The 57,120-nt window shown below is 47.9% G+C and carries 55 protein-coding genes, 3 pseudogenes and 1 other annotated feature (1 of these 59 cut by a window edge); of the genes and pseudogenes, 41 read left to right on the top strand and 17 right to left on the bottom strand.

The window, feature by feature from the left end; genetic code table 11:
- Together gltB and AC0VZ8_RS28190 are read left to right on the top strand one after the other, a co-directional pair.
- Positions 1-3,202, top strand: the 3' portion of a protein-coding gene (gene gltB / locus AC0VZ8_RS28195) for a glutamate synthase large subunit (RefSeq protein WP_475485145.1). It extends 1,394 nt beyond the left edge of the window; only the last 3,202 of its 4,596 coding nucleotides appear in the window; its start codon lies off the left edge, out of view; its stop codon occupies positions 3,200-3,202.
- A 320-nt stretch (positions 3,203-3,522) separates the two neighbouring features.
- Positions 3,523-3,669, top strand: a complete 147-nt coding sequence (locus tag AC0VZ8_RS28190; RefSeq protein ID WP_179090689.1) for a hypothetical protein — start codon at positions 3,523-3,525, stop codon at positions 3,667-3,669.
- Between the two features lie 90 nt (positions 3,670-3,759).
- Here the strand turns inward: AC0VZ8_RS28190 and AC0VZ8_RS28185 are convergent, their stop codons facing one another.
- Positions 3,760-4,128 carry a helix-turn-helix domain-containing protein gene (locus tag AC0VZ8_RS28185; protein ID WP_071222486.1) on the bottom strand — a complete coding sequence of 123 codons (369 nt, stop codon included), beginning with the start codon at positions 4,126-4,128 and terminating at the stop codon, positions 3,760-3,762.
- Positions 4,129-5,152: 1,024 nt separating this feature from the next.
- Here AC0VZ8_RS28185 and AC0VZ8_RS28180 point away from each other — a divergent pair.
- Positions 5,153-6,079, top strand: a complete 927-nt coding sequence (locus tag AC0VZ8_RS28180) for an LCP family glycopolymer transferase (protein ID WP_475485144.1) — start codon at positions 5,153-5,155, stop codon at positions 6,077-6,079.
- A gap of 111 nt (positions 6,080-6,190) precedes the next feature.
- Here the strand turns inward: AC0VZ8_RS28180 and AC0VZ8_RS28175 are convergent.
- A pseudogene (locus tag AC0VZ8_RS28175) lies at positions 6,191-6,382 on the bottom strand (helix-turn-helix domain-containing protein); the annotation flags it as partial.
- Positions 6,383-6,966: 584 nt separating this feature from the next.
- On the opposite strand from AC0VZ8_RS28175, the gene AC0VZ8_RS28170 reads away from it, so the two are divergent.
- Entirely contained in the window at positions 6,967-7,884 is a 918-nt protein-coding gene (locus AC0VZ8_RS28170; RefSeq protein WP_475485143.1) for an ABC transporter ATP-binding protein, read from the top strand.
- Positions 7,877-8,650, top strand: a complete 774-nt coding sequence (locus AC0VZ8_RS28165) for an ABC transporter permease (RefSeq protein ID WP_235613219.1) — start codon at positions 7,877-7,879, stop codon at positions 8,648-8,650. The genes AC0VZ8_RS28170 and AC0VZ8_RS28165 overlap by 8 nt, the downstream gene beginning before the upstream one ends.
- Before the next feature lie 134 nt (positions 8,651-8,784).
- On the opposite strand, the gene AC0VZ8_RS28160 is transcribed toward AC0VZ8_RS28165, so the two are convergent.
- A complete protein-coding gene (locus AC0VZ8_RS28160) occupies positions 8,785-9,204 on the bottom strand; it encodes a bactofilin family protein (RefSeq protein WP_071222492.1) in 420 nt (139 codons plus the stop codon).
- Positions 9,205-9,236: 32 nt separating this feature from the next.
- Entirely contained in the window at positions 9,237-10,208 is a 972-nt protein-coding gene (locus AC0VZ8_RS28155; protein ID WP_475485142.1) for a M23 family metallopeptidase, read from the bottom strand.
- A gap of 238 nt (positions 10,209-10,446) precedes the next feature.
- On the opposite strand from AC0VZ8_RS28155, the gene cls reads away from it, so the two are divergent.
- Together cls and AC0VZ8_RS28145 are read left to right on the top strand one after the other, a co-directional pair.
- Positions 10,447-11,877, top strand: a complete 1,431-nt coding sequence (cls, locus tag AC0VZ8_RS28150; protein ID WP_260067938.1) for a cardiolipin synthase — start codon at positions 10,447-10,449, stop codon at positions 11,875-11,877.
- Between the two features lie 156 nt (positions 11,878-12,033).
- Entirely contained in the window at positions 12,034-12,951 is a 918-nt protein-coding gene (locus AC0VZ8_RS28145; RefSeq protein ID WP_071222495.1) for a YitT family protein, read from the top strand.
- Between the two features lie 62 nt (positions 12,952-13,013).
- Here the strand turns inward: AC0VZ8_RS28145 and AC0VZ8_RS28140 are convergent, their stop codons facing one another.
- Together AC0VZ8_RS28140 and AC0VZ8_RS28135 are read right to left on the bottom strand one after the other, a co-directional pair.
- Positions 13,014-14,084, bottom strand: coding sequence for a serine hydrolase domain-containing protein (locus AC0VZ8_RS28140; protein ID WP_475485141.1), 1,071 nt, complete (start codon positions 14,082-14,084; stop codon positions 13,014-13,016).
- Positions 14,085-14,133: 49 nt separating this feature from the next.
- Positions 14,134-14,709: a TetR/AcrR family transcriptional regulator gene (locus AC0VZ8_RS28135; RefSeq protein ID WP_071222497.1), complete on the bottom strand. Its 576-nt coding sequence runs from the start codon at positions 14,707-14,709 to the stop codon at positions 14,134-14,136.
- 226 nt (positions 14,710-14,935) lie between these two features.
- On the opposite strand from AC0VZ8_RS28135, the gene AC0VZ8_RS28130 reads away from it, so the two are divergent.
- Positions 14,936-16,030: an SPL family radical SAM protein gene (locus AC0VZ8_RS28130; protein WP_260067936.1), complete on the top strand. Its 1,095-nt coding sequence runs from the start codon at positions 14,936-14,938 to the stop codon at positions 16,028-16,030.
- On the opposite strand, the gene ligD is transcribed toward AC0VZ8_RS28130, so the two are convergent.
- The 3 genes from ligD to ku are packed head-to-tail and all read right to left on the bottom strand — an operon-like array spanning position 16,013 to position 18,776.
- Positions 16,013-16,930: a non-homologous end-joining DNA ligase gene (gene ligD, locus AC0VZ8_RS28125; protein ID WP_260067935.1), complete on the bottom strand. Its 918-nt coding sequence runs from the start codon at positions 16,928-16,930 to the stop codon at positions 16,013-16,015. The two genes, AC0VZ8_RS28130 and ligD, sit on opposite strands and share 18 nt — an antisense overlap.
- Positions 16,931-16,935: 5 nt before the next feature.
- Entirely contained in the window at positions 16,936-17,832 is an 897-nt protein-coding gene (locus tag AC0VZ8_RS28120) for an ATP-dependent DNA ligase (RefSeq protein ID WP_475485140.1), read from the bottom strand.
- Positions 17,833-17,846: 14 nt separating this feature from the next.
- Complete coding sequence (ku, locus tag AC0VZ8_RS28115) at positions 17,847-18,776, bottom strand: non-homologous end joining protein Ku (RefSeq protein WP_071222501.1); 930 nt, start codon at positions 18,774-18,776, stop codon at positions 17,847-17,849.
- Positions 18,777-18,984: 208 nt separating this feature from the next.
- Here ku and AC0VZ8_RS28110 point away from each other — a divergent pair, with 208 nt between their 5' ends.
- The gene (locus tag AC0VZ8_RS28110) at positions 18,985-19,272 is read left to right on the top strand and encodes a hypothetical protein (RefSeq protein ID WP_162487646.1); all 288 of its coding nucleotides are present in this window, start codon (positions 18,985-18,987) and stop codon (positions 19,270-19,272) included.
- Positions 19,273-19,276: 4 nt separating this feature from the next.
- Positions 19,277-19,459, top strand: a complete 183-nt coding sequence (locus tag AC0VZ8_RS28105; protein WP_071222503.1) for an H-type small acid-soluble spore protein — start codon at positions 19,277-19,279, stop codon at positions 19,457-19,459.
- 117 nt (positions 19,460-19,576) lie between these two features.
- Here AC0VZ8_RS28105 and AC0VZ8_RS28100 read toward each other — a convergent pair whose 3' ends face one another.
- Positions 19,577-20,758 carry an epoxide hydrolase family protein gene (locus tag AC0VZ8_RS28100; protein ID WP_475485139.1) on the bottom strand — a complete coding sequence of 394 codons (1,182 nt, stop codon included), beginning with the start codon at positions 20,756-20,758 and terminating at the stop codon, positions 19,577-19,579.
- Between the two features lie 251 nt (positions 20,759-21,009).
- Between AC0VZ8_RS28100 and tsaE the strand changes: the two genes are divergently transcribed.
- The 5 genes from tsaE (at position 21,010) to AC0VZ8_RS28075 (ending at position 26,383) form a co-directional block, all read left to right on the top strand.
- Entirely contained in the window at positions 21,010-21,480 is a 471-nt protein-coding gene (tsaE, locus tag AC0VZ8_RS28095) for a tRNA (adenosine(37)-N6)-threonylcarbamoyltransferase complex ATPase subunit type 1 TsaE (RefSeq protein ID WP_475487779.1), read from the top strand.
- On the top strand, positions 21,467-22,258 hold the full coding sequence (gene tsaB, locus AC0VZ8_RS28090; protein ID WP_071222509.1) for a tRNA (adenosine(37)-N6)-threonylcarbamoyltransferase complex dimerization subunit type 1 TsaB: 792 nt from the start codon (positions 21,467-21,469) through the stop codon (positions 22,256-22,258). Before tsaE ends, tsaB begins: the two co-directional genes overlap by 14 nt.
- A 19-nt stretch (positions 22,259-22,277) precedes the next feature.
- Positions 22,278-22,802 carry a ribosomal protein S18-alanine N-acetyltransferase gene (gene rimI / locus AC0VZ8_RS28085; protein WP_071222510.1) on the top strand — a complete coding sequence of 175 codons (525 nt, stop codon included), beginning with the start codon at positions 22,278-22,280 and terminating at the stop codon, positions 22,800-22,802.
- On the top strand, positions 22,799-23,848 hold the full coding sequence (gene tsaD / locus AC0VZ8_RS28080; RefSeq protein ID WP_071222512.1) for a tRNA (adenosine(37)-N6)-threonylcarbamoyltransferase complex transferase subunit TsaD: 1,050 nt from the start codon (positions 22,799-22,801) through the stop codon (positions 23,846-23,848). Before rimI ends, tsaD begins: the two co-directional genes overlap by 4 nt.
- A 520-nt stretch (positions 23,849-24,368) precedes the next feature.
- Positions 24,369-24,706 (top strand) — a binding site (T-box leader).
- A 153-nt stretch (positions 24,707-24,859) separates the two neighbouring features.
- Complete coding sequence (locus AC0VZ8_RS28075; RefSeq protein WP_071222516.1) at positions 24,860-26,383, top strand: 2-isopropylmalate synthase; 1,524 nt, start codon at positions 24,860-24,862, stop codon at positions 26,381-26,383.
- A gap of 478 nt (positions 26,384-26,861) precedes the next feature.
- Here the strand turns inward: AC0VZ8_RS28075 and AC0VZ8_RS28070 are convergent, their stop codons facing one another.
- Positions 26,862-28,814, bottom strand: a complete 1,953-nt coding sequence (locus tag AC0VZ8_RS28070; protein WP_071222518.1) for an ABC-F family ATP-binding cassette domain-containing protein — start codon at positions 28,812-28,814, stop codon at positions 26,862-26,864.
- A gap of 901 nt (positions 28,815-29,715) precedes the next feature.
- On the opposite strand from AC0VZ8_RS28070, the gene AC0VZ8_RS28065 reads away from it, so the two are divergent.
- The 5 genes from AC0VZ8_RS28065 to tatC all read left to right on the top strand — a co-directional run bounded on the left by AC0VZ8_RS28065 (position 29,716) and on the right by tatC (position 32,697).
- Positions 29,716-30,363: a 5-formyltetrahydrofolate cyclo-ligase gene (locus tag AC0VZ8_RS28065; RefSeq protein ID WP_475485138.1), complete on the top strand. Its 648-nt coding sequence runs from the start codon at positions 29,716-29,718 to the stop codon at positions 30,361-30,363.
- A gap of 3 nt (positions 30,364-30,366) precedes the next feature.
- On the top strand, positions 30,367-30,843 hold the full coding sequence (gene moaC / locus AC0VZ8_RS28060; protein WP_071222520.1) for a cyclic pyranopterin monophosphate synthase MoaC: 477 nt from the start codon (positions 30,367-30,369) through the stop codon (positions 30,841-30,843).
- A gap of 49 nt (positions 30,844-30,892) precedes the next feature.
- Entirely contained in the window at positions 30,893-31,384 is a 492-nt protein-coding gene (locus tag AC0VZ8_RS28055; RefSeq protein WP_071222524.1) for a MogA/MoaB family molybdenum cofactor biosynthesis protein, read from the top strand.
- Between the two features lie 218 nt (positions 31,385-31,602).
- Positions 31,603-31,839 (top strand): twin-arginine translocase TatA/TatE family subunit, encoded by a 237-nt coding sequence (locus tag AC0VZ8_RS28050; protein WP_071222526.1) that lies wholly within the window; start codon positions 31,603-31,605, stop codon positions 31,837-31,839.
- Between the two features lie 78 nt (positions 31,840-31,917).
- On the top strand, positions 31,918-32,697 hold the full coding sequence (tatC, locus tag AC0VZ8_RS28045; protein WP_071222528.1) for a twin-arginine translocase subunit TatC: 780 nt from the start codon (positions 31,918-31,920) through the stop codon (positions 32,695-32,697).
- A gap of 165 nt (positions 32,698-32,862) precedes the next feature.
- On the opposite strand, the gene AC0VZ8_RS28040 is transcribed toward tatC, so the two are convergent.
- Both AC0VZ8_RS28040 and AC0VZ8_RS28035 read right to left on the bottom strand, forming a co-directional pair.
- Positions 32,863-33,678 carry a WYL domain-containing protein gene (locus AC0VZ8_RS28040; RefSeq protein ID WP_475485137.1) on the bottom strand — a complete coding sequence of 272 codons (816 nt, stop codon included), beginning with the start codon at positions 33,676-33,678 and terminating at the stop codon, positions 32,863-32,865.
- A complete protein-coding gene (locus tag AC0VZ8_RS28035) occupies positions 33,647-34,978 on the bottom strand; it encodes a helix-turn-helix transcriptional regulator (RefSeq protein WP_475485136.1) in 1,332 nt (443 codons plus the stop codon). Before AC0VZ8_RS28035 ends, AC0VZ8_RS28040 begins: the two co-directional genes overlap by 32 nt.
- 203 nt (positions 34,979-35,181) lie before the next feature.
- Between AC0VZ8_RS28035 and AC0VZ8_RS28030 the strand changes: the two genes are divergently transcribed.
- The 5 genes from AC0VZ8_RS28030 to groL all read left to right on the top strand — a co-directional run bounded on the left by AC0VZ8_RS28030 (position 35,182) and on the right by groL (position 42,246).
- A complete protein-coding gene (locus AC0VZ8_RS28030) occupies positions 35,182-36,000 on the top strand; it encodes a nucleotidyltransferase domain-containing protein (RefSeq protein WP_475485135.1) in 819 nt (272 codons plus the stop codon).
- Positions 36,001-36,018: 18 nt separating this feature from the next.
- The gene (locus tag AC0VZ8_RS28025; protein WP_475485134.1) at positions 36,019-37,284 is read left to right on the top strand and encodes a methyltransferase domain-containing protein; all 1,266 of its coding nucleotides are present in this window, start codon (positions 36,019-36,021) and stop codon (positions 37,282-37,284) included.
- A gap of 4 nt (positions 37,285-37,288) precedes the next feature.
- Positions 37,289-39,901, top strand: a complete 2,613-nt coding sequence (locus AC0VZ8_RS28020) for a metallophosphoesterase (protein ID WP_475485133.1) — start codon at positions 37,289-37,291, stop codon at positions 39,899-39,901.
- A gap of 372 nt (positions 39,902-40,273) precedes the next feature.
- A complete protein-coding gene (gene groES, locus AC0VZ8_RS28015) occupies positions 40,274-40,555 on the top strand; it encodes a co-chaperone GroES (RefSeq protein WP_006212454.1) in 282 nt (93 codons plus the stop codon).
- A 62-nt stretch (positions 40,556-40,617) separates the two neighbouring features.
- A complete protein-coding gene (gene groL, locus AC0VZ8_RS28010) occupies positions 40,618-42,246 on the top strand; it encodes a chaperonin GroEL (RefSeq protein WP_071222540.1) in 1,629 nt (542 codons plus the stop codon).
- Positions 42,247-42,495: 249 nt separating this feature from the next.
- On the opposite strand, the gene AC0VZ8_RS28005 is transcribed toward groL, so the two are convergent.
- A complete protein-coding gene (locus AC0VZ8_RS28005) occupies positions 42,496-42,678 on the bottom strand; it encodes a tyrosine-type recombinase/integrase (RefSeq protein ID WP_475487778.1) in 183 nt (60 codons plus the stop codon).
- A gap of 879 nt (positions 42,679-43,557) precedes the next feature.
- Positions 43,558-44,436, bottom strand: a complete 879-nt coding sequence (locus AC0VZ8_RS28000; protein ID WP_475485132.1) for an ImmA/IrrE family metallo-endopeptidase — start codon at positions 44,434-44,436, stop codon at positions 43,558-43,560.
- A gap of 245 nt (positions 44,437-44,681) precedes the next feature.
- Between AC0VZ8_RS28000 and dnaB the strand changes: the two are divergent.
- The 10 genes and pseudogenes from dnaB to AC0VZ8_RS27950 all read left to right on the top strand — a co-directional run.
- Positions 44,682-45,572, top strand: a pseudogene (gene dnaB / locus AC0VZ8_RS27995) (replicative DNA helicase); the annotation flags it as partial.
- 11 nt (positions 45,573-45,583) lie between these two features.
- Positions 45,584-45,775: a hypothetical protein gene (locus tag AC0VZ8_RS27990; RefSeq protein ID WP_475485131.1), complete on the top strand. Its 192-nt coding sequence runs from the start codon at positions 45,584-45,586 to the stop codon at positions 45,773-45,775.
- A 122-nt stretch (positions 45,776-45,897) separates the two neighbouring features.
- Positions 45,898-46,431: a crossover junction endodeoxyribonuclease RuvC gene (locus AC0VZ8_RS27985; RefSeq protein WP_475485130.1), complete on the top strand. Its 534-nt coding sequence runs from the start codon at positions 45,898-45,900 to the stop codon at positions 46,429-46,431.
- A 2-nt stretch (positions 46,432-46,433) separates the two neighbouring features.
- Positions 46,434-47,249: a hypothetical protein gene (locus AC0VZ8_RS27980; RefSeq protein ID WP_475485129.1), complete on the top strand. Its 816-nt coding sequence runs from the start codon at positions 46,434-46,436 to the stop codon at positions 47,247-47,249.
- Positions 47,250-47,515: 266 nt separating this feature from the next.
- Positions 47,516-48,352 (top strand): N-6 DNA methylase, encoded by an 837-nt coding sequence (locus AC0VZ8_RS27975; protein ID WP_475485128.1) that lies wholly within the window; start codon positions 47,516-47,518, stop codon positions 48,350-48,352.
- Between the two features lie 37 nt (positions 48,353-48,389).
- On the top strand, positions 48,390-48,626 hold the full coding sequence (locus AC0VZ8_RS27970; RefSeq protein WP_475485127.1) for a hypothetical protein: 237 nt from the start codon (positions 48,390-48,392) through the stop codon (positions 48,624-48,626).
- A 35-nt stretch (positions 48,627-48,661) separates the two neighbouring features.
- On the top strand, positions 48,662-49,306 hold the full coding sequence (locus tag AC0VZ8_RS27965; protein ID WP_475485126.1) for a hypothetical protein: 645 nt from the start codon (positions 48,662-48,664) through the stop codon (positions 49,304-49,306).
- 3 nt (positions 49,307-49,309) lie between these two features.
- The gene (locus tag AC0VZ8_RS27960; RefSeq protein WP_475485125.1) at positions 49,310-49,762 is read left to right on the top strand and encodes an ASCH domain-containing protein; all 453 of its coding nucleotides are present in this window, start codon (positions 49,310-49,312) and stop codon (positions 49,760-49,762) included.
- Positions 49,759-50,247, top strand: coding sequence for a LexA family protein (locus AC0VZ8_RS27955; protein WP_475485124.1), 489 nt, complete (start codon positions 49,759-49,761; stop codon positions 50,245-50,247). The genes AC0VZ8_RS27960 and AC0VZ8_RS27955 overlap by 4 nt, the downstream gene beginning before the upstream one ends.
- Positions 50,248-50,458: 211 nt before the next feature.
- Positions 50,459-50,950, top strand: a complete 492-nt coding sequence (locus tag AC0VZ8_RS27950; RefSeq protein ID WP_475485123.1) for a hypothetical protein — start codon at positions 50,459-50,461, stop codon at positions 50,948-50,950.
- A gap of 565 nt (positions 50,951-51,515) precedes the next feature.
- On the opposite strand, the gene AC0VZ8_RS27945 is transcribed toward AC0VZ8_RS27950, so the two are convergent.
- Positions 51,516-52,196 carry a hypothetical protein gene (locus tag AC0VZ8_RS27945; RefSeq protein ID WP_475485122.1) on the bottom strand — a complete coding sequence of 227 codons (681 nt, stop codon included), beginning with the start codon at positions 52,194-52,196 and terminating at the stop codon, positions 51,516-51,518.
- A 696-nt stretch (positions 52,197-52,892) separates the two neighbouring features.
- Here AC0VZ8_RS27945 and tnpA point away from each other — a divergent pair.
- The 6 genes from tnpA to AC0VZ8_RS27915 all read left to right on the top strand — a co-directional run bounded on the left by tnpA (position 52,893) and on the right by AC0VZ8_RS27915 (position 55,969).
- On the top strand, positions 52,893-53,366 hold the full coding sequence (gene tnpA / locus AC0VZ8_RS27940; protein ID WP_475485121.1) for an IS200/IS605 family transposase: 474 nt from the start codon (positions 52,893-52,895) through the stop codon (positions 53,364-53,366).
- 163 nt (positions 53,367-53,529) lie between these two features.
- The gene (locus AC0VZ8_RS27935; RefSeq protein WP_475485120.1) at positions 53,530-53,715 is read left to right on the top strand and encodes a hypothetical protein; all 186 of its coding nucleotides are present in this window, start codon (positions 53,530-53,532) and stop codon (positions 53,713-53,715) included.
- 25 nt (positions 53,716-53,740) lie between these two features.
- Entirely contained in the window at positions 53,741-53,989 is a 249-nt protein-coding gene (locus tag AC0VZ8_RS27930) for a hemolysin XhlA family protein (RefSeq protein ID WP_475485119.1), read from the top strand.
- Between the two features lie 20 nt (positions 53,990-54,009).
- The gene (locus AC0VZ8_RS27925; protein WP_475485118.1) at positions 54,010-54,276 is read left to right on the top strand and encodes a phage holin family protein; all 267 of its coding nucleotides are present in this window, start codon (positions 54,010-54,012) and stop codon (positions 54,274-54,276) included.
- On the top strand, positions 54,273-55,076 hold the full coding sequence (locus AC0VZ8_RS27920) for an N-acetylmuramoyl-L-alanine amidase family protein (protein WP_475485117.1): 804 nt from the start codon (positions 54,273-54,275) through the stop codon (positions 55,074-55,076). Before AC0VZ8_RS27925 ends, AC0VZ8_RS27920 begins: the two co-directional genes overlap by 4 nt.
- 242 nt (positions 55,077-55,318) lie before the next feature.
- Positions 55,319-55,969: a hypothetical protein gene (locus AC0VZ8_RS27915; protein WP_475485116.1), complete on the top strand. Its 651-nt coding sequence runs from the start codon at positions 55,319-55,321 to the stop codon at positions 55,967-55,969.
- A gap of 123 nt (positions 55,970-56,092) precedes the next feature.
- Here AC0VZ8_RS27915 and AC0VZ8_RS27910 read toward each other — a convergent pair.
- Positions 56,093-57,110 (bottom strand): annotated as a pseudogene (locus AC0VZ8_RS27910) (IS3 family transposase).
- Between the last annotated feature and the right edge of the window lie 10 nt (positions 57,111-57,120).

Here is a 57,120-nt window from a genome sequence, read left to right as displayed (position 1 = left end):
GCATGAAAATGTACGTCAGCTGCAGCAAGCCTTCGGTTATACGTATGAGGAGCTGCGCAAAGTCATCGAGCCGATGGCGATCACGGGTGCCGAAGCTGTCGCATCCATGGGATACGATGCACCGCTTGCAGTGTTATCCGACCGTCCGCAGCGGCTGTTCAACTACTTCAAGCAGATGTTCGCCCAGGTGACGAACCCGCCCATTGATGCGATTCGTGAAGAACTGGTCACTTCAACGGCAACAACGATCGGTCCGGAGCGCAATCTGCTGAAGCCCGAGCCCGAAAGCTGCCGTCACATCCGTCTGGATTCGCCGGTGCTATCGAATGAAGATTTTGCGAAGCTGCGCCACGTTCGCCGTCCCGGCTTCAAGTCCATGACCATTCCGATATTCTTCCCGGCAGCGGAAGGAGCAGAAGGGCTTCGTCAGGCGATCCATACCCTCTGCGAGGCAGCGGACCGGGTCATCGCCAAGGGCCATAATATCTTGATCTTGTCGGACCGCGGGGTGGATAAAGACAATGCGGCGATTCCATCGCTGCTTGCCGTATCATCACTCCACCATCATCTGATCCGTCAGGGAACCCGGACCAAGGTGGCGATCCTGCTTGAATCCGGTGAGCCTCGCGAAGTACATCATTACGCGCTGCTGCTCGGTTACGGCGTGAGCGCGGTCAACCCGTATCTGGCGTTCGAAACACTGGATGACATGATTGCGGAAGGCATGCTTCGCGGGATTTCGCATGAGAAAGCCGTGAAGAATTACATTAAAGCGGCAAGCAAGAGCGTCGTTAAAGTTTTATCGAAAATGGGGATCTCCACGATCCAATCTTATCGTGGAGCCCAAATCTTTGAGGCTGTCGGCCTCAAAGAAGATTTCGTAGAAAGCTATTTCACACGGACGCCGTCCCGTATCGGGGGGATCGGTCTGGAAGAAGTGGCCAAGGAAGCCTTGGCCCATCACGAGCGTGCCTTTACCGATAAGGACGGGAACGATAAAGCGCTGGATTCAGCCGGCGAATATCAATGGAGAGCTGACGGGGAAGAGCATTTGTTCAACCCGAGAACCATCCATTTGCTGCAGCAGGCGGTCCGCACCAATGACTATGCAACTTACAAGAAATACGCAGAGCTTGTGAAAGGTGAGAATGAGCAGCATCTTACGCTGCGCTCACTGCTCCAAATCAAGCCGGTCGGCGAGCCGGTACCACTGGATGAGGTTGAATCCGTAGAATCCATCATGCGCCGATTCAAAACGGGCGCGATGTCATTCGGCTCGATCAGCAAGGAAGCGCATGAAAGCCTTGCGATCGGGATGAACCGCATCGGAGGCAAGAGCAATACGGGTGAAGGCGGAGAGGATCCAGCCCGTTTCATCCCGGATGCTAACGGCGATTCCCGCCGCAGCGCCATCAAGCAGGTGGCTTCGGGACGTTTCGGCGTAACCTCCAACTACCTGGTGAACGCGGACGAAATCCAGATTAAGATGGCGCAGGGCGCGAAGCCGGGCGAAGGCGGACAGCTCCCGGGCCGTAAAGTGTATCCTTGGGTAGCCGAGGTTCGTGGTTCGACGCCGGGTGTTGGCCTGATCTCGCCGCCGCCGCATCATGATATCTACTCCATTGAGGATTTGGCAGAGCTTATTTACGACCTGAAGAACTCCAATCCGCGTGCGGATATCAACGTGAAGCTCGTATCCGAGGTGGGTGTGGGTACGATCGCTGCAGGTGTTGCGAAGGGCCGCGCGGATATCATTCTGGTCAGCGGTTACGATGGCGGTACGGGGGCTTCGCCGCAAGGCTCGATCCGTCATGCCGGTATGCCTTGGGAGCTTGGCCTTGCCGAAACCCATCAGACGCTCATCATGAACAATCTGCGTGACCGCGTCGTGCTCGAGACGGATGGCAAAATGCTGAACGGGCGCGACTTGGTGGTAGCGGCTCTGCTTGGAGCCGAAGAGTATGGGTTCTCTACGGCACCATTGGTTGCCATCGGATGTATCATGATGCGTGTCTGTCAAATGGACACCTGCCCGGTTGGCGTAGCCACTCAGAATCCGGAGCTGCGTAAGAACTTTACAGGAGATCCGGAGCATGTTGCCAACTTTATGCGCTTTGTCGCTCAAGACATGCGCGAGCTGATGGCAGAGCTGGGTTTCCGCACCATTAATGAGATGATTGGACGTACCGACTGCCTGGATGCCGTCAAAGCAGATCATCACTGGAAGAAGCAAGGCGTGGATATCTCCGCATTGCTGTATACGCCGGAGCTTCCGGAAGGCAGCACTCGCTATCGCAGTCAAAGACAGAATCATGGCCTGGAAGAAACGCTGGATATGCGTTCGCTGCTTGGCAGCGCTGCGCCTGCATTGGAATCGGGAGCGGCGGTGGAAGGCACCTTCCCGATCACAAACGTGGATCGTGCAGTGGGTACGATTCTAGGCAGTGAAGTCACGCGCAAATACGGCGCTGCCGGATTGCCGGAAGACACGATTCGTTTTAACTTCGTGGGGTCCGCAGGCCAGAGCTTTGGTGCCTTTGTGCCGAAAGGGATGACACTGACGGTTGAAGGAGATGCGAATGACTATATCGGTAAAGGCCTTTCCGGCGGCAAACTGATCGTGAAGCCTTCACCGAAAGCAACCTTCAAAGCCGAGGAGAATATCATTGCCGGTAATACTGCGTTTTATGGTGCTACAGGCGGCGAAGCCTATGTAAGAGGCATTGCCGGCGAGCGCTTTGCCGTTCGTAACTCGGGTGCGAGCATTGTGGTTGAAGGCGTCGGCGATCATGGCTGTGAATACATGACCGGCGGCCGGGTAGTTGTTCTCGGTGAAACCGGACGGAACTTCGCGGCTGGGATGTCCGGCGGCGTGGCCTACGTCTATGATCCTGAAGGAACTTTTGTGGATCGCTGCAATCTGGAGATGGTACTCCTTGAGCGCGTAGAGGAAACCGCAGAAGCGGAAGCACTCCATCATCTTATTCAGCAGCATGAGCAGTACACGGGCAGTGTGCCTGCACAGCAAATTCTAGGGGATTGGGATCAGGCGCTGAGCCGCTTTGTCCGTATCATTCCGAAGGATTACAAACGCATGCTGCTCCATATCGAGAAGGCTCAAGACCAAGGGCTGGCAGGTGAAGCTGCGCTTCTCGCCGCATTTGAGGCGAATATGAAAGAGTTGGCTCGTACAGGGAACTAATATCTGACGTTATATCAGCTGAAACCACATTGTGTTCTTTAATGAATGCAATGTGGTTTTTTTTCATATATAAGTAAGTTACGCTAGTATCATTGAGAAATTTGAATATTCAACAAAATATTCCAAAAGAAAATTCGACAAAATTAGAACCGGAAGCATAGGACAAAGGCTCCATAAGACGACAGCATCATGTGGATTCGTTCGTTATAATATTGGTAAGTAAGTTGTTTAATAGGTTGTTGCTGTATACATGGTAATTTCAACAAGCATTGGCAGCTGGGATGGAGAGGAAATTATAGATAAGCGAGGTAGTTGTGGAAATGAGTGTGGACAAGGAGAGAGGCTCCGGAAGCACCGAGCAGCGGCTTGACCAGCAGAAAACGAACATCGACATCAATAAGCTCATGACTCAATTGGGAATCCATCCTGATAAATGGCTGCAAATGGAGGAATTAAGAAAAGATTAGATATGATCTTATGAAGACAATAAAATCCCCGGCATGTAGCGATGAACGTATCCTACACGGCGGGGATTTTGTAGTTCTTGGGCATGAGCATTATTTCATGGCTCGTTCCATGCGAACAAATGCAATAAATCGCTTGGCTTCATCTTCGGTTAGCTTGCGACCGTCCACCGTAAGGTTAAAGCGTTCCAATAAATCCTCATCGGATAGTTCAAGTCCGTCCACAAACGATCGAACTTCCGTATCAAGCACCGTTTTTTCCTGTGTCGTTCTCCCGATCAGATAATCTATGGATACGTCAAACAGATCTGCCAGGCGGGTCAATGTTTCGAAATCGGGCTTGCGCCGATTTTTTTCATAATGGGATAGTGCAGCACGTGTAATACCGACAGAGGTAGCGAGCTCTTCCTGAGTCCACCCATGCTGTTCACGTAATTCAGATATTCGTTCTCCGTAGTTCACGCATTGATCCCCCTTTCGAATGGCTTGTATCTATAGAAGTTAATTGAATAGATCAATAAAGTTAAAACTGCCGATTTATTATATACATAAAAAGACTACTTTTTATTGACTAGATACAATGTGTATCGTATTATAAACATTAACGAGATACATATTGTATCTGCAATGTAAAGGTTTGGGTACAGTTAGTATCATTTTATCCAGTGCAGAAATGTCCCATACCAAAAAATTATAATAAGGAGCGGATGGGTTACCTCCAATGTTACGAGAACGCCAACACCAAATTACGGTAAGGATTAGAGTCATGCAGATCGGGCAATTAACCATTCATGGGAAAAGTCATTCCGTTACACCGCTAGAGCTGCTGCCCAGTGGTCTTGTATTCCTATGTCCTTGGGAAATACCGACTCATTCTAGTATTATATTGGGTTACGAAATTGATGATAATGTGGATCATATTCTGCTTTCGGGCCACATTGAATCAAGGGGGCTCTTTTATGGACGCCGATTGTATCATACTGAATTCCATACAGACGGCGATAAAAAGACCCGTATCGTGGGTATGTTGAACCGAATGATGTTCAGTCACAGCGAGTCGAATAAAATGAGTCTCTATAACTGAAACGTAATTCATGGATAGCCTGCAGCGAACAGGGAATCCCGATGCATCATTATCATGGTTTATTGCTATTCTACTATATTTACGTTGCTTGGTCATTAGTTCTTTTACCTTAAATCCGTATGCATGATGAGGGATAGGTTTAGAATATCATTGTTTTTCTCCTACTAATAATGAGACTTCATTATATAATTTCATATGTGGATTTTTATCTAATCTCGAATCGGAGTTGTATATTTAGTTCATTGTAATCATGAAACATCCTCGATACATATTTCTGCTGGTTTCCCTTCTCCTAATCTTTGTTCAAGATGATTTCACTGTATTTATTTATGCTTTAAGTCGTGATTCAGCATCGACCTTTAACGGGACAGTATAAGGTCAACGCAATGGAGGCATCACTGGATGAAAATGACAAGGAAATGGGTCCTGTGGCTGCTGGCTATTCTTATACTGCTGCCTTCAGCTTATCTTCTGTATACGTATCAATCCATTAAGTCGACAGCGGTTCGGATTTACGAAGAGCGGGAGCCTTCGCCTGTAGTTCCAACATTCGTACATGATCGGACGACTGTTCAGCTCGGAGAGAAAAACATGAAGGACGCTGATCCATTTACTGTTCTGGTTATGGGCGTAGACCAAAGGCCCTATGATCGTGGACGATCCGACGTCATGATATTAATGGCAGTAAACCCTGCAAAGGGGTCAGTACTTATTTTTAATATTCCACGTGATACCAGGACTGATATCGTAGGACATGGAACGGTGGATAAAATTAACCATGCCTATGCCTTTGGAGGCGTTGAGATGTCGATCAGCAGCGTGGAGAATTTTTTGCAATTCCCTATCGATTACTACATTAAAGTGGACATGGAGGGCTTCTCCAGCATTGTAGATTCATTGGGTGGAGTCACCGTGGATAACCATATGCGGTTCGAATATGCAGGCTATGACTTTGATCAAGGGAAGTTGAACTTAAACGGTGAGGAAGCATTGGCATTCTCGCGTATGCGGTTTGAAGATCCTAAGGGGGATTTAGGCAGGAATGCAAGGCAACGGGAGGTTCTGAAGGGGATCTTAAATAAGCTGATAAGGATTTCGACTGTTTTTAAACTGGAATCGCTTTTGGATAACGTTGGAAACAGCGTCAAAACGGATATTTCGTTTGAAGAGATGAAGATGTTTGTAACAGAGTACCGTCAAAAACTGAAAAAGGTTGAGCAGGTTGAAATCGCAGGCCATGGACAAAAAATGAATGGAATATGGTATTATATCGTCGGTGATCAAGAAAGAGAAAAGATAACGTCTACGTTACAAGCGTATATGGAATGATTCTCAACACAAAACCCCCTTTTTGAGTAAAGGGGGTTTTTGTGTGTGGAGTAGAATATCGAAGTTTTAGGTTATTTTGATTATTTTTTAGTGGGGGGATTGAACAGACTATCTTCCAATGATTTGATCAATCGTGGTTTGAAATACGTCCGCTAATCTTGTTAGCGTTTCCAAGTTTGGTTCTCTGCGATCTTTCTCATAATGTGATAAAGAAGCCCGACTGATACCAATACGTTCGGATAGCTCTTCCTGGGTCCAACCTTTTTGCTCCCGCAATTTTGCAATGCGAGATCCATATGACATTCACAATCACCTCTCTACAAGTTCCATTAATTTAGAGCAAACCTACATCATATAAAACATCTAATATGATACAAAATGTATCTTAAATTCCATCGATCGTCAATACATATTGTATCATTTATTAAAAATTTAGAAAAAAATGTATCTTTATCTTTCCGATAATCATGGCTATCCCAGGTCCTGTAGTCTTATCATAATTTGCTTGATTTAGGTTTGACAAAGAGTAACAATTTATATAGAATTTTTGTAGTGGATACATTTTGTATCATACTGTGCATAGATATAGATGCATCTATCCCGAAAGAGGAGATGACGGGATGAAAGAAGTGATGATGTATTGCGTCAGTTGCTGTCGGATGCTTCCTATTGCACAAAGCCACAGCTTGTATAAAACCGGATTCTATAAGCATAATGTTCCGGCGGGAGTCTGCAAGGCGTGTCAATCGGCTTTGTTGGTGCATCGCGAGTAGACGGCTCCAATAACAGCAAATATAGGGGTCATGCATTCAACAATTTTGTCCTTTGCTCTAGTATTGTATAATTGTGGAGATTGCATGATACAAGGGCAAAGGAGAATAGATTACATGAAGCAGGAACCGCTGGTAAGACTGCTCGGGGTTACGAAGAAAATCTCGTCCAAGATTTTGGTGGATAATGTGACTTTAGATATCCCATCTGGGCAAATCTTCGGGTTTCTTGGACCGAACGGGGCTGGCAAGACAACAACCATTCGCATGATGGTCGGGCTGATGTCCATCACTCAAGGGGATATTACCATCGGGGGTTACAGCATACAGAAGAATTATGAGCAGGCAGCCGCCCAGATTGGCGCGATTGTCGAGAACCCGGAGATGTATAAATTTTTGTCTGGTTATAACAACCTGAAGCATTTTGCGCGCATGATGCAGGGCATTACCAAGGAACGTATCGATGAGGTGGTGGAACTCGTAGGGCTCGGGAATCGGATTCATGAGAAAGTGCAGACCTATTCGCTGGGGATGCGCCAACGGCTCGGCGTGGCGCAGGCACTGCTGCACCGGCCGAAGCTTCTGATCCTGGACGAGCCTACGAATGGATTGGACCCGCAGGGCATTCGGGAGCTGCGAGATTATTTGCGCAGATTGACGCAGGAGGAAGGGACGACCGTATTCGTCTCCAGTCATTTGCTGTCCGAGATGGAGCTGATGTGTGATACCGTTGGCATTATACGCCACGGCAAGCTGATTGATATCCGGCAGCTGCGGACGGCTGAGGGAGAGCGTGTGTTTGAAGAGACGGCGTTTACCGTCAATGACGCGGAAGCAGCGGCGGCGCTGCTCCAAGAATTCCAAGCGTCAGCCCGCGATCACCGAATCATTGTCCGCGGTGACGAGAATATGATTGCGGATATCAACGCGACATTGGTCGGAGCCGGCATACGCGTCTATGCCATACAGCCGGTGACCCGGTCCCTTGAGGATCAATTCTTGGAAATGACGGGAGGGGGATTCGTTGTTGAATAACTTTACCCGTCTTGTAGCCAATGAGAATATGAAAATTTACTATCGCGTACGGACATGGGTCATGCTGGCGATTCTTCTCTTGTTTAATGTGGCTATGCCTACCATGCTGTACTTTACGAATGCGCCGATGGATGTCTGGACCGTATTCACATGGACGGAGAGTTTCACCATCTACCTGAGTACGATCTTCACGGTAATCATCGCGGCGGATATCGTGGCAGGGGAGTTTGCCGGAGGGACCATCAAATTGCTGCTGATTCGGCCATGGAGCCGAGGGAAGATTCTGTTGTCCAAATTCACCGCTCTGATTCTATTCGGTCTGCTCTGTGCAGGAATCACGGCTGTGGTAGGGATCGCTATGTCGCTGCTGTTATTCTCCGGAAATACCGGATTGTCGGGCGGATTCGAGGGATCTTCGATGAACAATTCGCTGCTTCTCCTGCTGACCGATACGACCCAGGCGCTGGTCATCTCGCTGATTGCGTTTATGCTTTCTACGGTGTTTCGTTCTGGCGGTTTGGCGATTGGCTTATCGCTGCTGGTGCTGTTCACCAAGGATATTTTCGGCTTTATCTTTAATCCGGAGCGGTTTGCATGGGCGAAGTACTTACTCTTTCTCCACACCGACCTGAGCGGTTACATTCAGTCGCCGGTCGGACCGGGGGGAGTGGGGCTCGGGTTCTCCATCACGATTCTGGTTGTTTATAGCTTGTTGTTCATGCTCATCTCTTGGTTGGCCTTTACGAGGAGAGACGTTGCAGCTTAATTTTATGAATAAGAAAAGAGCTCCTTCTGCCCGTGTGAACATGGATGGGAAGGGGCTCTTTGATGATGTCGGCTGAAAGAACTAGCCGCTCTATATAAAACTGCCGGGTTCGAGTGGTCGTCCATACGCTTAGGTTAACCTGCTTCCGAACGCTGAAGCGGCAGTGTGGTGTCCGTTGACTCTGCAGCATCTTGATTGGAGGTTGGATGGTCCATTCGGCTAGCCCCATTCAGGAGTCCGCCTTCCATAACGATCAGGGAAGCGGCGTAAACATCCCCGTACATTTGTCCCGTAGGCGTAATGGTCAGTTTGTTTTCTGCCGTTACATCGCCATACACCTTGCCGGCCACGATGACCTCCCGAGCGGAGATATTGGAGCGGGCAATGGCTTCTTCGCCGATCGTGACACAGCCTTGGCTTTCGATGGAGCCGTTAAAGCGGCCGTCAATCCGCAGGTTTTCTTCGCATTGAAGCACACCTTCCACTTCGCTTCCCGGCCCAATCAGCGTATCCGTTCTCTCTGAAGCCCGCTTGTTCTTGTTTTTCTTTTTCATATTATATTCCTCCTCACCAAGATTGGATGTTGTTACTGCAGATAAGGCAACGGGTCAATCGTCTGGTTGTTTTTGACGACCTGAAAATGAAGATGAGGGCCTGTGCTTCGCCCGGAGGAACCCAGCTTGCCGATGGTATCACCTTGATCGACATAATCGCCTACCGACACGTCCAGGCTGTCCAGATGCATGTACCAGGTCTCCAGTCCATTTGGATGTTTGACGACGATATAAAGCCCTCGAGCTCCGCTGCGTTCCGCTGCCGTCACCTCACCGGCACCGGCGGCATAGATCGGATCGCCGGTTTTACCGGCAATATCGATGCCGGCATGATAGGCCGAACGCCCGGTAAAAGGATCGCTCCGATAACCGAAATTCGATGTCAGCCGCTTAGAGGTGGTCGGCCATAGAGAGGGTGTGCCTTCACGTTTCTCTTGGGTTTCCTGAGCCTGATCCAGCGTACGCGGAATATGCTGCTCCATGCGAGAAATCAACTGCTGAATCTCTTCAAAATCATCCTGAGTCTCCTTCGCGAGACTTAACATTCCATTCTCATGAACGGCAATGAATTCCCCTCCGACATGCTGCTTATCCTCAGCCGTGATGGAGGAGGTCTGTCCTGACAAGCTGCCGTGCTTCTGAATAAACTGCTGAAGCTCCTGCTCCAGCTGCTGAACGCGCTCCATCTGGACCTTCGTTTGCTCTGCTTCGCCCGACAGCTGAATGATGGCTTTGTTTAGACGTTCTATGGCTTCTTCCTTGTCGGTAACCGTCACTTCCATCTTTAAGGCTTCCAGGTTTTTGAGCATCAGCTGCTGCTCCAGCCCCGAGATCGTCTGGGCCGACTGGATCTGCAGGGAAACGATCAGTCCGGCGATGGACAAAATAGCGGCCGCGGGCACCGCTATCATTAGAGGCTTGGACAGATGGATCTGTTTGACTGAATGCTGGGCATCCCGAAGCACCAGCAAGGTTAAGCGTTGTTTACGGTGTGTGGTTTTCATGGCATCTCCCTTCCATACATCGTTTATGGATCATGGTACCCGCTAGACTTGGCCAGCTCCTTATCTAGTATGTATTCTATTCTTTCGAAGAACATGTCAAAAAATATTAATTAAGAGAATTTATTCAGTATGGTGCGCCATTGGGTAATTGAATAAATACATATGGAATTGGTCAATGATGTAGTGTAGTTAATCGATTCAAAATACGACTATTATTCATGGTGAGGAGGCTGCCGGTATGGTGTGGCTTCTGGTTGCACTTATTACTTTTATTTTGCAGATGGTTGCAGTGCTGTTGCTGGAGTTTCGGAATCCGTCCAAGGCCGTGGCCTGGCTGTTTATTTTATTTTGCCTCCCATTGATCGGGTTTGTACTCTATTTCTTTGTGGCTAGGGACTATCAGAAGCGATTGAAGATTCGCAAGCGGGGCTCCAGACTGTTTCAGGAGCTTAGGGGACACCTGTGGGATCGGGCCGCCGTTGTTTGGAACAAGGAAGGCATGAACAATGCGGAATTTCATCATAATGACCGTTTGTTCAATCTGCTCAATCACTTGTCGGAGAGTCCGATTACAGGCTGTAATCAGAGCCGCGTGTTGACGGATGGAGAAGAGACTTACGATGCCATGCTGCGTGCTATGGAACAGGCCAAAGACCACATCCATGTGGAGTTCTATATCTTTCGTCATGACCGGATCGGCACGAAGTTTCAGGAGGTCATGATCCGAAAGGCGCAAGAAGGCGTCAAGGTACGCCTGGTTTGTGATGGGCTTGGCAGTTATAAACTTAAGAAAACGTTCATTCGGCGGTTCAAGGAATCGGGAGTGGAGTTCTATTTCTTCCTGCCCGCCATGGTTTCGATGTTCAGCCGCAGAATCAATTACCGGAATCACCGTAAAATCGTCGTGGTGGATGGGATAATCGGTTTTCTTGGCGGGATTAACGTCGGGGACGACTATCTGGGCGAATATCCGAAAATGGGCTACTGGCGCGACACGCATCTGGAGGTAAAGGGAGATGCGGTCTACTTCCTGCAAAATGTGTTTTTGCATGATTGGAAGCTCGCATCCGGAGAACGCATTGCGGATTTCGGGCTGTTCCCGGAGCATCAATGCACCGGGGATGAACAAGTGCAAATATTGAGCAGCGGACCGGATCTGAACTGGAATGCCATCCAGGAGATGTGCTTTGGGGCGATATCCGTAGCCAAAGAACGGATATGGATCACTACGCCTTATTTCATTCCGGATGAAGGAATATATGAAGCGCTGAAGACGGCGGCGGTGAGTGGTGTGGATGTACGCATCATTATTCCGGATCGTGCCGATTCCCGTTTTGTAAAAATGGCGAGCTTGTCCTATGTGGAAGAGCTGTTGGCAGCGGGAGTTACCTTCTACGAGTATGAAAAAGGATTCATCCATGCCAAGGTGCTCATTGTGGACGAGCTTCTCGGCTCGGTCGGTACGGCGAATATGGATATGCGGAGTTTTTTCTGTAATTTCGAGCTGACCGCCGTGCTGTTTGATCAGCTGCCTATAGAGCGGTTGGTTGCGGATTTTAAGGAGGATCTTAAACAGAGCAGGCTTATGGATCCGGAGGTGTTTCGTCAGCGCGGAAGATGGCAGAAAGCTGCCGAAATATTATGTAGGATGCTGTCTCCCATGCTTTAGCTTTAACATCTTACGCGGAATGCAGGGTAAAGTGAAATTCAGGAAGAAGCCTGAAAGTTCTATGTCCAGCATTTGTTTATATGATAGAATATTTATAAGGTTTTCACTTATAAATATAAATTAGCTTATTTTTCATAAGTTGAACGGGGGAGATTTATGTCAAGTGATGTGAAGATTCTTGCACAAGTGAAAGCGGAGCAGCAGAAGCCGGAGAATCCCAAGGCAGGCTCAACCACCTTGAAGCTTCTCCGTCGTCTGGTGTTCTTAACTTTCGGTGCGGTACTAATGGCAGTAGGGCTGGAGATCTTTCTGGTGCCCAACAAAATTATTGACGGAGGCATTACCGGGATATCCATTATGGTTTCCCATATCACGGATTTTCCGCTTGGTATATTCCTGACCTTATTCAACCTTCCATTTTTGTTTATGGGATATAAACATATCGGGAAAACTTTTGCATTATCCACGCTGTTCGCTGTAGTGATCATGTCCATTGGAACTTATTTTCTGCATCCCGTCGATCCGATTACCATCGATCCGCTGCTAGCGGCCGTGTTCGGCGGCGTTCTGCTCGGGGTCGGGGTTGGTCTTGTAATCCGGTCCGGCGGCTCCTTGGACGGCACGGAAATCGTAGCCATTCTGATCAACAAGAAGACACCGTTCTCTGTTGGGGAAATCGTGATGTTCATTAACGTATTTATTCTGGGCAGTGCTGGATTTATTTTCGGTTGGGATCATGCCATGTACTCGCTCATTGCTTATTACCTGGCGTTTAAACTGATTGACATTACAATCGAAGGCATCGATCAATCCAAATCGGTATGGATTATCAGTGATAAGCATAAGGAGATCGGTGATGCGTTAACCCAACGTTTGGGACGCGGCGTAACCTATCTGGATGGAGAGGGTGCTTATTCCGGGGACAGCAAGAAGGTTATCTTTGTTGTCATCACCCGTTTGGAAGAAGCGAAACTCAAATCCATCGTGGAAGATTGGGATTCCCAGGCTTTTGTTGCCATCGGTAACATCCATGATGTGAAGGGCGGCCGCTTTAAGAAGAAGGCCATACATTAATCACCATGAAGTGCTATGTTCCACCCATGTTCAGAGTTAACACGGGTGGAGCATTTTTTTGTTTAAGGGGTGTCTGAGCGCAAGTGAAGCGTCTTCTTCTCCCGCCCATAATGGCGAATGATTATTGTCATTGCCTGCACAGCCGCGGATTGACCGACAGCCTGGTTCACGGTTCCGGTGAAATAGAGTCCTGATTCAGGATGATGGAAGGCAAATGCGCCGGATTGACCCCAGTGACCGATGAGTCCCCGTCCCAGGCTGATTGGAGATAGCGGCTGTCTTGAAATGCCGGTGCCATAGAAAAAGGGGCCCGGTGCCCAGAGAAAGTTCCATTGTCGCTGGAGTTCATCCAGATCACCTATCGGAAACAGTTTCCCGTTAAAAAAGGAGCGCAGGAACATCATCGTTTCCCTTGCCGTTGAGACGATGCCGCCTTCCGCTCCGATTGACGCCATGTACAGAGGAAGGTCCAAACGCTTTTTCTTATAATAGAAAGGAACGGGGCTTGTATCCTCGGGATCATGAAAAAAATACGTCTGCATCAGATTCAGCCTGTCGAAAATGTACTCCTTGAATACGTTCTGAATGGGTTCGCCCTTGATATTCTCGATTATTCGGCCAAGCAGCCGGTAATTGGTGTCGGAATATTGGGCTTTATTTCTCTGGCCAGGTTTGAATCTGGGCTTTTGCCGTCTGGCGGCATCCAATGTTTTGTCCAGACTCCAAGCCTGATCATGCCCGGCGATGAGGTCGGAGAAGACCTTTCCAGAAAAATAGTCCGGGATGCCTGACGTGTTGGACATTAACTGTTTGACGGTGATTTCTTCAGAGTAATCCTTGTTCTCCACCCTATGCAGTCCCGCCATGATCTCTTCGGGGAGGTACTTGCCGATAGGATCATCGAGCCCAATCCGCTGCTCGGATCGTAATTTCAATATTACGGCTGTCACGTACAATTTGGTCACGCTGGCAATGAAATAGCGGTCTTCAGTCTTCATTGCCCCGCCGCTGCTGACAAGGGATAGTGATTGCTCCTGGTCCTCGACGCACAGAACCGTGCTAAACACATTCTTTTTATTGGCGATCCGTTCCAACCATTCATCCAGAAGCGACTGCTCCAGGGCTCTTCCCATTCTCCGTATACCTCCTATAGATCGAAATGTATCGACACCTAACGCAGATTCATTTCTCTTGCTGTTTCCGCAAACGAGCGGCACGTATGAAATCTTGAGCAGCCTCGTCCATCATATGGATCATCTTGTCGTCATCAACGCTCTCCGTGAACAGATCATTGGCTAGCATGATACAGAGACCTGTCTGAAAGGTTTGCATTTTCAATAAAATAGATTGCAGCTCCTGATCAGAAAATCCCGCAAGCTCCGGATCTAACTTCATTAACCCGATAACCTCACGAATTTGTTCGGGGGTATTCTTCATGTGGGGATTGTTCTTCATTATCAAATCCCGGTAGAGCACAGGGTATTCCTTGGCGAATCGGAGACTTGCCATGCCGATATCCCGGAAAGGCTGACCGGACTTCTGCTCTGTAATCAATCCACGGGCTACCTGGAAGGTCTTATCGACGACCTGTTGAATCAGTTCTTCAGCATCGTTGAAATTGACATAGATCGGCGCGATGGAGCTGCCCAGACGTTCAGCTACTTTACGAATCGTAATGGACTCGATCCCATCGGTCTGGGCAATGTCAAATGCGGCTAGCACGATATCTTGTTTGGTGAACCTCGTTTTCGGTGCCATGACTGTCTGCAACTCCTTAGCTAATTTATATGTAAAACAGGTGATACATATCACATGATATTTAATGATTATAAAGCTTAAATGGACGGAGTTCAACCGATTATCATGTGGTGCACTGAAGGTTGGTTTGTAAATCCAGTAAAATCCACTTATAATAAGAACATATGTTTGTTAAAATATGAAATAATTCAAGATAGTAATACAGGATCAGAGGGGAGGAAGAGGAATGGCTCGTACGCATTATGAACGTATAACCACCAAACAGACTTTAAACAGAGTGAAGGAAGAGAGGATGCCCTTCGATTGGTCCATCAATCCGTACCGCGGGTGCGGGCATGGCTGCAGCTTTTGTTATGCTCGCGCTTTCCAATCCTTCATCGGCATGGGGGCGGAGGATGAGTTTCAGCATCATATCTTTATGAAGTCGAATGCAGCGGAAGCGCTGGAGAAGCAGTTATCGAGTGCAGCGAAGAAGTTTGATCATGATATTGAAGCGATGCAAAGATCAATAGGACAGGTTACGATCGGTACGGCAACCGATCCGTATCAGCCGATCGAGAGCAAGGAGGGCATTACGCGGGAGTGCCTGAAGCTGCTAGCTAAATACCGCATTTCCACGAGCATTACAACGCGATCTCCGCTCGTGCTCAGGGATATGGACATATTGTCCCGGATGGAGAATGTATCTGTCAACATGAGCCTCAACACGCTGAATGGGGACATCATCCGGAAGCTGGAGCCGGCATCGCCTCATCCGGAGGGCAGGCTCGATACGATCCACCGATTATCGGCTGCAGGCATAAGAACGGGTTTGTTTGTGGCGCCTGTGCTGCCCTTTTTGACGGATAAGGAATCGGAGCTGAGGGAGCTCTTGTCGCAGGCGAAGGTAAGGGGCGTTTCCTTTGCCATGATCTCGCTGCTGAGACTCTCACGCGATGTGAAGAAATGGTATATCGAAACACTGAAACACCAGTTTCCTGAAGTGGTTCAGCCTTACCGTGAGTTATATGCGCAGGGCGCATATGCCGAAGAGCATTACGTACGCTCCTTCAAGTCGATGGCAGCCAGGCTGCTGAACGAATGTGAACTGAATGGACTGACCCCGGGGGCATCTGCTGCTGGCGTGAGCCAGTCCGGGACGATCGGAAGCGGGACTTCTCAAGAGGACGGGGCGCAGGTGGAAGGCGCTCGCGATCATCTTCGTTCAGCGCAAGATTTGGCTGCTGTTTCTGTGAAGCCAAGGAAGCTGCCGCAACCGGCCGCACCGGTCTCCGGGGAGGAGCTTATGCCGGATGTTGAGCAGCTATCCTTTCCTTTTTGACGCTGCCTTTCCTTGTGGCTTCAGATGTCGGATGACGTTCTCTATCGGTTGAGGAGGCAGGGTCTGCAGCAGGTCCCCCTTCTCTCTTAATCGTTCCTCGATGTTCAGCAGATGAAACTCCGTGGGAGAAACGTCCTGACGGACCTCGTCCCAAGTGAGCGGCGTAGAGACGGTCCCCAGCCGCCGGGCCCGCGGGGTATAAGGAGCGGCGAGTGTCCTTCCGCTGTAATGCTGAAGATAATCGAAGTAGATTTTATCGCCGCGATTCTTCTTCAGCCGTTCAATGGTGAACAGCTTGGGGAATTTCTCGGTTACATATTGCCCCACGAATTGGCCGACCGTTCGAAGTTCATCGAACGTAATGCCTTCCTGAATGGGAACGATGATCTGGACCCCGGTAGCACCTGATGTTTTCGGGACGGAGGACAGACCCAACGAGCTCAGTACGTCCCCCACAATGGCAGTCGCCTCCATGATGCGCGGCTCCTCCGGCAGCGTTGGATCCAGATCAATCATCCATTCGCAGGGCAGATTGCTGCCTGCGAGGTGCAGTGAAGGGTGAAACTCAAGCGCAGCCAGGTTCCCCAGCCAGAGCAGCTCCGGCAGTCCGTTGAGCAGCACGTAGTTAATATTTTCGTGCACATAGGTCTGAACAAAAGGAGGCAGCGGCTCCGGCGCATTTTTCTGATAGAAGGATTCGCCTTCGGCTCCGTGCGGATACCGGATGGTCGTGAGCAGCCTGCCTCGGCAGTACCGGAGCAGGAACGGGGAGATGGCCGCAAGCTTTTGCAGATACATCGCTTTGGTAATGCCGACTTCCGGCCAAAGCGGTTTGTCTGGATTCGTAATTTGAATCTCCTGTCCCTCGATCGTCAGGGTGCCTTTGACGGTACGAGCCATATGGTTTACACCCCCTCAATCGATACGAGTTTGGGATGGCGCATCATGCCATCCTGACTCCACTCGAGAAATGTGACCTGAACTGAAAGCGGCTGGCTAAGCCAGGCCAGCTGTTCCTTCTTCAGGTCGGTATGGAGCATACTCCATACCGCGTCAGCACGATGCATTTCGGCATATTGCAGCAGCCTCTTCTTCGTCTGCTCATTCAGTCCCAGGGAAGCACGGCCGATGTAATTGCCATCGTCATCGGCAATGACAAGGCTGGCCACACGGCCTTCCCTGATGATCATGGCGACGGCGGTGGCTGTCATGTTCACGGCAATCTTTTTCTTGTACCAATCCCGGTGTTTCTTGCCTTCACGATAAGGAGAGGAAAGGCGCTTCATTACAATGCCCTCCCATCCCCGTGCTTCGGCCCAATTCCATAAATGCTCGCCTTCAAGAAACAGATCTGCGATCAGCAGGCCCGGCGTGTCGGAAACAATCTCCTTCAGGCGGTGATGACGTTCAAGATAGGGCAGCTTACGCAAGTCTTGGTCGCCGTCCACCAGAATATCGAAGAGAACATAAGTAAACAGAGGAGCGTTCGTGCTGATCGCACGCGATCGCTCCCGCTGAAGTACCTTCTGAAACACGGGACGACCCAGCTCTGGATGAAAATAGACAACCTCACCATCCAAAAGAAGACGCCGTTCATGCAAGCCCGATAATGCCTGAACGACTTCGGGATACAGCGACGTTTTATCGAGCAGCTTGCGGGAATATAGCGATACGCGGTTTTGGTCAAGTCCGGCGAGTATGCGCACACCATCCCATTTCAGTTGATAACCCCAATCCTCGCCCGTCGTGATTTGATCCGTCGAGATCGGTGCCATCGGCTCTTTGGGCAGCAGATTCTGCATTTGTCCCATACGGATTAGGATGTGGAGTCGGATTTCTTGGATTTGGTTGTTCGGCGCTTCGGCTTCGGTGCGTCAAGCTCGCCTTCTCCGCCGCTGACCTTGGCAGCAGGTTCTTTGGCTGCCGTCTTCCGGGTCGTTTTACGCGGCTTCGGTTTGGTGCCCGGATCCGTTCCGATCGGCTTTACAGCCTCGATGCTTGCCTGGAGGGCAGCCATCAGATCGACAACGTTGGTCTCCTGACGAGCAGGGGCAATTTTGATTTCTTCACCGGATACTTTACTGTTGATCAGATCCAGCAGACGTTCGCGATAATCATCCGTGTATTTCTCAGGATCAAAGGGAGTCGACAACTGGTCAATCAGCAATTTGGCCATATCGAGTTCCTTGGAGTTGACCTCGGTTCTTTCAGGCAAATTCGGGACCTGGGAGATTGGCCGGATCTCATCCGGGTAGAAAATCGTCTCAATCGACAAGCATTCATCGAGCACCCGGATCGCCGCCAGACTGCTCTTCGAGCGAATGGCGATTTTGGCGATGCCGATTTTGCCGGACTGCTTCATCGCTTCCAGCAGGAGCCGATATGCGTTTGCGCCTGCTTGATCCGGCGAGAGGTAGTACGTCTTTTGAAAATAAATCGGGTCAATTTCGGTCAGATCCACAAAGTCCAGAATCGTTATATTTTTGCTGTTCTGTTCCGCCAGCTGCTCCAATTCCTCTTTTTCGAACAGCACGAATTTCCCCTTCTCATACTCGTATCCCTTCGTAATTTCCTCCCAGGCCACTTCCTCTTCACATACCGGACATTTGCGGATGTAAGAGAGCGGGCTGCCGCACTCCTTGTGAATGTACCGCATCGAAATATCCTTATCTTCCGTGGCCGAGAACATCTTGACAGGGACGTGCACCAGACCAAAGCTGATCGCGCCCTTCCATACCGTATGCATTCTATGAAACCTCCTATCAAATTCTAATATGTTTGGGTATGACCGTGTAGTATACGTAATAACGACTACTATGACTTTTTTGTACTACCTCTATCAGTGTGCCCAAAAAAAGACTCTAGTATGAGTTATAGCTCAGGATTGCATAATTAGAACCTGTTTGTGGCATATTGACGTTGAACGCTGCCTGTATAAGGAGGTAATTTTCGTCATGACGGAGCCTAGAGAAACCCACACGTCGGAAGAGATACAGAAGGACAGGGCCTCGGATCATTCCGCTGCAGAATCGGTGAACGGGGACATGGTGGATTGGAACAGCCTGACCTCGGAGGAGAGCGAGATCTCTCGGGAATCTACGATGTTCGATATTGACCGGATGATCAACGAAGGCCTTGGCGGAGGCAATGTCACCATAGATAATGGGCTGATCGGCCCTTCCACAACCGATACGATGGACATCGTGGACGAATCGCCAAGAAATAGGGAGAAGGAGGATTAAACGTATGGAGATACAGCGCGCCGTAGAGATTTTCAACTCCAAGGATATCTACAAGGTCAACCTGGAAGGGGAGTCCGTGTGGATCGAGCATGTGGATCAGCAGAACGGAATGGCCACCGTCCAGGTCGGCTCCCGTCCGACCAATACGCTGACTGTAGACGTAGACCGGCTAAAAGAAGGCGAATAGCTTATTGCAGGGCCTCTAGAATTCCGGGAAACTGTTTAATAAACACGAAAAAATACACCTTACTCGGGACTCCGTAAGTTGGAACCCGGATAAGGTGTGTTTGTGTTGACCCTGCCGTTAACGAATCTCTCTGAAAAATAACCGGATATCTTCAGTCAGCAGATCAGGAGCTTCCAATGCGGCAAAATGGCCGCCGCGGTCGAACTCTGACCAATGGACGACATTGTACTGCTGCTTGACCATACTGCGAATGGAGAGATCGTTGGGAAAGACTGCCACACCGGTAGGTACCGAGGAATATGGTGCCGGTGCTCCCCAATTGTTCGAGCTTTCTTTATAAATTCTTGCGGAGGAGCCTGCCGTTGCTGACAGCCAATAGATCGAGACATTCGTAAGAAGGAGCTCAAGGTCTACCGCATCCTCGGGAAGATCGGCCGTTGGATCGGTCCACTCCTTAAACTTCTCTACTATCCATGCAAGCTGCCCAACAGGGGAATCCGTTAAGCCGTAGGAAAGCGTCTGGGGTCTGGTCGCCTGAAGGATGGCATATCCGGACCCTTCAAATCCACCACCGGCTAATTCATCATAGCGAAGTTTCTCTACAGCTGTAAGGTTCTCGCTTTCAGCCGGATCTCCGGTTGGAAACACAGACAGACCGTTACAATGTACGCCAACGATTCGCTCTGCAGCGATCCGGCCAAGTTCCGTTGAAACCATGCTCCCGGTATCTCCCCCCTGTGCTCCATATCGTTCATAGCCTAGGCGGCGCATTAATTCATCCCACGCTTTAGCGACACGCTCGATGTTCCATCCGCGTTCGGTTGTATGCCCGGAGAAGCCGAAGCCCGGGAGGGACGGGATTACGAGATGAAATGCATCGGACGAATTCCCACCGTACTTGCCGGGATTGGTGAGCGGTTCCACCATACGCGTGAACTCTACAATCGATCCGGGCCAGCCATGGGTTATGATTAGAGGAAGTGCTTCAGGCTCAGGGGAGCGAACATGCAGGAAGTGAATGTTTTGCCCATCGATGATGGTCGTATATTGAGGGAATTCATTCAACATGGCTTCATATTTACGCCAATCGTAAACATCCTTCCAATAGGTTGATAACTTTTTCAGGTAAGACAGCGGCGTGCCATATTCCCAGTGATTATCCTCCAGGTCATCAGGCCAGCGAGTGCGGGTCAAACGTTCCTTAAGGTCAAGCAGGTCTGACTCTGGAATTTGAATGCGAAATGGAAGTATGGTTTCTTCAGAAAATGGGGCTGTATTCGATACATTCGTGGGGTTCATTATAATCCTCCTCAAATCTTTTTATCATCGTTATGGTTTCACTATAATGTCTGATGATTGACTACATAGTGTCAGTGTTTGAAACCTGGTTTGGCGTTTCTTTTGTCAATTGAGTTATGAAGGCGAAACTCATGTTCTTGCAGCGGGTTGGGAGGACCGATATAATGAAGATCAAGTATTTTGAGATATGGGCAAACTAAGTAAAGGGTGGGTTATCAGTGAGCATTGGCCGTACGGAGGGCCAGTTTCGAATGATTTCAAGCAGTCTGGAGGAGACGGAGCAGCTTGCTGCTTGGCTGGCCGCTAGAGCGGAGCCAGGGACTGTCATCGGACTGGACGGGGATCTTGGAGCAGGAAAAACGGCATTCTCCAAACAATTTGCACAGCACCTTGGTGTGAACGGGGTTGTGAATAGCCCGACATTTACGATTATTAAAGAATATGAGGGGCGTTTGCCGCTCTACCATATGGATGTGTACCGTTTGTCGATCGATGAAGCGGATGAGCTCGGGCTGGATGAGTATTTTTTTGGCGAAGGGGTTTGTCTCGTGGAGTGGAGCAGCCTGGTCACTGAGCTGTTGCCTGAGCGGTATCTGCATATCCAGCTTGAAACAACAGGCGAAACGCACCGGACCATCACACTTTCAAGCCAGGGCGAGCCCTATAGTGAGTGGTGCCGGGATTTGAATGAAAAATGGGGTAGCTGGAATGAACAACAATGACACGAAGCCGCAGCAGCGGTTTTTGGCGCTGGATACGTCTACGGCATCGCTGGCGGTATCCGTGATGGAGCAGGACAAGCTGCTGTCGGAAGTGAACACGAATGCAGACCGCAATCACTCGGTGCATCTGCATCCGGTGATGGCACAGGCGCTTGCTGAAGCAGGCCTCGGCATGGACCAGATGGACGGCATTGCCGTGGGAGTAGGGCCGGGATCTTATACAGGGATCCGGATTGCGGTAACGGCTGCCAAAACATTGGCATGGGCTAATCGCATCCCGCTTGTCGGGGTATCCAGCCTGCATGCCCTTGCATGGGGGGGCCTGAAGTCAGGATGGAACGAAGCCGAGCCAAAGGCGGGAGTCCACTGGATCATTCCGCTGCTGGATGCAAGACGGGGGCAGGTGTACACGGCATTATTCGCTGCCGATTCAGAGAGTCAGGAGAGTGCGCCGATACGTCTGGAGGCAGACGGTATTCGCCTGATGCAATCCTGGGTGGAAGCCATTAAGGAACGCATCAGCAAGCTGCCTGAAGAGGAACGCCCGGTCTGCCTTTGGTTTATTGGGGAAGTGGAACTCCATGCCGAAACCGCCCGCAGGCTTGAGCCGGGGTTCGGAGAACGGCTGCATATTCATCCGTACTCGCTCGAAGGCCGCTGGATGGGGTACTTGGGCGCAGCGAGGCTGCTCGCCGGTGAAACGGATGATGTGCATACGCTGGTACCCAATTATACACAGCTTTCCGAAGCGGAAGCGAACCTGCTGCGTAAGCGGTGAAGGGAGCGTAGGATTCGTCATGGATCAGCAGAAGAAGCCGGTAGATGGTGAAGACGGTTTGTCCTTTCGGTTGATGACCCTGGAGGATATTCCGGAGGTTCTCGTGGTGGAGCGCGAAGCGTTCACCGTGCCCTGGACCGAGGAAGCTTTTCACAATGAGCTGAAACTGAATCATTTTGCACGTTATATGATTATGGAGTACGAAGGCAAAACGGTAGGATATGCAGGCATGTGGACGATCGTGGATGAAGCGCACGTTACAAATATTGCGCTGCTGGAGCAGTACCGCGGACGCAAGTGGGGCGATCGTCTGCTTACGGAATTGATGAAGACGGCTGCCTATATGGGAATGGAGAAAATGACGCTGGAAGTCCGGGTATCCAATCACGTGGCCCAGCACTTATATATCAAAAAAGGGTTTAAACCAGCCGGTGTCCGGAAGGGGTATTATTCCGATAATCAGGAAGACGCACTCATCATGTGGGCAGATCTGCCCCCTTATCGGGAGGACGATGGCGAGGAAGGAAGTCAAAGGCTATCATGAATGAAGAAAGAGTAGACCGGCAGCACAGCTGCATATTGGCGATAGAAACGAGCTGCGATGAAACCTCGGTTGCCGTTGTAAAGGATGGCTGCGAGGTTTTGTCCAGTGTCATTGCCAGCCAGATTGAGACGCATAAAGCTTTTGGCGGGGTGGTGCCCGAGGTGGCTTCCCGCAAGCATGTGGAGAGTATCACGCTCATTATTGAACAAGCCGTAGCTGAGGCCGGCATTGAAATGAAGGATTTGTCGGCGATCGCCGTAACGCAGGGTCCTGGCCTGGTTGGAGCGCTTCTCGTTGGCGTTATGGCTGCTAAAAGCCTGGCGTTTGCGCTTGGCAAGCCGCTGATTGGAACACATCATATTGCGGGTCATATCTATGCCAATCGTTTTGTGGGCGATATCGCTTACCCTTGCATGGCGCTGGTTGTTTCCGGCGGTCACACCGAGCTGGTCTACATGAAAGACGAAGGCAGCTTTGAGTTGATCGGCAGGACGCGGGATGATGCGGTTGGCGAAGCGTACGACAAGGTGGCGAGGGCGCTTGGCTTCCCGTATCCCGGGGGTCCGCATGTCGACCGAATGGCATTGGAGGCTGAGGAGGTCGTAGAGCTTCCCCGCGTATGGCTGGAGCCGGATTCCTACGACTTCAGTTTCAGTGGTCTGAAATCGGCTGTATTAAATGTCGTCAATCAGAGCAAAATGCGTGGTGAGGAAGTCCGGACGGAAGCGATAGCCCGGGGTTTCCAGGAATCCGTGGTCGAAGTGCTCGTGGAAAAGGCGGTTCGTGCGGTCAGAGCATATGATGCCAAGCAGCTGCTGCTGTGCGGCGGCGTTGCCGCCAATCGCGGACTCCGTAAAGCCTTGGCTGAACGCTGCGAGCAGGAAGGGATATTGCTGACGATCCCGCCATTTCAGTATTGTACCGATAACGGAGCGATGATTGCTGCCGCGGCGCATCTGAAATGGAAGCAGGAGAGCTTTACGCCGCTCGATATGAAAGCCGACCCGCAAATGTCGCTGGAGCTATGGGCGGAGCCGTCAAACTAGAGACGCTTGACACGTCTTTGTATAGGACGTATAATCTTGATCAAATTCCAGAATGTTGAAACGCGAAGAACAGGACCAGTAAGGTGAACCTTGGATGAAGAGAGCTGCGGGACGGTGCAACGCAGACGAGAGGGACCTGAACTCACCTGGGAGCGGAGCTGGGGAACCTTGCGCAGCGAAGTGCCGGTCAGGCACGGATTGAATTGCGGAGTTTGACCTTGCTACGGAATGGCCTCCGTGAGAATGGCTGCGCACAGATCATTTGTGATTTGGCGATCTGAGGGGGCTTTAGGTCCGGGAGACAGCAGGATGTTCCCGGGAGCTTAGAGTCAACAAGAGTGGTACCGCGATAGGATAGCCTGTCGTCTCTTGATTAAGAGATGGCAGGCTTTTTTGCATGCTTGGACAGCTAAATACGAATCAATCTGATAAAGAGCTTCACTTCCAATCCGCAGATAAAAGCGGAATCTCCGGATATAGTGATCCGAAGGATATGATAGTCAGCATAACAACATATCGAATAAACGCAATGAACGGGAGCAGTAAAAGGGAGCCGTCTACAGAGAGCTGCGAGTTTGGTGTAACGCAGCGGCAGCAACCTTCGAATCTCGCCCGGGAGCGGAAGAGGGGAACAGCAGCAAGCATCGGTTGATGGAGTTAGTCAGCCCAACGACCCTGAATGCAGCTGTACTCTCTTACGGAGTTTCCTCCGTCATCAGGACGTCCATTCTCTTCATGACCGGCCGGTATGAGGAGATGGACATGAGTGGACGTGTATATGTCGCGGAAGAACAGCTGCGAACTTAGGCGCGTCAATTAGAGTGGTACCACGGAGGGTCTAAGCCCGTCGTCTCTTATATGAAGAGATGGCGGGCTTTTTTGCTGCCGGCAGCAGCAGGGTGGGATGCGGACGCAAGTCGACGTGCGGACGTAAAGCGAACATATGGAACAGATTAAACAATGTTCCCGTAGGAAATCGGGTTATACCAATACCAAGGAGGAGTATGCAAAATGAGTGAATCCATGAGAACCATCCAAATATTCGATACAACGTTGCGGGACGGGGAACAGGCCCCGGGAGCAAGCCTGCAGCCAGAACAGAAAATTGCGCTGGCCGGAAAGCTGGCTGAGCTGGGCGTTGATGTGATGGAACCCGGATTTCCGGTGTCCAGTCCCGGGGAGTTTGCCGCTGTGCAGGCCATCTCGAGACAGCTGCAGCAGGTCGAGATATGCGGATTCGCGCGGGCCGTTAAAGGGGATATTGATGCTGCCGTCAAGGCCACCCAGGATGCGGCCAGAAGGCGAATCCATCTGTTTATTTCGTCTTCCGACATCCATCTTCGCCACCAGCTGCGCATGAGTCGTCCGGATGTAGTGGCAAGGGCACGTGAGATGACAGCTTATGCGAAGCAGTTCAGCGACGTGGTGGAATTTACGGCGATGGATGCCTCGCGTACCGGTATTGACGACTTGATTGAGATGGTGGAGGCCGTCATTGAAGAGGGTGCAACGATAATCAATCTGCCCGATACGGTGGGATATGCGCTTCCGAATGAATACGGCGAGATGTTCCGACGTGTGCGGGAAGGCGCTCGTGGCGGAAAGACGGTCGCCTATAGCGCCCACTGCCACAATGATCTTGGTTTGGCTGTGGCCAACAGCCTGGCCGCGATTGAGAATGGCGCCAGCCAAATCGAGGTTACCGTGAATGGGGTAGGCGAGCGTACAGGCAACTGCGCACTGGAGGAGCTGGTCATGGCTCTATCTACCCGGGGTGACATGCTGCGGGCAGAGACGGGCATTACGGCCGAGAAGCTGTATGAAGTATCTCGTCTCGTTAGTGGCGCGATGCATTTTCCGATCGCTTTTAATAAACCTGTAGTCGGCAGGAACGCCTTCCAGCATGAGTCCGGCATCCACCAGGACGGTCTGCTGAAGGATCGAAGCACCTACGAGATTATGGATCCGGAGAAGCTGGGGATTCCGCGGAGCATGATTGTGCTGGGCAAGCATTCCGGTCGTCATGCGCTGAAGGATCGTCTTGCCCGGTACGGTGTTCAGCTTGATGGAGACGAGATGGAGTCCTTGTACGATACCTTCAAGGAGACGGCTGATCGTCAGAAGGTGGTCAGCGATGATCAGCTGCTGCAAATGGTGAGCAGTACTTTGGGCAAACCAGCCCAAGTATATGAGCTAGCCGAGGCACAGGTCATCTCGGGAACGGGCAGCAGCCGGGTCGCGGCCGTCACGCTGCGTCATCTGAGCGAGCAAACGGAAGCCACCTACTCCAGCGTGGCGCAAGGTCCGGTGCAAGCCGTTATCTCGGCAATCAGCCAAGGAATTAGCAGCGATATCCGCTTTGGAGATCTGGAGCTCCACTCGTTAAGCAGCGGCGAAGACGCGCATGCCGAAGCGGCGGTCACGGTTGAGAAGGCGGGCAAGATCTTCCGAGGAACGGCTGTGCATCAGGATATCGTTATGGCGGCGGGCCTGGCATACGTTGCTGCATGCAACTCGGCGTTGATGTCGGTCTAGACGAAAAGCTCAATAGGGAACCTTAGCGTCTAACGCTTCTATGATTGATGGCATAAGCGACCTTCCGAACCGGATGGAGGAGGGTCGCTTTTTCATAATCAAGCTCGATAAAACTTGCCGATAACAATAGATAAGTCTATATAGAAGTCCAATATATAAGACATATAACCCTGTCAAGTTGTGAACAACGTTATCCACATATTCGCCAAAAAATGTGCATAAGCGAGAAAAATGTCGATAAATCGGTCTTTTGCAAGACGCTGAAAAGAGGGGACAGGATTTTCAAATTTTCCGGTGGAAACTGTGGATAATGTGAATAACTTAGTGGATAAAGCTGGATATAGGACCAGGAGTGCGCGTATAACAACAAAAAAATGGCCGTTTCGGCCATTTTCATGGTAAACTTATGCACCATTCTTGGGGATAAGTTTGTGTATAAATGCAAAACTCCATTTGAAACACTTTTGTGAACTTTTTTTTAATCTTCCAGCAATGACTCCCATTCGGCAAAAATTTGCTCAAGCTGACTCTTTTTCTCCTCTAACGACTGCTGGCGTTCTTGGAGTGCCATATAATCCTGATAGATCTCCGGCAGGGTCATCTCGGCCTCTAACTCGGTTATGTCCGATTCCAAAGCATGGATTTGCTCTTCCAGACTTGCGAGCTTGCGCTGACGGTTCCGTTCCTCCCGTTTGGCTTGTTTCTCGGCTTCAAAGGAAACGGCTCCCTGTTTCTCGATGGCAGTTTCGGCTTTTCCTTCCTGTTTCAGGGTGTGACGAGCAAACGGCTCGGAAGGTTCGTCATTCATATCGAGAATTTCCTGCTTTTTCTCCGTATAGTCGTCATAATTACCCAGGAAATGTTGAATGCCGTCCGGATGAAGCTCGATGATGCGCTCGGCCATTTTGTTAAGGAAGTAACGGTCATGGGATATGAACAATAAAGTGCCTTCGTAATCCATGAGTGCTGATTCAAGAACCTCTTTTGCAAATAAGTCCAGATGGTTTGTCGGCTCATCCAAGATGAGCATGTTGGCTTCCAGGAGCATCAGCTTGGCAAGCGATACGCGTGCCTTTTCCCCGCCGCTTAAGGAACTGATCTTCTTGAGCACATCTTCGCCGCTGAAGAGGAAGTTGCCCAGAACGGTGCGGATGCGGGCTTCCTCCATATGCGGATAGGTGCCCCATAGCTCTTCCAGAACCGTATTGCTTGGATTCAGCTCGGATTGCTCTTGATCGTAATAGCCGATCTTGACTTTTGTACCCCATTGCAGCGATCCGGCTGTTGGCTTCATAGTACCGATCAGGCATTTCAGGAGCGTCGATTTGCCCACCCCGTTGGGTCCGATTAAAGCTACGGTTTCCCCGCGGCTGAGATCAAAGGAAACCTGACGGAACAATGGCTTGTCCTGCTCGAACGCAAGCGCCAGATCCCGCACATGAAGCACATCCTTACCTGACATATACTCGGCTTCAAAAGAAAAGTGTGCTTTCTTCAGATCTCCCAGCGGTTTGTCCAGCCGTTCCATTTTATCCAGCGCTTTGCGACGGCTCTGTGCGCGCTTGGTCGTAGAGGCCCGGACCAGATTCCGCTGAATGAAGGTTTCCATCCGGGAAATCTCATCCTGCTGCTTCTCGTATTGCTTTAGTTGGGATTCGTATTCCGCTGCCTTCAGCTCAATATACCGGCTGTAGTTGCCCGTATATTTTTTGGAATGACGGCGTTCGATCTCAACGATAGTCGTTACAAGACGATCCAGGAAATAGCGGTCGTGGGAAACGACCAGCAATGAACCGGAATAGCCGCGCAGATAATCCTCCAGCCAGGTGAGGGTCGCGATATCCAGATGGTTCGTCGGTTCATCCAGCATGAGCAGATCAGGTGCCTGCAGCAATATTTTTGCAAGGGCCAGCCTTGTCTTCTGCCCGCCGCTTAATGTGGCAATGGAGGTGTCCGGCGAAAAACTGCCAAATCCCATGCCGTGAAGGACGCTGCGGATACGTGTTTCGATCTCATAACCGCCCTGATCCTTGAACCAGTCCGAACGGATCGCATAACGATCCAGAAGCTCCTGATATTTCTTCGGATCCTCGCTCAACTTCGGGTCGGCAATTTGTTCCTCCATCTGACGCAGCTCGCGCTCCATCTCCAAAAGGGGAGCGAAGACATCCAGCATCTCGTTCCATATCGACGAATCGGACTGAAGCCCGCTGTTCTGGGCAAGATAACCAACGGTGGTTTCCTTTGCCTTGAAGATTTGTCCGCCATCATAAGACATCTCGCCTGCCAAAATTTTGAGCAGGGTCGATTTCCCGGCTCCATTGACTCCGACAAGACCGATTCTTTCGCGTTCAAGCACCTGCAGATTGATCCCGTCAAGGACGGGCGTAACTCCGTATAATTTCGTAATGCCATTGGCTTGCAGCAGCATGTTATGTGAAACCTCCATCATTCTATATGTTTGTACCATTAATTCTTCATTATAAGAAAAACGTTTACCGACGTACATTCTCAGAAGACAGACCGCGTATAGCGGAAGTTTTTCTTGCGAGATAAGGAGGTAGCCTCTGATGTATAAACAATCTTATCTCTTAAGAAAAACGTTTACCGACGTACATTCCTAGTAGATAGACCGCATATAGCGGAAGTTTTTCTTGCGAGATAAGGAAGGTAGCTACTGATGTATATACATTCTTATCTCTTAAGAAAAACGTTTCCCGACGTACATTCTCAGAAGACAGACCGCGTATAGCGGAAGTTTTTCTTGCGAGATAAGGAGGGTAGCCTCTGATGTATAAACAATCTTATCTCTTAAGAAAAACGTTTCCCGACGTACATTCTCAGAAGACAGACCGCTTATAGGGAAAGTTTTTCTTGCGAGATAAGGAGGGTGCTTCTGATGTAAATACATTCTTATCTCTTAAGAAAAACGTTTCCCGACGTACATTCCTAGTAGATAGACCGCATATAGCGGAAGTTTTTCTTGCGAGATAAGGAAGGTAGCTACTGATGTATATACATTCTTATCTCTTAAGAAAAACGTTTACCGACGTACATTCTCAGAAGACAGACCGCTTATAGGGGAAGTTTTTCTTGCGAGATAAGGAGGGTGCTTCTGATGTAAATACATTCTTATCTCTTAAGAAAAACGTTTACCGACGTACATTCTCAGTGTGGTCATGCCTTGAAGTGTATACGTTCTGATATCTTAAAGTAAGTGTACATGAAAATGGCCGAACAATCGACCATGATTGGCGACTTCCGGCATTCTTGGCTAAAGGAAGGAACAGTGGTAAACTAAAATTAATTATAAGCGTGAGAGGAAAGATCACGTGTTGAACCCTGAGGAAGAATTGAAGCGGGTATCCGCAAAGAAAGCCCTGCGCAAAGTGATGACATTACGCAGGGATGAGTTATCCGGGCAAGAGCGTTCGAAGCGTTCGAAGCAAGCCTGCAAGTTTGCTTCAGAGGTCATGAATCGGTTTCAATTTCAGAGCATGATGGTTTATGTCCCCTTTCGCTCCGAACTGGATTCCCGGCCGCTGGTTGAATGGGCGTGGAAGCAGGGGATTCAGGTTATCGTTCCCCGAAGTCTGCCCCAAGACCGTTCGATGGAATTGTATAAGCTTCAGGCATGGAATGAGCTGATTCCCGGAGCTTACGGTATTCCAGAGCCAGATCCGTTGCGGTCGCAGAAATGGAATCATCCCGGACCTGATATCATCTGGGTGCCCGGGCTTGCGTTTGACAGGAATGGCGGAAGACTTGGATACGGAGGCGGTTATTATGACCGGCTCTCGGACAGGCTTATTCAGGGAGCACAAGACAACGCTCAGATCGGTGAACCTTTGTGGATGGGAATTGGCTACGAGGTTCAAGTCTTGGAGCATGTCCCTATGGAAGAACATGATCGGGTATTGGACGGTTTGGTTACGGAACTAGGACATTCGGAAACAGCCAGACCTGCAGCGGAGGGATAAGAGATGGAATTGAGTCATTTTAACGGCCAAGGCAGAGCACGCATGGTGGATGTCAGTGATAAAGATGTAACCGCCCGGACAGCGGTAGCGAAGACTACGGTTCGTATGCACCCGGATACGCTGATTCGCATCCAGGAAGGGAAGATCGGCAAGGGAGATGTGCTTGCCGTAGCGCAGGTTGCGGCTATCATGGCTGCCAAAAACACGTCAAACTGGATTCCCATGTGTCATCCGCTGCCGTTGACCGGCGTGAATGTGGAGTTCAGCGATAATGCTAGAGATGAGTTATATATAGAAACGACTGTGAAGACCACAGGCAAAACCGGTGTTGAAATGGAAGCTTTGACAGCAGCTTCCGCCGCTGCGCTGACGGTCTATGACATGTGCAAAGCCTTGCAAAAAGACATGGTCATCGGCCCGACCTACCTGGTAAGCAAAACCGGAGGGAAGAGCGGGGATTACATACAAGAAACAACATAGGATTGCATAGAGATAGGAGATTCGGACGAGTGGGAAGGAGAGAGGGCAGATGGTGTGGAAAACGGCGATCCTGACGGCGAGCGACAAAGGTTCGCGGGGGGAACGCGAGGATACGAGCGCTCAAGTGATCCGGGAATTGGTGGAGGAAGAGCTGAGCGGAGAAATTATTGAATATCGGATCGTACCGGACGAGCCGGATGAAATTATTGCGGCATTGATCGAACTTACGGATTATTATCAAGTGGACCTTGTCCTCACGACTGGTGGAACAGAGCTGGCGGTCCGGGATGTTACGCCAGAGGCGACCAAGCGGGTCATCGAACGCGAAGTGCCGGGCATTGCGGAAGCGATGCGCGCTACCGTCATGCAGAAGAATCGGAGCGCGATGCTGTTTCGGGGCGTATGCGGCGTCCGCGGCCGTACCTTGATTGTCAATCTCCCGGGTTCGCCCAAAGGTGTGCACGAGAATTTGGCGGCGGTTATGGATCAGCTTCCGGAGGCACTGCTAATGGTAACGGGCCAGTATCGGGAGCAGCTCTAAGGGACATCTTATTAGATAATTATGTAAATAATCTGTCACGTTTCTAGACTGTATATGTGATTTACATTATGGTATGATGGCGGTATATGAGCTTGTTTCAACTGCTGTAGTCGGATTATGGTCATTAGTTAACACCTGTTGTAGTGCAAGGCATGACGGATTTAGATCATCCTGAAGTCCTTTTAAAGGCATTGAGCAGGACGAGGAGGAGAATAGATATGAGTGGAATTGGAGTGCCGGGTATTATTTTGCTCGTTATTTTGGCGCTGCTCTTGTTCGGACCGAACAAGCTTCCTGAACTTGGACGTGCGGTCGGAAGAACATTCCGTGAGTTTAAGGACGGTGCGCGGGAGATTATTGCTGACGATGCACCGGCGAAGAAGAAAGAAGAGGCTCCCCAACAAGCCGTTGTCGCTGAGCCAACCAAGGTTGAAGACAAGCGTCTTCCGGAATAGAAATAAAGCAAGGCTTGAAGTCCCTTCCTTCGGGAGGGATTTTGTTTTGTCAGGGTCACATACAGGGTGGTGGTTAACTTGTCGGAGCAAGTGAAAGATATGGCGCTTGTTGAGCATTTGGGCGAGCTCCGCAAACGAATTATTATTGTGCTCGTGGTATTCGTAGCGGGTTTGATCGGCGGGCTTTTTGTTGCGGACCCGATCTATCATTATTTGACGGCGGCTGAAGAAGCCAAGAACTTTGAACTGCACGCCTTCTCCTTCTGGGATGGTATCGGGATCTATATGAAAATCGCTGCCATTTTCTCGCTTGTCATTTCCGTTCCGCTGATCTTCTATCAGCTGTGGGCGTTCGTCAAGCCGGGACTTCGCAAAGAAGAGCAGAAAGCGGCCATTCGTTATGTACCTTATGCGTTTCTTCTGTTCATTGTAGGGATCACGTTCGGATATTACGTCGTGTTTCCGATGACGCTGTCATTCACGACAACGATTACCCAGAGCATGGGGCTTCAGGAAACCTACGGAATTACCAATTACTTGAATTTTATGTTCAATCTCGTATTGCCGCTGGCCTTGCTGTTTGAACTGCCACTTGTGGTGATGTTCTTAACGAAAATTCGCATTCTGAATCCGCTGCGGCTTCGAAAAATGCGCAAACTCGCGTATTTCGCGCTCGTATTCATCGCGGTTGTCATTACGCCGCCGGACTTCATATCGGATTTCCTGGTCACGATTCCACTGCTGCTGCTGTACGAATTCAGCGTGTTTCTGTCCTCCGTGATCTACCGCAAGCAGTTAGAGGCGGATATGGAACGGGACAGCCGGTACATACGGGTAGATGAAGAGGATGGACAGTGACGTTTTTTTTGCAAAATAGGATCGTATAGAATAAGAACAACCCGCATGAACCCACTCCACGGGAGTATGGTTTGCGGGTTGTTTTTTGGTTCAAGGATAGAATGGTTAGTAATCAATTTCATAAGTGCATTCGCCCAGGTCTCAAAGGGATCTATTCATATCGTCCTAACTTTCCTCTTGAGCATATCTCGCCAGCGCCATCGCTGCGGTTTCCTGCATTCTGGCCTGCAGCGTGCTACCTTTCACGACTTTCACCCGCAGTCCGAGAAAGCGAATACGGGAGAGCAGAAAGTCGCACTCATCCTTCAAATAGCAGACTTTAATGCGGTAGGTGTCGGAATCTTCATCATAATGGACGGTCTTGTCAAAACAGGAGAAAGCGTACAGGATCCGTGACAATTCCCCATTGTATCGCCGATGGATTTCAATAAGGGCTTGCTTCTCGCGATTCTCCATCAGATTCTGCAGCCGTTCCTTGATGCGATCGATTCGAAAAGGCGGAAGTGATGTCCCTTGGATATATAGAATATGATCGAGCTTTGTGTACATGAGTCCTCTTCGGCTTTTGCTGTACCAGATCAGCATCCATTCCCGTTTGATCATGGAATACTCTAATTTGAACGGGAAACCGGACTGATTGCTGCGCGTTTCTCCGAGCTTCGTTCGATAGCTTAAGCGAAAGCCCTGATCCTGCATGATCATTCTTCGCAAGATGCGAAGATGCGGGTGATATACACTTCGTTCCTGTCTCTTGGCCTTCTCCAGGATAATCTCCTTCATCTCGGCACCGCTATGCTCCATGTGGAGGATTTCTTCGAGACGCTTTAAGGTTTCAGGCGTAAAGGCGTTAGCTGCCTCAGGGTGCACCAGCATCATTTTGAGCCATCCCCGTTCTTGAGCGGTTATGGCAATCGAGTCGGTTTCCTCAAGCCGCGTCATAATCTGATAATTAAAAATTTTCTCGAATGGATTCTGGCTCATAATAAGCGGCAATCTCCTTCCATTCCTTGATGAACTCCATGCGAAGGGAGCGGGGCTTGAGCACCTCGCAGCTGGAGCCGAAGCTCCGGAGCCAGGGCTTGATTTCGCTGGTGCCGTTCACTTCGATTTCATATAGGAATGAATCGTCGGATTCTATCGTAACGGTCCCCCATTGCCCTTGCGCCTTAACCCGGTTCAGCACGAAATTCACTTTGCTGTCCGCCGGGTTAAAAAATCTGGCCACGACCTTGGTGGGATTACGGGTATCGGTAACCCAACTATTCTCGAATTCGGCCAGCACCTCCTCCAGGCGCTGCTGGAAGACTTCTTCCTCAACCACATCGCCTTCTTCGATCTGAGTCAATCCCTCCATACGAAACTTCATGAGACCTTGTCTGCCGTTATAACCGATCAGATACCAACGGCCGTATTGATGGTCATATATCACGCGCAGCGGCAGCACCGTTTCCCGAAGCCCTTTGGACTCCCTGTGGAACAGCGGATTCGTATTTTGGGAAGCATAGCGTGAAGTGCTTTTGGGTGATAAGTACAGGAAACGGATTCTTGCTCTTTTGGTAATGGCTTGAAAAATGGTATGCAGATGCGCTTCGTCCAATATGCGTGAAGGATAATGATATTTATAAATATAAGCAGCGGTTGAGTGCGCAGCGATATCACGCTTCCGCAAAGCCCGCTTTAAGTTATCCCTGAGCATATAACCCTGCACGGACGGGAGCTGCGTATTCGACATGACGTCCACATAGTCGTAGAGATCAAGCAGCTCGTCATCCGACAACGAATCGATCAAATCACGGGCGCCCCTGTATCGGTAAGGCCGGTCTGTGCCTGTCTTCACGATGACTCCGACTTCCTCCAGGTATCTGAGATCTCCGCGGATCGTCTTCTCATCCGGCAGAGACTCCCCGTCAGGCAAGTGATCGCCGCATAGGTCGATTAGTTCTTTGGCGGTTAACTGCTGATGCTGCAGCTGGGTGAGGATCGTGGACAGCCTCAAGCTTTCCGATGCCTTAAGCGACTTGCCGCGGAACAACAGCAGCAGGAGCGGATCTGCGGTTTCATAGTATGAATAGCGCAGGCCTTCGGAGAGGGTGAGACTTTGTTCTTCCGAGAGCTGCGGCTGAAGCGATTCAATCCTATTTTTTAAATTTCGAAGCGTTTTGTCATAGGTATGTACCGAAATACCGAGTCGATCGGCCAGTTGTTGCCGGTTGTATGCTCCTCCGGCCAGCGCCAGAATGCGAAGGAACTGGATTTCTTTATCGAAGCTTTCCCGAGCCATGGCGCCCTCCTTCAAGTCATATATTAGATCGTACGTGATGCTGTCTGTAACTATTGTAGCAAGGAAAGGGAACTGCATAAAGGATGGAAATTATAACATCTTTTTGTTATCGCCATACTTTCGCCCTGTTGAAATTGGAACGTGTGGAGGACAATAAGGTTATCGGAAATCAGACGGCAGCTACAGAAGGAGAGATACCAGATATGAATATATCGCAGGAAATGAATTCGACGATTCAGCAAGAACTTGAGCGAATTGAGCGGGAGGAAGGCGTCCTTATCCTGTATGCCTGCGAATCAGGCAGCAGGGCCTGGGGTTTTCCGTCGACAGACAGCGATTATGACGTAAGGTTTATCTATATCAGACCCGTGGAGTGGTATTTATCGATCTTCGACAAGCGAGATGTGATTGAGCGGCCGATCAGTGACAGGCTGGATATGAGCGGTTGGGATTTGAAAAAAGCGCTGGGGCTTTTTCGCAAGTCGAATCCGCCCCTGCTCGAATGGCTGGAGTCCCCCATCAAGTATAAGGAGACGCTTGGCATCGCCCAGCAAATCCGCAGCATATCTCCGCTTGCGTTCTCGCCTAAATCTTGCATGCACCACTACCTGAACATGGCTAAAGGCAATTACCGGATGTATTTGCAAGGGGGAGACGTTAAGATCAAAAAATATTTCTATGTCCTGCGTCCGATCCTGGCATGCGGCTGGATTCAAACCTACAACGAGATGCCTCCCATGGAATTCGAGCTGCTTACGAATCGCCTATTAGATCAGGGAAGTGCGCTGAAACAGGAGATTGATCAATTGCTTCTCCGCAAACGTTCAGGTGAAGAGATGAATGTTGAACCGAGGCTTCCTAACATACATGCATTCATTGAAGAGAAATTGAACGAATATGAGCTGCTAGCCAAGGATAAGAAGCATCAAGATACGGATCTGGATCAAAGGCTGGATGCTTTGTTTCGGAATGCGCTGGTTGAAGCATGGGGAACCGGCGGACCGCAGTCATTCACGGTTTGACGAAAGGAGAGAGTCATTTTGGCAATTATACAGGTTACATCAACGAATCCGCAGTTTTCGTTTCTCATGAAGAAGAACCCGAACTCCGGCATGCAGCTTCGGAGCGTGAGGCAAGGAACGGCATACGGATGGTATTCCGAGTCAGCTGCGTTTAACGTCTACTTCAAGGATGCGGATAACGAGATATCCTTCAAACAGCACCAAGGGGAGAGCTTCGAGTATTTGAACGTGTCCCGTTATAACACACCTTTGTTTCCGCTGGCTGCCATTAATGAGTTTTTTGCAGCTCCCTTCAAAAAGCACGATGAACGGGACACGGAGGGACACGAGCATGTTTTTTACATCAATCTCATTCATATAGAGAAGACGCGTTATATTGAATTTTTCCAAAAACATCTTGAGGAATACTTGTTCTCGCTTCGGCACGAGGCCCATAAAAGCTATGCCCTCACCATAACCACCGGGAAGAGCCTGTACCATCTGCTGCATACGGTCAATGTGCTATGCCTGTTCCTGGCAATGTTCGGGAGCGAGTATCTCGATACCTCGGATAAAGTGCTTGAAAAGCACATGCGCAGTCTGAATGTCATCGATGCCCCCTATTACATACGAAGTCTGTTCGTGCGCAATTTTCTGAATAATCGGGATCGATTCAAGCAGTTCAAGCAGGAGCTTGAGTTTACGCCTAGATACAGCATCAATTTTGCATATGGAAACACGGCTATGCAGCGCAGAAGTTACATCGCTCAAATGCTGCCATTCAACAAGCCGATATTGGATATCGGCTGCGGTGAAGGCTTTTACGCCCTTTCTTTTGCCGGGAAAATAGAGGAAACCTATTATGCGGTAGATATTAATGAAGCTTTGCTGGAAGTGGTAGAGCGTAAAGCGGAAGCGAAGGGGCTGGACAATCTGGTGACCTTTCCGTCGATCGCTCACTTTCTTGAGGGGTATGACAATGAGTCCGTAGACGTTATTTTGACCGAAGTGATCGAGCATATGCCGGAAGCGGAAGCGGCGGACCTCATCCGTCAAGTCGTGCAGGAGATCCGGTTCGAGAAGCTGATCCTTACGACGCCCAATGCCGATTTCAACCCGTATTATGAGCTCGATGGTTTCAGGCATGATGATCATAAGTGGGAAATGGGGCAGGAGAAGTTTAGATCGTGGTGTGACGAAATCCTGCAGAATCTGGGCGTTCAATATGAGTATGTGATGATCGGTGACAGTGTGGACGGCATGCATACAACGCAGGGAATGATTGTTACGAGGAAGGGGGAGTAAGGCTATGGAATTGCATACCAAAATGCACACGATTTTTATGCTGGTCGGTCCGACGGAGTGCGGAAAAACGACGTTTGCGAAGGAAATCCTGATTCCATCCTTGCAGTGGGAATACCCCGAGCGCAACTACAGGAGCAATGTCCAGTACCTATCATCGGACGCCATTCGTCAGGAGCTGCTCGGTTATGATTATGATAAATACGATCAGGTGATGCTGGAGGCGAGCTCGCATGCGTTTCAGTTATTATTTGAGCGGCTTAGATTGACAACTTCTTTTCCGATTCAGGCTGACTTTGTTGTAGTGGATACAACGGCATTGGCCGATGATTTCCGGAGCAAGGTTCTTGAAATCGCGCATGAGAACAACTACCGTGTGGAAGCCATTCTGTTTGATTACCGGAAACGGGAGGATTATTACGCCTCCGATCGCTCCAAGAAGCTGATATCCACGCATATTAGCCGCTTGAAAAAGGAGGTGCTCCCCGTCCTCGCACGGGAAGGATACGATGCCATTCATAAAGTGCGTACGAAGGATTTCCTTGACAAGGAGGGGTTGGCGAAACCCGCTTACGAAGTGATTGTGGACAATAAAGAGGAGTATCTGTCCTCGATTCTGACCCAGGATATGGAATACATTGTGATCGGAGACGTGCACGAGCGTGTAGACGCGCTTCAGGGGCTTTTGAGGAGTTATGGTTACGGGACGATCGACGGAAAGTTATCCGTTCCGGAGAAACTGCGAAACACCCGGATCATTCTGGCCGGGGATTGGATCGACAAAGGGAAGCAAACCCGGGCCATGATCGATTTCCTCTACGACAATATGGAGCATTTCCTTTTCGTTATGGGGAATCATGAGAACTTCGTTTATAAGTACCTGAAGGGAGAGATCAAGGGGGCCGAGCCGGAGCTGCTTCGTTCCTACTTTGATTCTACGGAAACGTTAGGCCAAGATGAAGCGCTGCGCCAGCGCTTCGATGAACTTGTAGGCCGGGCTAAGCCATTTTATCGATATGTGGGTCAGCACGGACCTTCCTATTACGTAACCCATGCTCCTTGCCGGAATAAATATGTCGGCAAACTCGACTCGAATTCCCTGCGCCATCAGCGTTCCTTCCGTCTGGATCGGAGCAACCCGGAAGTCACGACAGAGCAGCAGCTTCTATTCTTAAGCGAAGAAGCGGTCAGCAATCATCCTTACCATGTGTTCGGTCATGTCGCCGCGGTGAGACCGTTTCGGATCAAGAACAAAATTCATATCGATACGGGAAGCGTGCACGGGCATATGCTGACGGCCGTTCAAATCGGCCAAAAACCGGTCTATCGCAGCTTTAAGTCGCCGTTTAGGGAACAAGATCCTGCGTTCCTTCATGAACAATTACCGGATTTGTTTGCCAGATCAGAGCGCAGCAGCATCGATCTCCGGGATTTAGACCGCGAAGCCCAGCGAAGATTGTTGTATTGCGCGGAGCATAAAATCAATTTTATTTCCGGAACGATGTCGCCGGCGGATAAGGATTTGGCTACTGGAGAACTGGAGTCCCTTGCAAGAGGACTCGATTATTACAAGGACCAAGGGATTGAACATGTGGTGCTCCAGCCTAAATACATGGGCTCCAGATGCAGCATCTATCTGTTCCGGGACCTGGAGCGCTGTTATGCCGCCAGCCGTAACGGTTACCGAATCAGCGGGATTGATTTATCTTCGGTGTACGAACGGCTGCTGGAGAGATTCTCGCCTCATATGCAGACCGAAGGCATCGAGATGATGCTTTTGGATGGGGAGCTGCTGCCATGGAAGGCACTCGGGAAAGGCCTGATCGACAGGCAGTTTCAACCGATTGCGGCTGCGCTTGAGTCGGAAACAAGGTTTCTGAAAGAGACGGGTTTTGAAGAGGCTTACGCTCAGCTGCTCACAGCCTATGACGCAAGCGGCTTTGAGCATGAACAGTTTCGACTATCCAAATCCGCGCTTATAGAGAAGCACGGCTCGAGCAGCTATCAATCGTATAAATATATACGGGATGTTCGGAAAGCTTATGTGCCGCTCGAGAAGCATGAGGAAGCTTATCGCATGTACAAGAAGCAGCTCGAACTTTATGCGGGGGACGCGGAATTGGACTACAAGCCGTTCGCCATTCTGAAACAAATTCGGGATACCGGAGAAGAAGTCACGCCTGATATCAATACCTCGGCCATGTTCCGTTTCCTGAATGACGACAAGATTCTGGTTCTGGATTTGCGCGAGCGGGAGAGCTATGAACAGGCGGAGGCGTTCTTCTCCACGTTGACGACCCGGAACCGAATGGAAGGCGTTGTGATCAAACCGGAAGAGGAGCGGGAGAACGCTGCCCCTTACCTGAAGGTGCGAAATCCCGAATACCTCTCGATCATTTACGGTTACGATTACCGGTTTCCGCACAAATACGCGAAGCTGTTGAAACAAAAAAACACACACAAGAAGCTCCGCACTTCGATCGCCGAGCATCAGCTTGGAAAGCGCCTGCTTGGGGTAAAGTATGACGAGATTTCCCCGAGCCACGGGGATTACCAAGAGGTTGCGATGCAGCTGCTGTTCGAGATGGAGAAAGAAAAAGAAATCGACCCTAGGCTTTAATCCGAAGGGGATGGATATTTCGCTGAACGTTAAACAGTCTGAAAGAGGGACCCTTCCCAAGGGAAGGCCCTGATTTCGGGCTGTTTTATTTTCGTAGAATGATGACTGGATCAATAGTTCCAGCCGTACAGCGTCCCTTAAGACTCAGGCATATTTTGGCTGGTCATGGATACAATGGAGAAGGGGGTTTGGGGACAACCCCTCCCTAAGTCCGGATTGCAAAAAAATGATCAAAAAATCATGCAAAGGACTTGAAATTTTAAGACAACTTGAGTATCATAAAGTTGGTTGTTAGCACTGAGGGTTGTCGAGTGCTAATACATAAAGCTTTGAAAAAAGCATCACAACATATTTAAAGGAGGCTATTTTTTCATGATCAGACCTTTAGGTGAACGCGTATTGGTAGAACCGATCGAACAAGAAGAAACTACGGCATTCGGGATTGTACTTCCTGACTCTGCTAAAGAAAAGCCGCAAGAAGGTAAAGTTATTGCTGTAGGCAGTGGCTCCCTGAAAGACGGCGCACGTGTACCTTTGGAAGTTAAAGAAGGCGACCGCGTTATTTTCTCCAAATACGCTGGAACAGAAATCAAATACGAAGGTAAAGAATATTTGATTATGAAAGAAAGCGACATCCACGCGATCTTAGGCTAATGAACGCCTGAATATATCTTTGTTTCACTATTTCATAATCCACTAGGGAGGTATGTAATACCATGGCAAAAGACATTAAGTTCAGTGAAGACGCCCGTCGCTCGATGCTTCGCGGTGTAGACGCTTTGGCAAATGCAGTTAAAGTAACACTCGGACCGAAAGGCCGTAACGTGGTTCTTGAGAAGAAATTCGGGAGTCCGCTCATCACGAATGACGGTGTAACCATCGCTAAAGAAATCGAGCTGGAAGATGCATTCGAGAACATGGGTGCTCAGCTTGTTAAAGAAGTAGCTACCAAAACCAACGATGTTGCCGGTGACGGTACAACAACGGCAACGGTTCTGGCTCAAGCTATGATCCGTGAAGGTCTGAAGAACGTAACAGCTGGCGCAAACCCAATGATCATCCGCAAGGGTATCGACAAAGCGGTTAAAGCAGCTGTGGCTGAACTTCAAAACATCGCAAAAGAAGTTAAGAACCACCAGGAAATCGCTCAAGTCGCTTCCGTATCCGCAGCTGACGATGAAGTTGGTCAACTGATTGCAGAAGCGATGGATAAAGTGGGCAAAGACGGCGTCATCACCGTTGAAGAATCCCGCGGCTTCTTGACGGAGCTGGAAGTTGTAGAAGGTATGCAATTCGACCGCGGCTACATCTCTCCATACATGATTACCGATACGGATAAAATGGAAGCTGTTCTTGAGAATCCATACATCCTGATCACCGATAAAAAAGTAACCAACACGCAAGAGATCCTGCCGATCCTTGAAAAAATCGTACAGCAAGGCAAACCGCTCGTTCTGATCGCGGAAGACATCGAAGGCGAAGCGCAAGCGATGCTGATCGTGAACAAACTGCGTGGAACGTTCAACGCTGTCGCTGTTAAAGCTCCTGGCTTCGGTGACCGTCGTAAAGCGATGCTGCAAGATATCGCTGCATTGACTGGCGGCCAAGTGATTACGGAAGAGCTCGGTCTTGACCTGAAAACAGCTTCCATCGATCAATTGGGTACCGCTCGTCAAGTGCGCGTAACCAAAGAGAACACAATCATCGTGGATGGCGCTGGCAACAAAGAAGACATCGAAGCTCGCGTGAAGCAAATCCGCAACCAATTGGAAGAAACCACTTCCGATTTCGATAAAGAAAAACTGCAAGAGCGTCTGGCTAAACTGGCTGGCGGCGTAGCGGTTATCAAAGTCGGCGCGGCTACTGAAACGGAATTGAAAGAACGCAAACTGCGCATTGAAGATGCCCTGAACGCAACTCGCGCTGCGGTTGAAGAAGGTATGGTATCCGGTGGTGGTACGGCGCTCGTTAACGTATACAACGCTGTTTCTGCTGTTCAAGTAGAAGGCGACGAGAAAACAGGCGTGAATATCGTTCTGCGCGCTCTGGAAGAGCCAATCCGCACGATTGCAGCAAACGCTGGCAAAGAAGGTTCTGTTATCGTAGAGCGTCTGAAAAAAGAAGAGATCGGTATCGGCTACAACGCTGCTACGGATGAGTGGGTGAACATGTTCGAAGCAGGTATCGTTGACCCTGCGAAAGTAACGCGTTCCGCTCTTCAAAACGCAGCTTCCGTTGCGGCGATGTTCCTGACAACCGAAGCGGTTATCGCTGACAAGCCAGAACCAGAAAAACCAGCTATGCCTGATATGGGCGGCATGGGTGGAATGGGCGGCATGATGTAACAATAGGCCCCAAAAGCCTGTCATATCAATGAAAAAGAGACCCCGAGGGGTCTCTTTTCTTGTATAAGGTCACAAAAAGGTCACATTCCTTGCGAGGAGAGGCCAGCTAGGATGTCTGCAAATTGAATGTTCATCTTGCTCATCGATTTTTCTCGCATCTTTTCAGTCACATGGGTATACACTTGCAAAGTTGTTTTTGGATCATCGTGACCGACCCGTTTCATTACTGTTTTAAGGTCAACGTCTGCTTCAGCCATCATACTGATGTGTGTGTCGAAAGATATGAGGTGTTGCCTTTTTACTGATTGATGTTTTTCGAATTAACCGTTCCATACGACGTATCACTGTTTTCTGAATAATTGGATAGCCATCATCGTTACAGAACACAAATTTTTCATCATGATAATTTGGATTGAAATTATGGACGGTCATTCTGAGCTTCTTCTGCTCTGTAATATGCCTTTTTATAAGTTTCATGATTACTGGATCCACGTCGATTGTCCGGATTGAACCAATTGTTTTTGGTGGAGTAAGCTCATATTTAATATAATTGTTATCCGGTTATATAATGTTTTCGTGATCCTTAACTGATTTGTATCAAAGAAGAAATCAGTTTCTTTTAAAGCAATCATTTCGCCTGGTCGCATTCCCGTGAAAGCTAACAGGTGGAACATCTCTTTATCGAAGGGCAAGCCATGTTGATTCACTGTGGCTAAAAACTCAGCTAGTTCTCTCCTCTCAAGATATTTTTCTTCGATAGGATTTTTTTCGATCTCTTCAACGGTTAATGGTTTCTCCTGTATTTTTGCGCCAGTAGCGGGGTTATCTTTACGGTATTTTTCTTTGATTGCATATTAAATATCAAATTGGCCGTGACGTGTACACCCTCAATGTGCGACTTCGAATAGCCCTTATCATATAGATCATTTAATATATGTTGGTGCTTTTTAGGCGGAATTTTATCAATATTTACTGCTGCTATATATTTGTTCAAAATAGCTAATGAATTTTTGCGGAGTCTGATAGTTCCTTTCCTTACTTTCCCCCTTGAGTATTCTTCGAGCCACTCTAATGCGACTTTTTTGAAAGGGAAATTCTTGACCTTTTTAGTGTCGATACCATCTTCCTTCAATGAATGGATCGCTTTATCGACTCGTTCTTCGGCTTGTTTTTTCGTATCTCCTCGACGTTTGATTTGGTTACGTTTTCCGGTGACAGGATAGGGCGGGCCATCCTTTATACATACCCACTAAATCCTTGTTTATTTTTTGCTGGTACCTTGAAAAAGCTAGCCACTATTCCATCGACCTCCTAAAATAATGCCCCATGAAAATTCAAGATCTGATCAATATCTTTTCTATGTACGATGAATTTGTATGCTGAATTATAATATCTGCTTGCGAGATGGCTCAGCCTTAAGCTAATACGTCCATCACTGGTATAGTCCAAGTCATGAAATTTGACCGGTATGGAATCAGAGAAATATTGCAACTCATTTTCCTCTATTCTTTCGAACGGTCCTCCTAAATCGAAGAGGAGCTCTTCTTGTGACACCAACGTCTCTTTGTCGACTTGAATAATGATTTGGGAAGGTTCTATATAATCTCCGGCTGGATCATAGTATGCATAGAATGTTGTCTCCCCGAGACTTGCTTGTGTTTCTTCAATGGCATGGTTCGTTAAGAGCTGCCTGGCTGTCTCAAGAATTAGTATTCCTTGAAGTTCTCTTCGCTGGATTTGTTCAAGCTTCCGTTTCGCCAACTTTAAGGGCACTTTGAAAGTAGATGATAGAAATTGCACACCCTCATCTTGGCGATCGGGTATTTTTAGCTTGGATATCATATAGAAAGGCATAGACGCATATAACACAAAGTTTTCAGCTTCAGCTTCTTGACCTTCTCGGAAGAGTGCGGGCATTTTACGTTGATCACCTGCATGTCGTAACACATGACACAATTCGTGAAAGAAAATTTTGCGCTGCTGTAAACCAGTTAATCGTTTATCAAGAATTATGATTTTTTCATTGTTATCAGAAACTGATTTGCATGTATCGTACCTCAGGTCAACATCAAATGTTTCTGCGATACGATCAATATCCAGTAGTGCTTCGGCACTCCAAAATCTATGCAATCTGTAGTGTTTAGATATTGATTTCTCAAGTGTCGTCTCTTGATAATGGGAAAATAACATAATTGCACCTCTGATTAGAATGTATGTTCGGTTTAGTTGTAAAAATAATAGCCGTTTCCGGCTATGAGGGACGTTTAGGTTATTTGCTTTTTATATCTTTCGTTAGGTTCTGATTTGTCCCAGGATTCACCTTTCTTGTTAGGAATGTATGTTCGTATCATGAGTAAAAAGAAAAGCCCGATGGTGGGGCTTTTTGGAACTAAGAAAGATTAAATAAAGCGCTCTGCAGTTAATATCAATTTTTCTTTATGAGGTATCAAATCTGCAATATCATCGAGGGCAATTGTGGTTTTATCATCATCGTTAAACTGGATCATCGTGGTTTGCAGAAGAACGATTTAATTATCGTTGCAGCGCGTCCATCGGTCGGAAAAACAGCCTTCGCCTTGAACATCGCTCAGAACGTGGCCGCCCGTATTGAGGAACCTGTCGCTATTTTCAGTTTAGAGATGTCAGCCGCACAGTTGGTCACACGGATGGTCAGCGCAGAGGGCAATCTCCAGGCAAGTAGGCTCAAGATGGGTGATATGGGGTCCGAGGATTGGACCAAGATGGCAGCAGCTGCTGGAGCCTTAGGCGGAACGAATATCCTGATAGACGATTCCCCAGGAATCACGGTTCATGACATTCGGTCGAAATGCCGCCGGTTGAAGAAGCAAGAAGGGCTTGGGCTGATTGTGATTGATTACCTGCAATTGATCTCCGGTACCAGTCGAGGCCGTGGAACGGAGAATCGGCAGCAGGAGGTGTCCGAAATCTCCCGGACTTTGAAACAGTTGGCGAGGGAACTGGAAGTTACAATCATCGGACTTTCCCAGCTCAGCAGGGGGGTAGAGCAGAGACAGGACAAGCGGCCGATGATGAGTGACCTTCGGGAATCCGGTTCGATCGAGCAAGATGCCGATATCGTTGCGTTCTTATACCGGGATGACTACTACAATCAGGAATCCGAAAAGAAAAATATCATCGAGATCATCATCGCTAAACAACGGAATGGTCCAGTGGGTACTGTGGAGCTGGTGTTCCTGAAGCAATTCAATAAATTCGTCAATTACGATCGGGTGCATTCGGATCCCGGTCCGCAGCCACCAAAACAAAACAAGGTGGCCGATATCAATAAGCGCCGTTGGGCGTGAATGGAGGAAGGATGATGGGGAGTCCATGGAGCAAGTGGAGCGTGTTCGAATACATGAGACATCGGTTCATGCACACTGGCAGTGTTCCTGATCGTCAGGAGCTGCTTATAGAGTTTTCAGACATGGAATCTTCAGAGATTGATGAGGGTGTCAAAGAATTTCAGCTCGCTATCGAGATAGGAGGCGGGAAGCTTGCGCAGTGAAGTTCGAATCGATCCGTATTTTCAGGATACACCTTATGACATCATCTATGACGATAAAGGACGTTTAATCGGAGAAGTTTTTGTACTACTAGGTGTAGCACGGAAGGAAGGGGTAGTTAGAAATGAAGCTTATGGCTATAGACCACGGAACAAATTACGCAGGATGGGCAACCATGGGACGCGGAAAGCCCCTCGATTTCGGGATCCGGGATTACAGCAAGATAAAAATGCCAGACGTACTTGATGCGATATATCAGGATACATTTCGAATGCTTAAGCAGGAAAGGCCTCATGTGCTCATTTTAGAAAGGCCAGTTCATTTCAAAAATGCCAATAGTGTGCTTGCTTTGGTAGGAGCTTATTCCATGGTTACGTTGGCAGCCCTACATCTTGGTGTGAAGATCGCAGAAGTGCGTCCGTCTGAGCTTAAAATGCAAACTGGTAAGGGAAATGCAGACAAAGAGACAGTCGCTATTGAAATGCAGATGTTGTTTGATTTGGATTATGACGAAATTGCGATACCAGTTTTGTACAAAAGAGATGATCCAAAAGGGAAGTACAAGACTGGGGATGTAAGAGAACGGCTATTTGATCCATCAGATGCTATTGCTCTTTGTTGGGCCTATCATCAAAAATTCATTAAAGGAGCTGCTTAAATATGATTAAAAACTTCGCCAAATTCACTGCAACTATGGGAAAAGGAATTAAAGTCGGGGATTCGGATGTTGAAATCAAGTTGACTTTGCCCCTCAAAGTGGTTCAAGAAAATTTCTTGTTCTTGAGTACCAACCAAGGTGAGAAGATCAATGTTTTCCTGGGAGATCCGCAGGCTGCCTTAGACTTTGGGGACGATGAGGAAGACATGTATAGACCTTGGACAGGACGTCGAGTCACAACAGATGCTTCCGGTGTGGTGACATCTGTTGAGCAGTCGGATGAGCAAAAGGATGAAAATCAGGTTGAACTGGACTTCGAAGAATCCGGAGAGGGAGCTACTGAACACAGTGATGGAAAAGCTGAGGATCCTGCAGGGGACCCACCGCCGGCAGAGGAAAGCAGCGAACTGAATGATGAAAAGGAAATCATGGGTGAGGGTTCAACACAAGAAGGTTCTGATCTTCCGGAATGGATGCAAGAACAGCAACATGAGGAAAAATCGGATGGGCAGGAAATGACCTTCGAGGACTCTGATCAGGATACTGCAACTGATGGTGTTTCTGAGGCTGAGGAGACTCAGGCATTCGATGAAGAGATTAGCAAGGAGGAGCTGGAACAGTTCATCCTGAAAGAACGTCCTTCCTTCGAAGATATCCCGTTGGATTTCCCATTGTTCTTGGAAAAGCGTCTGAATGAGGGTAAGACATGGGTTGAGATTTCAAAGATTGCTGGCATCCCTTCTAGCCAAATTCAACCGAAGTGGAAGAAGTATAAGGAAATGGTCACCAAGATGATGAGAGACGGTGGAGCCGCTTAATAGCATTCAAAGTCAACAACCCCGGTCGCAGCAGACCGGGGTACCTAATTACATGGTTTTAACAGAACGTCAGTTCTTGTGGGATGGGGAAGCAACATGAAAACATCGGTACCTAATCGTGAAAATGAATTGAAGGGGTCACCCCCGAGTAAAGTCATGAACTATAAGCTTTGTCCGGATGAGTTGGCACAGATTGTTGGAAAACCCATTCCAGCATCGCATAAGAAGCCGATCAAGTTCAGAACTAGAAAGAGTAGTGAATCAACATGAGGAAAGGTATATCGGGATTAAATAGTCATCAAAAACGATTCATTGACTGCTTTAAACAGATCACCTATAAGCAACAAAGTTGGCAGGTTTGGAGTGATTTCATATACATGTCCGCCTGTGCTATATCCAACCGATTTGATAAAGAACGATTTGCGGAGCGGGAAAAGTATTACTTAGATCGGATAGGTAGGTATGATGCCAAAGAACAAAGGCTGTTTCCTGAATTATTCGCATCCGTTGTGGATGCACTGGATGCAGATCATGAACAAGATTTTCTAGGCAACTTGTTTATGCAACTTGAGCTCAGCAACCATTGGAAAGGGCAATTTTTTACACCGTATCTTTTGTGCAGGCTCATGGCAGATATGCAACTTGGAGAAATTGACGGCCAGATAAGTAAGAAAGGATACATCAGTGTCAATGATCCTGCATGTGGGGCAGGAGCAACGCTCATCGGCTTTGCAAATGCAGTCATGGCTAAAGGCATCAATTATCAGGATCATATTCTTTTCGTTGCCCAGGACATCGACCAGACTGCTGCACTTATGTGCTATATTCAGCTGTCACTGCTCGGATGCCCTGGATATGTGGTTATAGGGGATACATTGAGCAATCCAGTAATAGAAGACTTAAGGGATCATGATGTCTGGTATACTCCCCTCTTTTTCTCAGACGTTTGGCATTACCGGAGAATCTTCAAAGCAATGGACAAGATGATTGGCGGAGGTAGAAAAGAGATCAATGGAAAAGCGAAGATAGAAGCTATTAAACCAATAAAGGCAACACAAAAAGCGAATCAGGATGAGCAACCACTGCAGCTAACCCTGTTCTAATCCCAGGAAAGAATCTTCTCACAAAGGAGATGATAGGATGGCGATTTCACCAAAAGCAATTCAGCTGATTGATCAGGCTTTGAATCCGCTAATTGAATCCGGCTGTCGCATTGAGCAAATCAAAATGGTCGTTGCTGCAAGTGCAGAGATTGCTGATTATGGGTTTGTTCAAACAAGATCCGGAGCATTGCGAGTGGAGCCGAATAACTTTGTCCCGGGTGGCAAGGCATATCTTATTGAAGATCATTACAAAGGATTCAAGTGGGTTCGATAATACAAGGGCTGCAGCCCATCAAGGAGCTGATAACAATGAACGACTATGATGATTTCTATAGCGAACCGATTGATTTCGAAATGCAAGTTGATGAGTTTAAGTCATCGCTTATGGCCTCTGTCAAAGATGAATACAAGGCAGAAATGGCTCGACTTCGGAAAGAAAACGCTGAATTAAAGCCGGTCAAGGAACGAATGCGAGAAATCGAATTCGAACGAACTCGCGAAAAAGATGATTTGGAACGCGCAAAGTTTGATGCTTTTAGGGAAGCAAAGAAAATGCGTTTAACTGAATTACTGAAAGACTACAAGGCAATGATTTATACCGTTGATTCCAACCGAATCTATGAGCCTAAATGCAACCTTTGCGATGACAACAGACAGGTTGAGTATAAGACCCCGCTAGGAAGAACAGCTAAAGAGGATTGTTCTTGCAAGACATATACAACAAAGCACGAAATCAGAGAAGTTGCTGCATCGTATATTGAGCATTATTCGCCTGAATACGGAATTAAAGTCGGATATTACGATGAACAACGTGAAGAACGGGTCACGCCACATCAAATGTACAAAGACGGGACCTCATATGCAGCAGTAACACCGTGGACTTATTTTGAAGACAAGGAAGAAATACAGAAATACTGCGATTGGCTCACAGACAAGGAAGGGCAGGAGAGATAACGGATGAAGGCCATAACCATAATTCAACCCTGGGCGACGCTGATTGCTATCTTGGAAAAGGGCAATGAGACTCGCAGCTGGGCTACAAAGCACCGCGGCCCGATAGCAATTCACGCCGGCAAGAAGATCGATCGGGAAGCATGCGAGGTGCCAGAAATCAAGGCAGCATTAGTGCGGCATGGGTATTCAGTCGATAACCTGCCAACCGGAGCAGTTGTTGCGATTGCAAACCTAACTGAGTGTTGGTCAATCGGAACCGACTATCAAAGTGGAATGCCGCTGCTATACAACGGAACAGGCGGGCAAGACAAGCGTGTCAGTTTAAAAGAGGATAAGTTCGGTTTTTACTCCCCTGGCCGATATGCATGGGAAATGTCTGATGTGAAATGCTTGGCAGAGCCGATTCCTGAAAAGGGTATGCAGGGACTCTGGAATTGGGAGGGAATGTCGGCATGAGAGAACAAAAGAAACTGACAAATCGGCAGGCTGATGCTCTGGAATTTATCAAAAACTTTGTGAATAAAAACGGTTATCCACCCTCTATTCGTGAAATCACGTTGGGGATGAAATGCAGCTCAGCATCTACAGCGTTCAAACTTGTTGAGAAATTGGATCAGAAAGGTTACATCAAAAAGGGCGACGGTCCTCGCGCAATTAAAGTCATAAATAAAGGACGTGCAGACAAGGCAGAGCGGAGAGCAGAACGATATAAAAATCTTTTAATGGATCTAAATGATGATTTAAATGTTGTTGAAGCCCGTGAACAGATACTAAAGGAAGCGCTGGAGAAAATAGTACGACTTGGACTGGGTGAAGGTTTAGGCGGAGGATACAAATACAAAGAAGAACATCATGCAAAGGCATTGAGCATAGCAGGAACGGCGCTAACAACTCTTTACCCAAAGGAGGAAGAACATGGATCAGCCAAAACCAATTTGTGACCTATGTGAGGAAAAAGAAGCAGTGTGTGTGATGAAAAACCAAGTGAATGGAAACAAAATGAAGGTCTGCTCGGATTGTTATAAAGATTTCTGGGGAAAGTGACACCGAAAGATCAGAAAATAAATAAGACCCCCTAATCCTTGGCCGGGTCGGGGGTCAATCGGTAATATATTCCTCTCACCGATTATATCACAAAGGGGATTGAGGGGAATGGCGATGGCATGGGGACAAGGGGAACTTTTCGCTAAAGCATCTGAGGATGAGATCCAAACGACGGAATTCTACCTCAGCAATTTTAAATCCATGCAGCTATTCATGAGCGACTTCGAAAAATACCAGAAAGAATTAGCTCAGGTAGCAATTGACGGAGAAGCAGCTCGTCGCATCGATCAGGAAGATCTCCATGCGGATAAGACGGCGAACGCTGTAATCTTGACCGAAAAACAGAAGTGGGTTTACGGACAATATAGAATTTATTCTTCAATGATACGTAGAGCCCACAGTCAGATTCTCGAAGACGAAGTAAAACAAGCGATCGACCTTCGATTTCTGCAAGGGTACAGCCGGAAGGAAACCATTTTGTTTATGAAGCGCGGCGTTGCGCATAGCACCGTGGACCGGCGGATCAGCGAAGGCATCGAGAGCATGGCCAACACGTTAAAGTTGATGCGATTCTTTGAGGAAATATGCAAAGAATTTTGACGACAAAGTGGGGGAAATCGGGAAATGCTGAAGACCACCTGATGATTTGGCCATGTTACGATAGGAGCATAGAAAAAGGCGAGAATGACACGCACGGCTGCATGAATGCGGCATATGACCGGGGCGTACCTCTTCTCTTTTCTTCTATTTAATTATTCGTGAACAAGAGGTTTCTCAATTATCAGGATCATTAGCGATTTGAAAGTATGCTTCATTTCTAAAAATTCATCTAACGATACGATCATCATTGATTACACATGAGGATTAATAGTTTAATATTCAAAGGCAAAAAGGAGGGAGGGTCGTCCCTCAGTCAATTTTGGTGACTTTCGTGACACCCTCTCAGTGTTTAGGGTACTTCAATTTTCAGTTTCTTTTGAAAAAGTTATATAAAAAATAATCGATGCTATTATGCAAATTATTACAGATAAAAGAATGAAAACATCTTGCATCATTGGTGTTAAATCCACCAAAATAAGAGATAAATTTCCTAATATCGAACCTATGGGTAAAGAAACTAGAAGTAACAGAATGGTGATAATCCCTATTGTGTGTTTACGCTTATTCATCTTACTGTTTTGTCAAGACTATAAGACACGAAACGGGTTGGCTTATTATAGTTGCCAGTTTTAGTTTCAGTAGCAATTACCTCTTGGGTTATAGTGCTGATGGCGTCTCTAATTTGTCTCCAGGTACCCCGCTCCTCATAAAACTTCATTCTGAATTCTCTTGTATTATAAATAGAGGATTCAGGTGGTCCTGAGTATTTTGTTCCTTTTGTGTATTGTGCTGTAATAGTTATTTCGGCACCGATAGCACCCTTATCCCAAGGAGAACCTGAAATAGAGCCTTTTAGAGAACCTGTATATGTCTGGGATAATGTTACGTCCTCACCTTTAGCCACAGAGAATTTGAATTCATCTTTGACAAGTACATCTGACTGAGTAACACTTTTGCTAGATGTAATCCTATAAACATATGTTGGAGGAAGAAGGGCCGATGGTGAGTTATTACTTTGTATATTTCTATCTTGAACGCTTTGAACTTCACCATATTCATAAATAGTAATTAATCCAGCATCAGGATTGCTTTCTTTCAAATCTTGAATGACTTCCTGTGGTATGGATAGACCATTGGGGTTTAATACTATTGTTTCTTGGATTTCGTTTGCACTAGCCAGTGGTGTAAGTGGTGTGATCGCCATAAACAAAGAAAGCGAAATTAATAAAACAGCTTTTTTAAACATTTTCATCCTTCTTTCGTTTAGAATTGAAAAAAATTAAATCTTCGGGGAAAAATCAAAACAGAATTTCTATAACAATGTATTACCTAGCGACCTCCTTTCATCTTTTTTTTGAATTATTATGTAAAATATAGTAAGTCGATTATATTATACCAAATAGATAATGTAATTCAATTTAAATTTAACACAAATAATGGAATTCGTTTAAGAAATAGGAATGAACCATGGGTTGGAATCTGATTTTTTATTTGATCTCTCATCTGAAATAGCTACTATATCTATCAAAAGATATTTTGGTATTCGCCAGTCCACTATCATATATACGCTTCATAGTGGTTCCAATAGAGTGATGTAAACCTGGCTCGAAATAAATAGATATTAATAGCAAACACAATGAAAATGGCCAATAGAGCTTTTTATTAGTAATTTTGGCTTTTGACTTGTCAAATCGAACCTCAGTAAAATGGTCATGTTCTTCCTCTCTAGATACTAAGATTAATTTTGAAGTAAGTGAATATTAGAATTATTAAGTCGTCCATCCCTGGGCGGCTTTTTTATTATGGCTTTAGCCAGTTGAGTGCGTGAAACGCGCGAAACAAAAAACCACCCGCTATGCGGGTGGAGGGATTGAGGGTTTGACCACTGAGACCATTCCAATAAAATTGAGATGTTCAGGCTCAAAGAAAGGAATGGTTTCAAATGGCAACCAAGAGCTACAGCCTAGCTCACACAAAGTGGATGTGCAAATACCACATTGTATTTACCCCGAAGTATAGACGGAAAGAGATCTATAATCAAGTAAGAAGAGACTTAATAGAAATTTTCAAACGCTTATGTAAGTACAAAGGAGTAGAAATTATAGAAGGTCACATGATGCCCGATCATGTCCATATGTTGGTGGTTATCCCACCGAAAATTTCAGTGTCATCATTCATGGGATATCTAAAGGGGAAAAGTTCGTTAATGATCTTCGAGAAGCATGCACAACTAAAATATAAATACGGGAATCGAAAATTTTGGGCAGAAGGATATTATGTGAGTACAGTAGGTTTGAATGAAGCAACAGTAGCGAAGTACATTCGTGAACAAGAGGCACATGATCAAGCCATGGATAAGTTGAGTGTAAAAGAGTACGAAGATCCATTCAGCAGCAACAGGGGCAAAAAGAAATAAACCAGTTTAACTGGTAAGTGAAAGTGACAAATAACAATGAGCCTGAACAGAGTTATGGTCAGGCTAGCGTCTTTAGGCGCAGTTTGGCAACAAGGGGTTATACCCCGAGAGCAAACCACCCGTTGGACGGGTGGTCATGATTTTGCCTGAAGGGAGGTGTCATATGGCTAAGGTTACAAAGGTGGAGCTGCAGATCGATCTATCTGCACCCGTAGAGGAAATCGCAGCTGTTGTGAATATTATGCTTGATGCTCATCCAGGTCGGCAGATCGAAATCTTAGAAGCAGTTGATCTTGCGATCGGCGAGGCCCTCGCCAAGTTGCAATCATCTGATAAGCAAGAAGAATAGGGAGAGAGTAGGGGAGGGTAAAGAGATGGACGGTGTACAAACAGAAATGCTTCAGCGAATTACCCGTGTTGAGACCAAGGTTGATAACATGGATGAAAAGTTAGATAGAGCAATTCAGGCGAACGAAACGGCTGTTGAGGCTCTGCAATCCGCAAAGTCAGCTCACCATAGATTGGATAAAATTGAAGACAATCAAAAATGGCTCTGGCGTACGTTTGCCGGGGCTTTTGTTTTGGCAATAGCCGCATTTATTATCGCCGGTGGTCTTAAATAAAATTGAGAGGATGAATGAATATGGAATGGAACATGATTTTTGAATTGATCGATCCGCGGCTGCTAATCGTAGTGGCGGCATGTTGGGTTATTGGTGGGGTTCTGAAGAAAACTCCAAAGGTTGCGGATTGGAGCATCGTCTACATTGTTCTGATCGTTGCAGTGTGGCTTACAATCGGGATTCTTGGATTTTCAGTTGAAGCCGTTATTCAGGGGATTCTCTCCGGAGCTTTTGCGATATTTGGTCACCAGGCAGTGAAGCAGACGAAAGAAGGGATCAAGTCATGAAGAAGGTATGGATTGATGGCGGCCATGGTGGTAAGGATTCGGGAACATCCGAAAACGGGCTACGAGAAAAGGATATTGTTCTAACACTTTCTCTTGAAATCAAAAAGCAGCTGGAGCGTGATTACGATGGAGTACAGGTAGAACTCTCCCGGTCAAAGGATGTATTCCTTGAGCTCAAAGAGCGGACCGACGCGGCTAACAAAGCAGGTGCGGATTTACTGGTTTCCATCCATTGTAACGCCGGTGGTGGAGCTGGCGGTTTTGAATCCTTCAGGTATTCCAATGCTTCAGCAGCTTCCCGGTCCATGCAGAACCTGCTTCATACCGAGATCATGGCAGCCTTGAAGTCTTATAACGTGACTGATCGTGGTCAGAAAGCGGCGAACCTGCACATGTGCCGTGAATCCAAAATGCCGGCAGTCCTGACTGAAAACTTGTTTATCGATGTGGCAGACGATGCAGCCAAGCTGAAGCGCCAGGACGTCATTGTTGCTTTTATCGATGGCCATGTAAACGGGATAGCGAAGTACCTGGGTTTAAAAAAGAAGGAGGGAAAACCACCAGTGGGCAACCCAACGAGTGATGTTAATGTGGTTAGTCCATGGGCAGCTGCGAATTGGGAAGAGATGATCAAGAACGGTTATGTGGACGGTAGCCGACCGGGTGCACCAGTTACACGAGAGGAAGTGGCAGTTATGATGAATCGATTACGTAAGAACTTTTTAACTTTGATTGTTGGGTGTAATGAACAAATTAGTGAGGTTAAAAAGCAATTAAAGATAATTGAGAAAGAGAAGTGACGTGGGATTCCAGCTAGTTCAACAACTGGATGGAATCTATGGTAATTCCAGAAAAAAACATGTAATAAAAATACATCAGAAGAATATATATGTAAAATTTATAAATTCCTATATACAAAAAAGGGGAATTATGCTAAATTAATTTTAGAAATTCCAATATACATACTTGGTTTTAAAAATGTTTGAAATGCTGGCCAGCTTTCATAATAAAATTCTCATTCTTGAAAGGCAGGTACATTTATTTGAAAAAGAAGCTACTTACTCTACTTGCAATAACATCTTTATTCAGCAGTTTAGCAGTTGGAAGCGTTGGAGCCTCAGGTTTCGAAGAAGTAGCGCCACAAGCAGGAGATGTTTTGTTGAACCCAACTGAATCCAACAATTATAAGGTGTTGACTGAAGAGGAATTTATCCAACGTAAAGCAGAACTAACAGGGAAATCTGTAAGTGAAATTAGGAAAGCAGAGAGCAGCAAGGTAGGAATACAATCTACTAGTACTGAATACCGTGAATACTACTACCTTATACATCTTGGAGGAAGTATCTACGCTAAAGCTGGGGTTCTGACTACAGTAACTAGATTCCAATTTAGCAGTTCAGTTTACTATAGATTCAAAGAAGTTCATGAAGATTCAGCATACTTAAGTCCTTATTCGGGTGGTACCTTTACCATTAACAAAAATTATGTACAACCGATTTTGGAAAACGATAGAAATCTCGTAATAGCTGTAAGTGGATATGCAGAGACATCTGTTACAAACGGACGCTCACAAGGTTTAAGTTTGAGTGGCGGAGAGTTGGTACAGATCGGATGGTCTGGATCCTCGTCCTCAGAGACAACTTATTACTCGAGAAAACATTTCAATGTGTCCGACAGAATCACTCTGCCGTAGTGTTGCCTTTCACATATCTGAACACTAACGAAAACACGTGATGAAATCCGATAGCATCGGTAAAAAGAACCTCGCTGGTGGTCATAGCCCCGTCAAGTAGACAATAAAAAAAGAGAAATTTTATTAAGCGGCGACTTTCTCCCGAAACTCAATCGGGGAGAGGTCGCCCAGTTTGTTTTGGAAACGTTCCTTGTTGTAAAACAAAATGTACTCCGTGATTTGGCTCCTGGCTTGCTCCAGATTCTGAGGCTTCTCCAAATACAACTTCTCCGTCTTTAAGTGGGAGAAGAACGACTCAATACAAGCATTGTCATAGCAGTTCCCACGCCTGGAATGGCTTCCTGTTAGCTTCTTCTCTTCACAATCTCGTTGTTATACAGATCCATCACCACCGAGAGATAAGCAAACTCATGTCCAATCCGGACATACGTAATATCCGTCACCAGCTTCTGCTCAGGAGCCGTAGCCCTAAATTCTCGATTCAAGACATTACGAAACAGGACTGACGGTTTCCGGCCAGCAAAGGGACGCTTCTTGCGAATCACGGAGCGAATATGAAGTTCTCTCATCAAGCGACGCACCTTTTTGTGATTCACCACCAAGCCTTCTTTTCCTAAAGCAGTTCGCATACGTTTGTAACCGAAATAAGGACGAAGCCGATGAATGCCCAAAATGTGTGCTTTCAGATCCGCATCCCGGTCTGCTCGTTTCTCTCTAAGGATAGCGTTCTTTTTCCATTTGTAGTAACCTGCACGTGAAATTTCAGCGATCCTACACAGCCAAACCATGGGAGCCCATTTGCTTATTTCTTGAATGGACTGGCACCGGGCTTCGAAATCCAGCTTCCCTCCCCGTGTAAGTTCGGATTGAGCTTTTTTAGATATTCTACCTGCGCTTTCAGATAAGCATTTTCTTCTTCTGCACTGCTAAAATGCTTCTTCGTCCAGCGTCCCCGGTAATCCTCAAAACTCTCTCCGTTCTGGCTTTTACGTACCCATGTGATAATCTGGCTCTCACTTTTAATTCCAAACTTCTCCATAATCCGGCTGTACGCCCAACCTTCTTCCACTCGCAAACGAACGGCCTCTTTCTTCGTTTCTTCACTATATCGATTAAAAGTTTGACCTTTCTTCGCTGGCATAACAAAAATC

Source organism: Paenibacillus sp. QJM3NY_38, from assembly GCF_056173265.1.
Note: the sequence above shows the minus strand (reverse complement) of the source record. Positions and strands in the feature narration are given on the sequence as shown.

Excerpts from the sequence above, each read along its gene's own strand:
- moaC (WP_071222520.1), top strand. The coding sequence starts at position 30,367 with ATGGAATTGAGTCATTTTAACGGCCAAGGCAGAGCACGCATGGTGGAT.
- AC0VZ8_RS28075 (WP_071222516.1), top strand. The coding sequence starts at position 24,860 with ATGAGTGAATCCATGAGAACCATCCAAATATTCGATACAACGTTGCGG.
- cls (WP_260067938.1), top strand. The coding sequence starts at position 10,447 with ATGGTGTGGCTTCTGGTTGCACTTATTACTTTTATTTTGCAGATGGTT.
- AC0VZ8_RS28050 (WP_071222526.1), top strand. The coding sequence starts at position 31,603 with ATGAGTGGAATTGGAGTGCCGGGTATTATTTTGCTCGTTATTTTGGCG.
- AC0VZ8_RS27985 (WP_475485130.1), top strand. The coding sequence starts at position 45,898 with ATGAAGCTTATGGCTATAGACCACGGAACAAATTACGCAGGATGGGCA.
- AC0VZ8_RS27935 (WP_475485120.1), top strand. The coding sequence starts at position 53,530 with ATGGCTAAGGTTACAAAGGTGGAGCTGCAGATCGATCTATCTGCACCC.
- AC0VZ8_RS27965 (WP_475485126.1), top strand. The coding sequence starts at position 48,662 with ATGAACGACTATGATGATTTCTATAGCGAACCGATTGATTTCGAAATG.
- AC0VZ8_RS28040 (WP_475485137.1), bottom strand. The coding sequence starts at position 33,678 with ATGAGCCAGAATCCATTCGAGAAAATTTTTAATTATCAGATTATGACG.
- ligD (WP_260067935.1), bottom strand. The coding sequence starts at position 16,930 with ATGGCTCGTACCGTCAAAGGCACCCTGACGATCGAGGGACAGGAGATT.
- AC0VZ8_RS27945 (WP_475485122.1), bottom strand. The coding sequence starts at position 52,196 with ATGTTTAAAAAAGCTGTTTTATTAATTTCGCTTTCTTTGTTTATGGCG.
- AC0VZ8_RS27970 (WP_475485127.1), top strand. The coding sequence starts at position 48,390 with ATGGCGATTTCACCAAAAGCAATTCAGCTGATTGATCAGGCTTTGAAT.
- groL (WP_071222540.1), top strand. The coding sequence starts at position 40,618 with ATGGCAAAAGACATTAAGTTCAGTGAAGACGCCCGTCGCTCGATGCTT.
- AC0VZ8_RS28180 (WP_475485144.1), top strand. The coding sequence starts at position 5,153 with ATGAAAATGACAAGGAAATGGGTCCTGTGGCTGCTGGCTATTCTTATA.
- AC0VZ8_RS28155 (WP_475485142.1), bottom strand. The coding sequence starts at position 10,208 with ATGAAAACCACACACCGTAAACAACGCTTAACCTTGCTGGTGCTTCGG.
- AC0VZ8_RS27950 (WP_475485123.1), top strand. The coding sequence starts at position 50,459 with ATGGCGATGGCATGGGGACAAGGGGAACTTTTCGCTAAAGCATCTGAG.
- AC0VZ8_RS28145 (WP_071222495.1), top strand. The coding sequence starts at position 12,034 with ATGTCAAGTGATGTGAAGATTCTTGCACAAGTGAAAGCGGAGCAGCAG.
- AC0VZ8_RS27975 (WP_475485128.1), top strand. The coding sequence starts at position 47,516 with ATGAGGAAAGGTATATCGGGATTAAATAGTCATCAAAAACGATTCATT.
- AC0VZ8_RS28135 (WP_071222497.1), bottom strand. The coding sequence starts at position 14,709 with ATGGCACCGAAAACGAGGTTCACCAAACAAGATATCGTGCTAGCCGCA.
- AC0VZ8_RS28070 (WP_071222518.1), bottom strand. The coding sequence starts at position 28,814 with ATGCTGCTGCAAGCCAATGGCATTACGAAATTATACGGAGTTACGCCC.
- AC0VZ8_RS28110 (WP_162487646.1), top strand. The coding sequence starts at position 18,985 with ATGACGGAGCCTAGAGAAACCCACACGTCGGAAGAGATACAGAAGGAC.
- AC0VZ8_RS28005 (WP_475487778.1), bottom strand. The coding sequence starts at position 42,678 with ATGACCGTCCATAATTTCAATCCAAATTATCATGATGAAAAATTTGTG.
- AC0VZ8_RS28035 (WP_475485136.1), bottom strand. The coding sequence starts at position 34,978 with ATGGCTCGGGAAAGCTTCGATAAAGAAATCCAGTTCCTTCGCATTCTG.
- AC0VZ8_RS28030 (WP_475485135.1), top strand. The coding sequence starts at position 35,182 with ATGAATATATCGCAGGAAATGAATTCGACGATTCAGCAAGAACTTGAG.
- AC0VZ8_RS28100 (WP_475485139.1), bottom strand. The coding sequence starts at position 20,758 with ATGAACCCCACGAATGTATCGAATACAGCCCCATTTTCTGAAGAAACC.
- AC0VZ8_RS28020 (WP_475485133.1), top strand. The coding sequence starts at position 37,289 with ATGGAATTGCATACCAAAATGCACACGATTTTTATGCTGGTCGGTCCG.
- groES (WP_006212454.1), top strand. The coding sequence starts at position 40,274 with ATGATCAGACCTTTAGGTGAACGCGTATTGGTAGAACCGATCGAACAA.
- tsaB (WP_071222509.1), top strand. The coding sequence starts at position 21,467 with ATGAACAACAATGACACGAAGCCGCAGCAGCGGTTTTTGGCGCTGGAT.
- AC0VZ8_RS28000 (WP_475485132.1), bottom strand. The coding sequence starts at position 44,436 with ATGTTATTTTCCCATTATCAAGAGACGACACTTGAGAAATCAATATCT.
- AC0VZ8_RS28170 (WP_475485143.1), top strand. The coding sequence starts at position 6,967 with ATGAAGCAGGAACCGCTGGTAAGACTGCTCGGGGTTACGAAGAAAATC.
- AC0VZ8_RS27930 (WP_475485119.1), top strand. The coding sequence starts at position 53,741 with ATGGACGGTGTACAAACAGAAATGCTTCAGCGAATTACCCGTGTTGAG.
- AC0VZ8_RS28130 (WP_260067936.1), top strand. The coding sequence starts at position 14,936 with ATGGCTCGTACGCATTATGAACGTATAACCACCAAACAGACTTTAAAC.
- tsaE (WP_475487779.1), top strand. The coding sequence starts at position 21,010 with ATGATTTCAAGCAGTCTGGAGGAGACGGAGCAGCTTGCTGCTTGGCTG.
- AC0VZ8_RS28105 (WP_071222503.1), top strand. The coding sequence starts at position 19,277 with ATGGAGATACAGCGCGCCGTAGAGATTTTCAACTCCAAGGATATCTAC.
- AC0VZ8_RS28055 (WP_071222524.1), top strand. The coding sequence starts at position 30,893 with ATGGTGTGGAAAACGGCGATCCTGACGGCGAGCGACAAAGGTTCGCGG.
- AC0VZ8_RS28160 (WP_071222492.1), bottom strand. The coding sequence starts at position 9,204 with ATGAAAAAGAAAAACAAGAACAAGCGGGCTTCAGAGAGAACGGATACG.
- AC0VZ8_RS28120 (WP_475485140.1), bottom strand. The coding sequence starts at position 17,832 with ATGCAGAATCTGCTGCCCAAAGAGCCGATGGCACCGATCTCGACGGAT.
- AC0VZ8_RS28190 (WP_179090689.1), top strand. The coding sequence starts at position 3,523 with ATGAGTGTGGACAAGGAGAGAGGCTCCGGAAGCACCGAGCAGCGGCTT.
- AC0VZ8_RS28140 (WP_475485141.1), bottom strand. The coding sequence starts at position 14,084 with ATGGGAAGAGCCCTGGAGCAGTCGCTTCTGGATGAATGGTTGGAACGG.
- AC0VZ8_RS27980 (WP_475485129.1), top strand. The coding sequence starts at position 46,434 with ATGATTAAAAACTTCGCCAAATTCACTGCAACTATGGGAAAAGGAATT.
- tsaD (WP_071222512.1), top strand. The coding sequence starts at position 22,799 with ATGAATGAAGAAAGAGTAGACCGGCAGCACAGCTGCATATTGGCGATA.
- AC0VZ8_RS27955 (WP_475485124.1), top strand. The coding sequence starts at position 49,759 with ATGAGAGAACAAAAGAAACTGACAAATCGGCAGGCTGATGCTCTGGAA.
- AC0VZ8_RS27925 (WP_475485118.1), top strand. The coding sequence starts at position 54,010 with ATGGAATGGAACATGATTTTTGAATTGATCGATCCGCGGCTGCTAATC.
- rimI (WP_071222510.1), top strand. The coding sequence starts at position 22,278 with ATGGATCAGCAGAAGAAGCCGGTAGATGGTGAAGACGGTTTGTCCTTT.
- ku (WP_071222501.1), bottom strand. The coding sequence starts at position 18,776 with ATGCATACGGTATGGAAGGGCGCGATCAGCTTTGGTCTGGTGCACGTC.
- AC0VZ8_RS27960 (WP_475485125.1), top strand. The coding sequence starts at position 49,310 with ATGAAGGCCATAACCATAATTCAACCCTGGGCGACGCTGATTGCTATC.
- tnpA (WP_475485121.1), top strand. The coding sequence starts at position 52,893 with ATGGCAACCAAGAGCTACAGCCTAGCTCACACAAAGTGGATGTGCAAA.
- AC0VZ8_RS27990 (WP_475485131.1), top strand. The coding sequence starts at position 45,584 with ATGATGGGGAGTCCATGGAGCAAGTGGAGCGTGTTCGAATACATGAGA.
- AC0VZ8_RS27920 (WP_475485117.1), top strand. The coding sequence starts at position 54,273 with ATGAAGAAGGTATGGATTGATGGCGGCCATGGTGGTAAGGATTCGGGA.